This window comes from Actinophytocola sp. (assembly GCF_050699935.1).
Taxonomy (GTDB): Bacteria; Actinomycetota; Actinomycetes; order Mycobacteriales; family Pseudonocardiaceae; genus Actinophytocola.
The window spans coordinates 112,717-169,279 of the sequence record NZ_JBOHGB010000001.1 but is presented as its reverse complement, the minus strand read 5'-3'; the positions used below and the strand labels follow the sequence as shown (position 1 = coordinate 169,279).

General features: G+C 69.7%; 55 protein-coding genes (2 of these 55 running past the window's edge). 34 read left to right on the top strand and 21 right to left on the bottom strand.

The features are described from left to right. Together ACRDTB_RS00885 and ACRDTB_RS00880 are read right to left on the bottom strand one after the other, a co-directional pair. Positions 1–417, bottom strand: the start of a protein-coding gene (locus tag ACRDTB_RS00885; RefSeq protein ID WP_431427873.1) for an acyltransferase family protein. It extends 759 nt beyond the left edge of the window; only the first 417 of its 1,176 coding nucleotides appear in the window; its start codon is at positions 415–417; the stop codon falls past the left edge of the window. A gap of 264 nt (positions 418–681) precedes the next feature. Beyond that, positions 682–2,295 carry an MFS transporter gene (locus ACRDTB_RS00880; RefSeq protein ID WP_431427872.1) on the bottom strand — a complete coding sequence of 538 codons (1,614 nt, stop codon included), beginning with the start codon at positions 2,293–2,295 and terminating at the stop codon, positions 682–684. A gap of 291 nt (positions 2,296–2,586) precedes the next feature. Between ACRDTB_RS00880 and ACRDTB_RS00875 the strand changes: the two genes are divergently transcribed. Both ACRDTB_RS00875 and ACRDTB_RS00870 read left to right on the top strand, forming a co-directional pair. Next, entirely contained in the window at positions 2,587–4,017 is a 1,431-nt protein-coding gene (locus tag ACRDTB_RS00875) for an FAD-dependent oxidoreductase (RefSeq protein WP_431427871.1), read from the top strand. A 60-nt stretch (positions 4,018–4,077) separates the two neighbouring features. Continuing rightward, entirely contained in the window at positions 4,078–4,521 is a 444-nt protein-coding gene (locus ACRDTB_RS00870) for a hypothetical protein (protein ID WP_431427870.1), read from the top strand. A 70-nt stretch (positions 4,522–4,591) separates the two neighbouring features. Here the strand turns inward: ACRDTB_RS00870 and ACRDTB_RS00865 are convergent, their stop codons facing one another. The 3 genes from ACRDTB_RS00865 to ACRDTB_RS00855 form a co-directional block, all read right to left on the bottom strand. Next, a complete protein-coding gene (locus ACRDTB_RS00865) occupies positions 4,592–5,008 on the bottom strand; it encodes a DoxX family protein (protein WP_431427869.1) in 417 nt (138 codons plus the stop codon). A 96-nt stretch (positions 5,009–5,104) separates the two neighbouring features. Then, a complete protein-coding gene (locus tag ACRDTB_RS00860) occupies positions 5,105–6,241 on the bottom strand; it encodes a glycosyltransferase (protein WP_431427868.1) in 1,137 nt (378 codons plus the stop codon). A gap of 35 nt (positions 6,242–6,276) precedes the next feature. Next, a complete protein-coding gene (locus ACRDTB_RS00855) occupies positions 6,277–6,846 on the bottom strand; it encodes an NUDIX domain-containing protein (RefSeq protein WP_431427867.1) in 570 nt (189 codons plus the stop codon). 167 nt (positions 6,847–7,013) lie between these two features. Here ACRDTB_RS00855 and ACRDTB_RS00850 point away from each other — a divergent pair, with 167 nt between their 5' ends. The 3 genes from ACRDTB_RS00850 to ACRDTB_RS00840 all read left to right on the top strand — a co-directional run bounded on the left by ACRDTB_RS00850 (position 7,014) and on the right by ACRDTB_RS00840 (position 10,660). Then, complete coding sequence (locus ACRDTB_RS00850; protein ID WP_431427866.1) at positions 7,014–8,360, top strand: nucleotide sugar dehydrogenase; 1,347 nt, start codon at positions 7,014–7,016, stop codon at positions 8,358–8,360. Then, entirely contained in the window at positions 8,357–9,346 is a 990-nt protein-coding gene (locus ACRDTB_RS00845; RefSeq protein WP_431427865.1) for an NAD-dependent epimerase/dehydratase family protein, read from the top strand. Before ACRDTB_RS00850 ends, ACRDTB_RS00845 begins: the two co-directional genes overlap by 4 nt. A 75-nt stretch (positions 9,347–9,421) precedes the next feature. Further along, entirely contained in the window at positions 9,422–10,660 is a 1,239-nt protein-coding gene (locus ACRDTB_RS00840) for a methyltransferase domain-containing protein (RefSeq protein ID WP_431427864.1), read from the top strand. 33 nt (positions 10,661–10,693) lie between these two features. Here ACRDTB_RS00840 and ACRDTB_RS00835 read toward each other — a convergent pair whose 3' ends face one another. Both ACRDTB_RS00835 and ACRDTB_RS00830 read right to left on the bottom strand, forming a co-directional pair. After that, a complete protein-coding gene (locus ACRDTB_RS00835; protein WP_431427863.1) occupies positions 10,694–10,894 on the bottom strand; it encodes a hypothetical protein in 201 nt (66 codons plus the stop codon). A gap of 439 nt (positions 10,895–11,333) precedes the next feature. Continuing rightward, on the bottom strand, positions 11,334–12,677 hold the full coding sequence (locus ACRDTB_RS00830) for an extracellular solute-binding protein (protein ID WP_431427862.1): 1,344 nt from the start codon (positions 12,675–12,677) through the stop codon (positions 11,334–11,336). Between the two features lie 398 nt (positions 12,678–13,075). On the opposite strand from ACRDTB_RS00830, the gene ACRDTB_RS00825 reads away from it, so the two are divergent. The 13 genes from ACRDTB_RS00825 (at position 13,076) to ACRDTB_RS00765 (ending at position 24,329) form a co-directional block, all read left to right on the top strand. Next, a complete protein-coding gene (locus tag ACRDTB_RS00825; protein WP_431427861.1) occupies positions 13,076–14,533 on the top strand; it encodes an AMP-binding protein in 1,458 nt (485 codons plus the stop codon). Further along, positions 14,530–14,787, top strand: a complete 258-nt coding sequence (locus tag ACRDTB_RS00820; protein ID WP_431427860.1) for a phosphopantetheine-binding protein — start codon at positions 14,530–14,532, stop codon at positions 14,785–14,787. The genes ACRDTB_RS00825 and ACRDTB_RS00820 overlap by 4 nt, the downstream gene beginning before the upstream one ends. Before the next feature lies 1 nt (position 14,788). Beyond that, positions 14,789–15,817: a hypothetical protein gene (locus ACRDTB_RS00815; protein WP_431427859.1), complete on the top strand. Its 1,029-nt coding sequence runs from the start codon at positions 14,789–14,791 to the stop codon at positions 15,815–15,817. Beyond that, a complete protein-coding gene (gene trpA / locus ACRDTB_RS00810) occupies positions 15,810–16,595 on the top strand; it encodes a tryptophan synthase subunit alpha (protein WP_431427858.1) in 786 nt (261 codons plus the stop codon). The genes ACRDTB_RS00815 and trpA overlap by 8 nt, the downstream gene beginning before the upstream one ends. A 9-nt stretch (positions 16,596–16,604) precedes the next feature. Further along, a complete protein-coding gene (locus ACRDTB_RS00805) occupies positions 16,605–16,979 on the top strand; it encodes an ectoine synthase (RefSeq protein ID WP_431427857.1) in 375 nt (124 codons plus the stop codon). Between the two features lie 113 nt (positions 16,980–17,092). After that, complete coding sequence (locus tag ACRDTB_RS00800) at positions 17,093–18,250, top strand: acyl-CoA dehydrogenase family protein (protein ID WP_431427856.1); 1,158 nt, start codon at positions 17,093–17,095, stop codon at positions 18,248–18,250. Next, the gene (locus ACRDTB_RS00795; protein ID WP_431427855.1) at positions 18,247–18,942 is read left to right on the top strand and encodes a transglutaminase-like domain-containing protein; all 696 of its coding nucleotides are present in this window, start codon (positions 18,247–18,249) and stop codon (positions 18,940–18,942) included. The genes ACRDTB_RS00800 and ACRDTB_RS00795 overlap by 4 nt, the downstream gene beginning before the upstream one ends. Then, complete coding sequence (locus ACRDTB_RS00790) at positions 18,939–20,303, top strand: TrpB-like pyridoxal phosphate-dependent enzyme (protein WP_431427854.1); 1,365 nt, start codon at positions 18,939–18,941, stop codon at positions 20,301–20,303. The genes ACRDTB_RS00795 and ACRDTB_RS00790 overlap by 4 nt, the downstream gene beginning before the upstream one ends. Continuing rightward, positions 20,296–21,018: a phosphoribosylanthranilate isomerase gene (locus ACRDTB_RS00785; protein ID WP_431427853.1), complete on the top strand. Its 723-nt coding sequence runs from the start codon at positions 20,296–20,298 to the stop codon at positions 21,016–21,018. The genes ACRDTB_RS00790 and ACRDTB_RS00785 overlap by 8 nt, the downstream gene beginning before the upstream one ends. After that, complete coding sequence (locus ACRDTB_RS00780; protein WP_431427852.1) at positions 21,015–21,701, top strand: hypothetical protein; 687 nt, start codon at positions 21,015–21,017, stop codon at positions 21,699–21,701. Before ACRDTB_RS00785 ends, ACRDTB_RS00780 begins: the two co-directional genes overlap by 4 nt. After that, entirely contained in the window at positions 21,698–23,119 is a 1,422-nt protein-coding gene (locus tag ACRDTB_RS00775; protein WP_431427851.1) for a UbiD family decarboxylase domain-containing protein, read from the top strand. Before ACRDTB_RS00780 ends, ACRDTB_RS00775 begins: the two co-directional genes overlap by 4 nt. Further along, positions 23,116–23,709 (top strand): UbiX family flavin prenyltransferase, encoded by a 594-nt coding sequence (locus ACRDTB_RS00770; protein ID WP_431427850.1) that lies wholly within the window; start codon positions 23,116–23,118, stop codon positions 23,707–23,709. Before ACRDTB_RS00775 ends, ACRDTB_RS00770 begins: the two co-directional genes overlap by 4 nt. Further along, a complete protein-coding gene (locus tag ACRDTB_RS00765) occupies positions 23,700–24,329 on the top strand; it encodes a LysE family translocator (RefSeq protein WP_431427849.1) in 630 nt (209 codons plus the stop codon). The genes ACRDTB_RS00770 and ACRDTB_RS00765 overlap by 10 nt, the downstream gene beginning before the upstream one ends. Positions 24,330–24,366: 37 nt before the next feature. Here ACRDTB_RS00765 and ACRDTB_RS00760 read toward each other — a convergent pair whose 3' ends face one another. From ACRDTB_RS00760 to hppD, 8 genes are all read right to left on the bottom strand, one after another. Beyond that, entirely contained in the window at positions 24,367–25,644 is a 1,278-nt protein-coding gene (locus ACRDTB_RS00760) for a multicopper oxidase family protein (RefSeq protein ID WP_431427848.1), read from the bottom strand. 255 nt (positions 25,645–25,899) lie between these two features. Then, positions 25,900–26,916, bottom strand: coding sequence for an AfsA-related hotdog domain-containing protein (locus ACRDTB_RS00755; RefSeq protein ID WP_431427847.1), 1,017 nt, complete (start codon positions 26,914–26,916; stop codon positions 25,900–25,902). 44 nt (positions 26,917–26,960) lie between these two features. After that, positions 26,961–28,802, bottom strand: coding sequence for an asparagine synthase (glutamine-hydrolyzing) (asnB, locus tag ACRDTB_RS00750; RefSeq protein ID WP_431427846.1), 1,842 nt, complete (start codon positions 28,800–28,802; stop codon positions 26,961–26,963). Between the two features lie 30 nt (positions 28,803–28,832). After that, the gene (locus ACRDTB_RS00745) at positions 28,833–29,096 is read right to left on the bottom strand and encodes an acyl carrier protein (protein WP_431427845.1); all 264 of its coding nucleotides are present in this window, start codon (positions 29,094–29,096) and stop codon (positions 28,833–28,835) included. A gap of 207 nt (positions 29,097–29,303) precedes the next feature. Continuing rightward, positions 29,304–29,528, bottom strand: coding sequence for an MbtH family protein (locus ACRDTB_RS00740; protein WP_431427844.1), 225 nt, complete (start codon positions 29,526–29,528; stop codon positions 29,304–29,306). A gap of 19 nt (positions 29,529–29,547) precedes the next feature. Beyond that, positions 29,548–31,305 carry a non-ribosomal peptide synthetase gene (locus ACRDTB_RS00735; protein ID WP_431427843.1) on the bottom strand — a complete coding sequence of 586 codons (1,758 nt, stop codon included), beginning with the start codon at positions 31,303–31,305 and terminating at the stop codon, positions 29,548–29,550. Between the two features lie 45 nt (positions 31,306–31,350). After that, positions 31,351–32,625 carry an NAD(P)/FAD-dependent oxidoreductase gene (locus ACRDTB_RS00730; RefSeq protein WP_431427842.1) on the bottom strand — a complete coding sequence of 425 codons (1,275 nt, stop codon included), beginning with the start codon at positions 32,623–32,625 and terminating at the stop codon, positions 31,351–31,353. A gap of 28 nt (positions 32,626–32,653) precedes the next feature. Further along, positions 32,654–33,733, bottom strand: a complete 1,080-nt coding sequence (gene hppD, locus ACRDTB_RS00725; RefSeq protein WP_431427841.1) for a 4-hydroxyphenylpyruvate dioxygenase — start codon at positions 33,731–33,733, stop codon at positions 32,654–32,656. Positions 33,734–33,913: 180 nt separating this feature from the next. Here hppD and ACRDTB_RS00720 point away from each other — a divergent pair, with 180 nt between their 5' ends. The 5 genes from ACRDTB_RS00720 (at position 33,914) to ACRDTB_RS00700 (ending at position 40,383) form a co-directional block, all read left to right on the top strand. Continuing rightward, positions 33,914–35,287 (top strand): condensation domain-containing protein, encoded by a 1,374-nt coding sequence (locus ACRDTB_RS00720; protein ID WP_431427840.1) that lies wholly within the window; start codon positions 33,914–33,916, stop codon positions 35,285–35,287. 258 nt (positions 35,288–35,545) lie between these two features. After that, positions 35,546–36,337: an SDR family NAD(P)-dependent oxidoreductase gene (locus ACRDTB_RS00715; RefSeq protein WP_431427839.1), complete on the top strand. Its 792-nt coding sequence runs from the start codon at positions 35,546–35,548 to the stop codon at positions 36,335–36,337. A gap of 28 nt (positions 36,338–36,365) precedes the next feature. Further along, positions 36,366–37,817, top strand: coding sequence for an NAD(P)/FAD-dependent oxidoreductase (locus tag ACRDTB_RS00710; RefSeq protein WP_431427838.1), 1,452 nt, complete (start codon positions 36,366–36,368; stop codon positions 37,815–37,817). 123 nt (positions 37,818–37,940) lie between these two features. Beyond that, a complete protein-coding gene (locus ACRDTB_RS00705) occupies positions 37,941–40,115 on the top strand; it encodes a molybdopterin-dependent oxidoreductase (RefSeq protein ID WP_431427837.1) in 2,175 nt (724 codons plus the stop codon). Between the two features lie 49 nt (positions 40,116–40,164). Further along, entirely contained in the window at positions 40,165–40,383 is a 219-nt protein-coding gene (locus tag ACRDTB_RS00700; protein ID WP_431427836.1) for a hypothetical protein, read from the top strand. Positions 40,384–40,562: 179 nt separating this feature from the next. Here the strand turns inward: ACRDTB_RS00700 and ACRDTB_RS00695 are convergent, their stop codons facing one another. Continuing rightward, positions 40,563–41,363, bottom strand: coding sequence for a winged helix-turn-helix transcriptional regulator (locus ACRDTB_RS00695; protein ID WP_431427835.1), 801 nt, complete (start codon positions 41,361–41,363; stop codon positions 40,563–40,565). 492 nt (positions 41,364–41,855) lie between these two features. Here ACRDTB_RS00695 and ACRDTB_RS00690 point away from each other — a divergent pair, with 492 nt between their 5' ends. Continuing rightward, positions 41,856–44,996 (top strand): AfsR/SARP family transcriptional regulator, encoded by a 3,141-nt coding sequence (locus ACRDTB_RS00690; protein ID WP_431427834.1) that lies wholly within the window; start codon positions 41,856–41,858, stop codon positions 44,994–44,996. 16 nt (positions 44,997–45,012) lie between these two features. Here ACRDTB_RS00690 and ACRDTB_RS00685 read toward each other — a convergent pair whose 3' ends face one another. Beyond that, the gene (locus ACRDTB_RS00685) at positions 45,013–45,147 is read right to left on the bottom strand and encodes a hypothetical protein (RefSeq protein WP_431427833.1); all 135 of its coding nucleotides are present in this window, start codon (positions 45,145–45,147) and stop codon (positions 45,013–45,015) included. Between the two features lie 197 nt (positions 45,148–45,344). Here ACRDTB_RS00685 and ACRDTB_RS00680 point away from each other — a divergent pair, with 197 nt between their 5' ends. Beyond that, positions 45,345–46,082, top strand: coding sequence for an aminoglycoside phosphotransferase family protein (locus ACRDTB_RS00680; protein WP_431427832.1), 738 nt, complete (start codon positions 45,345–45,347; stop codon positions 46,080–46,082). A gap of 103 nt (positions 46,083–46,185) precedes the next feature. Here ACRDTB_RS00680 and ACRDTB_RS00675 read toward each other — a convergent pair whose 3' ends face one another. The 3 genes from ACRDTB_RS00675 to ACRDTB_RS00665 all read right to left on the bottom strand — a co-directional run bounded on the left by ACRDTB_RS00675 (position 46,186) and on the right by ACRDTB_RS00665 (position 49,337). Further along, positions 46,186–47,817, bottom strand: a complete 1,632-nt coding sequence (locus ACRDTB_RS00675; RefSeq protein ID WP_431427831.1) for an FAD-dependent oxidoreductase — start codon at positions 47,815–47,817, stop codon at positions 46,186–46,188. After that, entirely contained in the window at positions 47,814–48,374 is a 561-nt protein-coding gene (locus ACRDTB_RS00670) for a DUF5987 family protein (protein WP_431427830.1), read from the bottom strand. Before ACRDTB_RS00670 ends, ACRDTB_RS00675 begins: the two co-directional genes overlap by 4 nt. Positions 48,375–48,509: 135 nt before the next feature. Next, positions 48,510–49,337, bottom strand: coding sequence for an AfsR/SARP family transcriptional regulator (locus ACRDTB_RS00665; RefSeq protein ID WP_431427829.1), 828 nt, complete (start codon positions 49,335–49,337; stop codon positions 48,510–48,512). Positions 49,338–49,708: 371 nt separating this feature from the next. On the opposite strand from ACRDTB_RS00665, the gene ACRDTB_RS00660 reads away from it, so the two are divergent. The 8 genes from ACRDTB_RS00660 (at position 49,709) to ACRDTB_RS00625 (ending at position 54,745) form a co-directional block, all read left to right on the top strand. Beyond that, the gene (locus ACRDTB_RS00660) at positions 49,709–49,849 is read left to right on the top strand and encodes a hypothetical protein (RefSeq protein ID WP_431427828.1); all 141 of its coding nucleotides are present in this window, start codon (positions 49,709–49,711) and stop codon (positions 49,847–49,849) included. Between the two features lie 3 nt (positions 49,850–49,852). Beyond that, positions 49,853–50,332 carry an acyl-CoA thioesterase gene (locus tag ACRDTB_RS00655; RefSeq protein WP_431427827.1) on the top strand — a complete coding sequence of 160 codons (480 nt, stop codon included), beginning with the start codon at positions 49,853–49,855 and terminating at the stop codon, positions 50,330–50,332. 50 nt (positions 50,333–50,382) lie between these two features. Continuing rightward, the gene (locus tag ACRDTB_RS00650) at positions 50,383–50,907 is read left to right on the top strand and encodes a flavin reductase family protein (RefSeq protein WP_431427913.1); all 525 of its coding nucleotides are present in this window, start codon (positions 50,383–50,385) and stop codon (positions 50,905–50,907) included. A gap of 18 nt (positions 50,908–50,925) precedes the next feature. Continuing rightward, positions 50,926–51,456, top strand: coding sequence for an NAD-dependent epimerase/dehydratase family protein (locus ACRDTB_RS00645; RefSeq protein ID WP_431427826.1), 531 nt, complete (start codon positions 50,926–50,928; stop codon positions 51,454–51,456). Between the two features lie 16 nt (positions 51,457–51,472). After that, entirely contained in the window at positions 51,473–52,186 is a 714-nt protein-coding gene (locus tag ACRDTB_RS00640; RefSeq protein ID WP_431427825.1) for a maleylpyruvate isomerase family mycothiol-dependent enzyme, read from the top strand. A 323-nt stretch (positions 52,187–52,509) separates the two neighbouring features. Then, positions 52,510–52,830 (top strand): DUF6235 family protein, encoded by a 321-nt coding sequence (locus ACRDTB_RS00635; protein ID WP_431427824.1) that lies wholly within the window; start codon positions 52,510–52,512, stop codon positions 52,828–52,830. 61 nt (positions 52,831–52,891) lie between these two features. Next, positions 52,892–53,947, top strand: coding sequence for a zinc-dependent alcohol dehydrogenase (locus tag ACRDTB_RS00630; RefSeq protein WP_431427823.1), 1,056 nt, complete (start codon positions 52,892–52,894; stop codon positions 53,945–53,947). Continuing rightward, positions 53,948–54,745, top strand: a complete 798-nt coding sequence (locus tag ACRDTB_RS00625) for a sugar phosphate isomerase/epimerase family protein (protein ID WP_431427822.1) — start codon at positions 53,948–53,950, stop codon at positions 54,743–54,745. It begins immediately after the preceding gene. Between the two features lie 54 nt (positions 54,746–54,799). Here ACRDTB_RS00625 and ACRDTB_RS00620 read toward each other — a convergent pair whose 3' ends face one another. Then, on the bottom strand, positions 54,800–54,988 hold the full coding sequence (locus ACRDTB_RS00620) for a hypothetical protein (RefSeq protein WP_431427821.1): 189 nt from the start codon (positions 54,986–54,988) through the stop codon (positions 54,800–54,802). Positions 54,989–55,403: 415 nt separating this feature from the next. On the opposite strand from ACRDTB_RS00620, the gene ctaD reads away from it, so the two are divergent. Continuing rightward, positions 55,404–56,563, top strand: the 5' portion of a protein-coding gene (gene ctaD, locus ACRDTB_RS00615; protein WP_431427820.1) for an aa3-type cytochrome oxidase subunit I. It continues 640 nt past the right edge of the window; only the first 1,160 of its 1,800 coding nucleotides appear in the window; it begins with the start codon at positions 55,404–55,406; its stop codon lies off the right edge, out of view.

Sequence of the window (56,563 nt, the reverse complement as noted above, 5' to 3'; positions counted from 1 at the left end):
GCCCCAGAAGGTCGGGTCGGAGAACCAGCTGTCGATCAAGAACAGGTTCGGGATGCCGAAGCGTTGGGTGAACACGGACGCGAACAGGAGCATCGCGAGCGCCCAGGTCACGGCGTGGCTGGGAAAGATCTTCACCACGCGACGCCGCCAGTAGGAGGTCACCCGGTCACCGGGTTTGGCAGACCAGGTGATGACGAATCCACTGAGCAGGAAGAAGCACGACACGCCGATCAAGCCGGTCGAGTTGCCGAGGTTACTGAGAACCGCGGTGAGGTCGGCGTCGCCGAACGGCTCCGGGGCATCGGGGTTGCCTGGGTTCGTCGGGTCCACGACGTGGCAGAAGAACACCCCCAGCGCGGCGAGGAACCGCACGCCGGTCAGCGCGGGCAGGTCCCGGCGTCTGCTTGACGATTTCACATCGACAAGCTGTGTGTTGGCGGACAATGTCAAACTCCTCTACGTCAACTGGCCTGAACCAGAGCGAATTGGCCACGACGGCGTGCGAAATATCCGCGACCTCAGGATAGCGGCCAACAACGGGAGAATATTATCGACAGTTGCGCATCACGCTGTACGCATAATGTGCCGGTCACCGAATTACCGAAGCAGCGCTGAATGTGAACGCGCCGAACCCGGCCGGGCGTTGCGACGCACCCGGCCGGGTTCGAATCCTGGTTCGTGTCAGGCCGCGGCCCGGTCCGCATCAGGATCTGGTTCGTCACTCGCGTCGGGCCTGGCGTCGGCCGGGTCGGCGTCGGCCTCGGGCGCACCGTGTCCGGCACCGAACGGTGCGACATGTCCCAGCCCGCGCCATGCCACCGTGGCGATGATGACGAAGCCGATCGCGGCGATCACCGCGACGGTGATCAGCCCGGCGTTGAACGCGTCATGCGCCGAGGCGAGCAACGCGTTCGCCTGGCCTGCCGGCAGTTCGCCCGCGACGGCGACCGCACCGGTGATGCCCTCGCCGGCCGTCGTCGCGGCGTCCGCCGGCAGCCCGGCCGGCACGATCATGTTCCCCTTGTATACGGCGGCCGCCACGCTGCCAAGCACCGCGACGCCGAACGCGGCGCCGAGCTCGCCGCCCGTCGACACCAGGCCACCGATCGCACCCGCCTTCTCCGGCGGCGTGTTCGTCATGACCACCTGGTTGGCCACCGGACCGATCGGGCTGGTCCCGATCAGCACCACGGCCAGGCCGACGACCACGATCGCCAGCCCACCAACGGGTCCGACCAGCGTCAACATCATCGAGCCGGCCATCGCGATCAGCATCCCGACGGCGATGACGTGACCAGGCCGGAACACACCGGCGACCTTGGGCGCGATGTTGTTGAACAGCAGCCCGACCAACGCCGCCGGCAGCATCCACAGGCCGGCGGCCAGTACCGACAAGCCCTCGACCAGCTGCAGGTACAGGGCTATGACCAGGGCGAGTGCACCGGCGAACAGGCCACCGGACACGAACACCGACATCCCGGAGCGAACCAGCTTGCTCTTGAACAAGGTCAGGTCGAGCAGCGGGTTCGGAATGCGCGACTGCCGCCGGATGAACAAGACGATCCCGGCCGCACCGAGCGCCAACAGCAGCACGGGCCGCAGGCCGACCCCGGAGCGGGCGACCTCCTTCAGCGCCGCGACCACGGGCAGGATCGCCACCAGGAACAGCGCGACGCTGCGCAGGTCGATCCGGGCGCCGTCCGGGTTGCGCGACTCCTCCAACACGACCGGCCCGGCCAGCAGCACCACCACCATGATCGGTACCCCGATCAGGAAGACCGAACCCCACCAGAACGAGTTCAGCACGATCCCGCCGATCGGCGGGCCGAGCACGACGCCGCCGCCGAGCGCGCTCGCCCACACACCGAGCGCGGTCCCCATCTGCTTCGGGTCCTTGAACGTCCCGATGATCAGCGCCAGGGTCAGCGGCGCCAACGCCGCGCCGGCCGCACCGAGCAACGCGCGGGCGATGATCAGCATCGTCACCGAGGTCGCGAACGCGCACAACAGCGAGGCGACCACGAACATCGCGGCACTGATCAGCAGGATCTTTCGCCGGCCGAACCGGTCCCCGACATTTCCCATGGTGACCGTCAGACCGGCCACGATAAACGCGTAGATATCGGTGATCCACAGTTGCTCGACCGGGCCTGCCTGCAAATCCGAGGCGACATGCGGCAACGCCAGGAGCAGGACGTTCAAATCCATCGTGACCAGCAGCGTAGGCAAAGTCAGGACGGCCAGCGCTATCCATTCTCGGCGCCCGGCCTTCGGTGGCGCGTTATCGACGGTCACGTTTGTTCCTTCCGTTGGCTACAACGTCGGGCACCTCCGCCACGTACCCCAGCTGTCACGCCCAGGACACCGCGGGCTGTGCCTCTCGTTCCGCACGTTGACGCTGACACGCCGATCGCCGGCCCGCGTCTTTCTGCGTGCGCTCCTCGACACGCGGCGTGCCTCATGCTGTCCTCAGTCGCTGTCCAGAGCATCTCCGAGCGTGCGCAGCCACCGCCATTGCCCAGCGTGTCGCCCGATCAACCCGGCACGCCGCGATAACCGGGAAAGACCGGACGATTGTTACCGTCGATGCAAACCGGGAAAGGAAACACGATGAACATGATGGCCAGAGAGCGCGCGGTCGTCCTCGGTGGCAGCATGGCCGGCACCCTCGCCGCGCGCGTACTCGCCGAGTCCTTTTCGGACGTGGTCGTCGTCGACCGGGATGACCTCATCGGCGTACGGGAGTCGCGCCGCGGCACACCACACTCGCACCACGCGCACGGCCTGCACTCACGTGGCCTCATGATCGTCGAGGAACTGTTCCCCGGGTTGACGGAGGAGGTCCTGGCCACCGGCGCGCTGGCTGCCGACATCGGCCGGATCCGCTGGCACTTCAACGGACGGCCCATTGCACCGACCGACGTCGGCCTGGTGATGTTGGCCCCGTCCCGACCTGTCCTCGAGTACCACGTGCGTGGCCGGGTGGCCGCGCTGCCGAACGTCCGATACCTGGAACGGCACGACATCCTCCGGCCGTTGAGCACTTCGGGACGCGACCGGGTCACCGGAGTCCTCGTGCGCCGGCAGTCCGACGGCGCGGAACTCGAACTCGAAGCCGATCTGGTGGTCGACGCCACCGGCCGTGGTTCGCGCACGCCGGCCTGGCTGGATGGCCTCGGCTACCAGCGGCCGGCGGAAGACCGCATCAAGATCGGTCTCACCTACACGACCCGGCACTACCGGGTCGATCCGAAGTGGTTCGAAGGCGCGCAGTCGATCGTCTTCATCGCCTCCCCGGCGCACCCACGCGGCGCGTTTTTCGGCCAGCTCGGCGGGGGCGTCTGTGTGTTGTCGTTGACCGGAATTCTCGGCGACCAACCGCCGACCGACCCCCAGGGCTTTCTCGATTTCGCGCGCTCGCTGCCAGGGCCGGTCGTCTATCAGTCGATCCGCGAGTCGGAACCGCTGGAGAACGCGGTCAGCTTCCGGTTCCCGGCGAGCGTGCGCCGTCGCTACGAACAGCTGACCCGGTTCCCGGACGGACTGCTGGTGCTCGGCGACGCCGTTGCCAGCTTCAACCCGCTGTACGGGCAGGGCATGACCGTCACCGCGATCGAAGCCTTGGCGCTGCGAAACCTGCTGCGAGAGAGCAGGACGGGCAACATCGAGCCGAAGAAGTTCCTCAAGGTAGTCGGGAAGGCCGTCAAGACACCGTGGGAGATGAACGCCGGCGGCGACCTTGCCTTCCCCGACGTGCCGGGTGAGCGCTCGGCGAGGATCCGGATCGCCAACGCGTACCTGGCGCGCGTGCAGTACGCCACGAGCAAGGACCCGAAGGTCACCAAGGCATTCATGCGCGTGGCCGGCATGATCGACCGGCCGGAGACGTTGTTCAAGCCAGGCCTGGCGGCCAGGGTGTTGCGGCAGGCCCCACGCATGCCGGCGCCCGGCCCGTCCTGGCTGGACACCGAAATTCCGGCGAACGCTCCGGAAACGGATCTGCCGAAAGCCGCTTGACCCAACGTCAAGTCGGGGTACTGGGCCCGATCGGGTGACCTGCATTGGAGGGTACGCGGTATGGACCACTCGTCCGCCCGTGAGCGGCTTTCCCGGCGCCGTTCCGGCTTCACCCATTCCGTCGAAGTCAACGGGGCCGCCCTGTTCCTGACCACCAACCAGTTCGCCGACGGCCGGCCCGGCGAGGTGTTCGCCAAGTGGGGCAAGGAAGGCTCCACCGCCGGTGGCCTGATGGACGCGTTCTCCATAGTGCTCTCACTTGCCCTGCAGTACGGCGTGCCGGCCGAGCTGGTCGTCGCCAAGCTCAAGGACATCCGGTTCGAGCCGTTGGGCCGGACCGACGACCCCGACATCCCCGAAGTCTCCAGCGTGATGGACTGGGTGGCCCGGCGGATCGCTCTCGACCACTTGGCCTTCGACACCCGCAAGGACCTCGACATCCTCACCGCCGCCGAAACAGACCAACCGGAGCTGGCCCGCATCCGGAGAATGCGGGCCAGCTGAAAGGCCGCGGGTGCCCCTCGCCGGCTGGCGAAGGGCAATCCGCGGGCCGTACCGGTCGTCAGCGCCGTCGTCAGCGCCTCAGCCGGACGGCGAGCTCCGCGACCCGCGACCAGCGACCCCACGCGATCAGCGCCGCCACCACGAGGAAGACGGCCGGCATCGTGGCATCCGCCTCGAGCACGAACACGTTGGTAATAGTCGCGCCCACCATCAGGGCGACCAGCCCGAGCGCGGCGAGTCCGGACAGGACGGGGATGAGCAAACCGACCGCTCCGGCGATCTCCAGGGTGCCGACCAGGTATCGCAACCAATCCCCCGCGCCGATGGCGTCGAACATGCCCACTATCAGCTGATCGCCCAGCAGCTTGGACAGGCCGCCGATGACGAACTGGACGGCCAGCAGGGCCTGGAGCACCCACAGCACCACGCCGATGACGCGGCTGCGCGCGGGTGCGGCCGACTGCTTGGTGGCAAAGGTGTTTTCCATGATCTCCTTACGCCTCCTATCTCTGAGCGTTCACACCGTGACATTCCGTCATTTCGCCACGCATCTTCCTGCGTGCGCTGTTTGCCGCGCGGGCGCTCAGGGGCGGCGGTTCGTGGTCAGGGTGTTCAGCTCGCCGACCACCTCGACCAGGGAGGGTTGCGCGGCGACCTCGGCGGCGAGCTCCGTGGCGGCCCTGGCGAACCGGGGGCGGTGGAGCAGTTCGAGGCAGTGCTCGGCCACCCGGCCCGGAGTGAGCTCCTCCGGGCGCAGGCACAGGCCGGCTCCGGACCGAACCACCGAGTCCGCGTTGTCGAACTGGTCGTCCAACACCGGCAGCACCAGCTGCGGACTCCCCGCTCCGATCGCGGTCAGCGCGGTGCCCTGGCCGCCGTGGTGGATCGCCACGTCGCAGGCCCGCAGCACGTGAGACAGCGGCATCCGGCCCACGTGCCGGACGGCACTGGGCAGGGGCGGCCACCGCACCGCGATCTTGTCGTCGACCGCGATCACCACGTCGACGCCCAGCCCGGCCAGTCTCTCCACGATCGGAACCAGGGTCTCGGACCCGCCGTCGCCGCAGAGCCGGGGCAGCACGGTGCCCAGCGTCAGGCACACCCTCGGTTCCTCCCGCGGGCGCCAAACCCAGCTCGGCACCCGGGAGTCACCGTCGTAGGGCACGTTGAGCATGCTTCGCTGGCCGGACGCGTAGGCCGGGCGCAGGCTCGGTGGCCATGGGTTGAGTACGAGCGCGGGCAGGGGCAGCGCGGGCAGGCCCAGGGCGGCCAGGTCGGCGGCGAGGTGATCGGCCGCGGCCGACCGGTACTCCGCCAGCGGCGCCACCCCCCAGTGCAGCTCGACGGCGGGGACCGCGAAGGTCGCCGCGGCGACCAGCCCGGCGGTTTCGACGCGCTCGCTCACCACCAGGTCCGGCCGCCATGAGTCCACAAGAGACAGCGTGCCGGGCAGGTCGTCCGCCGCGATCCGGGCGAACACCCGACCGTTGGCGTACCGCCGTTCGGCGAGCCGGTCGGGATCGCCACCCGCGGTGAGACCGACACAGCTCGCCACCGGGCCGACCGAGGTCGCGGCGAGCCCGGAGCGCAGCACCTCGGGCACGAAGTCCTCCGAGGTGGCGACCAGCACGTCATGCCCCATCGCCCGGCAGGCCCAGGCCAGCGGCACCAGTGGAAAGAAATGCCCGGGCAGGGGAACCGTCGTGAACAGTATCCGCATCTTGTCTCTCCACATGCGACAGACGGCGGGTACGCTCACCCCGTCGCGCGTTCGTGCAACAGCAGCAGGGTGTACCCGGCCACCGTCGAGTTGTCCCGGATCCGACCGTCCCGGATCATCAGCTCGAACTCGGCCCGGGCGAACCACCGGTGCCGCATGTCCTGCTCCTCGATCTCACGGTTCGTCGGGCCCGGCACGAGGTCGGTGGCCAGGAAGACGTCGATGGCCTGGCCGCTCGCGCCCTGCCAGCTGAACAGGCTGCCCAGGTGCGTCATCGATCCGGCCCGCAGCCCGGTCTCCTCGGCGAGCTCACGGTTCGCGAGCTGCGCCGGGTCGCCGCCGCGCCGGCCGGGAAAGCACCCCTGCGGGAACTCCCAGAACCGTCCGGCGACCGGGTAGCGGTACTGGTCGACCAGGTGGAAGCCGTCCCGCTCGGTCGCGATGATCATCGCGGCGTCCGGCCGGTCGACCACGGAGTAGACACCGCGCGACCCGTCCAGCCGCTGAACCCGGTCCTCGCGAACACTCAGCCACGCGTTCTGGTACACCAGCCGAGACGACAGGCGCCTTACCGGCACGTCCTCCTCGTCGAAAGTGGACACCACGATCTTAAGTCTATGGATTTCCCTTTAACAGTCATCTTCGCTCGTGCGAAATCTCGGCCACCGCGATCGTGGCCGAACAAGCACGCCAAGAGATGCCCGTGAGCGCTGGATACGCCGAATATGGGCGACACCGACCTGGCCCGAACCGGCTCTTGATGGGAGCGAGTATGAGGTTTCTTTCCGGCCGGCAAAATTGTCAGGTCGCCATCGTCGGCCTCGGTTACGTCGGCTCCTGCATCGCCGCGGTACTGGCCGACCGGGGACTCGATGTGGTCGGTGTCGACAACAACACCGAGTTGGTCGACGAACTGCGCGAGGGTCACTGCCGGTACGTCGAACCCGGGCTGGCCGACCTGCTCCTGGGTGGAATATCGGCCGGCCGGGTCCAGGTGACCACCGACTATGCGGCGGTGCGGCGTGCCGACGTCGTGTTGATCACCGTCGGCACCCCGGTCCGGGAGGACGGCTCGCTGGCCGACGAGCAACTGTGGGGCGCCTGCGTCGAACTGGGCCGGCACGTTCGCACGGGCCAGCTGTTCGTGGTCAAGAGCACCGTGCCGCCGGGTACGACCCGCGACCTGGTACTGCCCCTGCTGGAGGCCGGCGGCCTGGTGGGCGGCGTGGACTTCGGCCTGGCGTTCACGCCAGAGCGGCTCGCGGAGGGCACCGCCATCAAAGAGCTACGTGCCTTGCCGATCGTCGCGGGCGGCCTGGACGCCGAGAGCACCGCGGCCGCCGCCGAGTTCTGGCGCACCGCGCTGGGCGTCGAGGTGGTTCCGCAAGACTCCCTCGAAGCCGCCGAGATCACCAAGCTGGCGGACAACTGGTGGATCGACCTCAACATCGCGCTGGGCAACGAGTTGGCCAAGTTCTGCGCCCTGTACGAAGTGGACGCGCTGGACGTCATCGCGGCGGCCAACATGATCCCCAAGGGCGCCGGCAACGTGAACATCCTGCTGCCCAGCGTCGGCGTCGGCGGCTCCTGCCTGACCAAGGACCCGTGGATGGTCTGGCACGCGGCTCGCGAGCGCGGTCTGGACATCCTCACGGCCCCGGCGGGCCGCCGGGTCAACGCCGGGATGCCCGAGTACACGGCACGCGTCGCCATCGACGAGCTGGTCCGGCTCGGCAAGGACCCGGTCAGCTCGAAGGTGGCCGTCATCGGTCTGGCGTTCAAGAACAACTCCGGGGACCTGCGCCACACGCCCACCCAGGCGGCGGTGGCCGCCCTGGAGAAGGCGTGCGCCGAGGTGACCGTCTACGACCCGCGGGTCGACGCCGAGGAGGCCGACAGACTGTTCGGCATCACCCCGTCGGCGAGCCTCGACGACGCGGTGAAGAATGCCGACTGCCTGGCGATCCTGGCCCTGCACAAGGAGTTCCACGACATCGACTTCGCCGCGCTGCCGGTGGCGGACTCGTGCCTGGTGCTGGACGGGCGGGCGTACTACTCGCGGGAGAAGATCGCCGAGCTGTACGCGCTCGGCTACCACTACCGCGGGGTCGGCCGATGAGTGCACGCGCCGTGGTGACCGGCGGTTGCGGGTTCATCGGCAGCCACCTGGTGGAGCGGCTGCTCGCCAGGGGTGACGAGGTGACCGTCTTCGACAGCGCGCCACCGCCGGAACACCAGCGCCTGGCCCGGACCCGGGCCAGGCACGTGGCGGGGGACATCCTGGACCGGTCGGTGTTGGCCGAGACGATCAGGCCGGGGGTGGACGTGGTGTACCACCTGGCCGCGGTCGTCGGCGTCGACCAGTACCTGGCCCGGCCGCTCGACGTCATCGACATCAACTTCTCCGGCACCCGCAACGTCCTCGACCTCGCCGAGCAGGCGGGCGCCCGGCTCGTGGTGGCCAGCACCAGCGAGGTCTTCGGCAAGAACCCGGCGGTGCCCTGGCGCGAGGACGACGACCGGGTGCTCGGCTCCACCTCCGCCGACCGCTGGACCTACTCCTCCAGCAAGGCGCTGACCGAGCACCTCACCTTCGCCTTCGCCCGCCAGTGCGGTCTGCCGGCCACGATCGTGCGTTACTTCAACGCCTACGGCCCTCGGCAGCGGCCCGGGTTCGTCGCCAGCCGCTCGGTCCACCGGGCACTCAACAACCAGCCGCTGGTCGTCTACGACGGCGGCCGGCAGACCAGGTGCTTCACCTATGTCGAGGACGCCGTCGATGCCACCCTGCTGGCCGCCGAGCATCCGGCGGCGGTCGGCCAGGCGTTCAACATCGGTTCCATGGCCGAGGCCACGGTCGCCGAACTGGTCGACCTGGTCCAAGAGCTCACCGGTGGCACCGCGCCGATCACGACGATCGATGCCAGCACCGCGCTCGGACGGTCCTATGAGGACCTGCACCGGCGGATACCGGACAACACCAAGGCTCGCCGGACCCTCGGCTGGCAGTGCACGACGTCCCTGCGGGACGGTCTCACCCGGACGATCGACTGGGCTCGGGCCAACCCGTGGTGGCTCGCACAGCCCGACAGCGGCGCCGCCTGACGAGTGCGCCAGCCGTGCGACGACGCCGCCGCGGCCTGCCGACCGAGCACCGACGAGGACGTGGGGACCGAGCTGATGACAGCCGACGACCATTCCGGACACACCTGCCGCGTGTGCGGCGGCAAGGTGGCCGAGTTCATCGACCTGGGGCAGCAGCCGACGGCGAACGGGTTTCTGCTGCCACACGAGGCGGACCAGGTGTTCCTGTTCCGGCTCGCCATCGGCGCCTGCGAGAGCTGCACCATGGTCCAGCTGCTCGACGAGGTGCCGCAGGAGTTCCGCTACCACGCGGACTATCGCTACCACGCGTCCGGATCGGCGAGCCACCGCCGGCATTTCCAGCACAACGCCGAACGCTTCCTGCGGACCGAGCTCACCGGGCCCGACCCGTTCATCGTCGAGATCGGCTGCAACGACGGGGTGCTGCTCGGCTCGATCGCCGCGGCCGGAGTGCGCCACCTCGGTGTCGAGCCGTCCACCAACGTGGCCGAAATCGCCGCGGCGAAGGGCGTGCGGGTGGTGACCGAGTTCTTCGACGAGTCGACGGCGGCCACGATCCGGGCCGAGCACGGCACGGCCGACGTGGTGTTCGGGGCCAACACCATCTGCCACATCGCGCACATCGGCTCGGTGCTGCGCGGGCTGGACACCCTGCTCGCCCCGAACGGGATCTTCGTGTTCGAGGAGCCCTACCTCGGCACGCTCATCGACGGGCTGGCCTTCGACCAGATCTACGACGAGCACGTCTTCTACTTCAGCGCGACCTCGGTGCGCAACATGGCCGAGCAGTACGGGCTCGAACTGGTCGACGCCGAGCACATCCCGATGCACGGCGGTGAGATCCGCTACACGCTGGCGCGGGCCGGCGCGCGGACCCCGGCGCCCGCGGTGCGGCTGTTGCTGTCCGATGAGCGGACCCGGCGGATGTCCGAGCCGGAGACATTTACCACGTTCGGCCACACAGTCACGATGATCCGGGAGGACCTGCTCGCGCTGCTGGGCGAGCTCAAGGCCGGCGGCAAGCGAGTCGTCGGCTACGGCGCGCCCGCGAAGTGCACGACGGTGACCAACTACTGCGGGATCGGGCCGGACCTGGTGCCGTTCGTCTGCGACTCCACTCCGGCCAAACAGGGCCACCTGGTGCCGGGCTCGCGACTGCCGGTGCGACCGCCCACCGCGTTCGCGGACCCGTACCCGGACTACGCCCTGCTGTTCTCGTGGAACCACGCCGAGGAGATCATGGCCAAGGAGAACGACTTCCGCACCGCCGGCGGCCGGTGGATCCACTACGTCCCCGAGGTCCGCGTTCGGTAGTACGAACGGCATCATTCCCGTTGCCGTTCGGGTTTAGCCGGCCGCCGCGTCCTTCGCGTCCGGCCACCCGGGTGATGCCGGCTGGAAGCGGATCTGCTCGGCGGCGCTCGACGCGCGGAAGGTCGCTGTCGGGGCGTCGGCGGCATAGGCGACGACACTGCCCGCCCGGTCGCGCGAGCTGCGCACCTCCCGGATCGTGTCACCGGGGGCGACGTCGAGGTAGACGCCGACCACCCGGGTCGGGAGCGGGCCTCGTCGACACCGGTGATCGCGTCCACGGTGCCGGGAGGCGGGGTCATGAAATGGATGGCCGCTGGGCCGTGGGCTGGCGGGGCCGCGGCCCACGGCTCGAGCCTCCCGGTGGCCCAGGCGAGGCCAAGCTTGATCAGGTCCACAACCATTTGCCCGGAGCTCCAGGTCCGCATGATTTCTCCGCTTGTCCGGTGCTCCATGCTGGCACGTTTCCTTCCTCGATACTTCCGTGATCGTGCTGTCCTTTCGGTACAGTCAGTAGCTCGAGAACTCGCCGGCGTCGAGGAAATCCGCAGTGAGAGTCTCGATGGCAATATCGTCGAATTTCACGTCCCGCGGCCACGGCGACTTATGCGAATCAGGCGAATTGCGAGGAAATGTTGGTGCGGCCGGTTCTCCGACGGTCTGGCTGGATTGGCCCTCAGCCGGCTTCGAGGGCGTCGGGGGTCACCGGCGGATCACCGAGGCAGGCGGCGTTGTAGTGGTCCAGCAGAGCCTGCGCCTCGTCGGTCGCCGCGCGGAACCGGGTGGTGAGGTCCTGGCGCAGGACCAGCACGTCACGCATCGCAGAGGTCAGGACGTCCTGGATGCCGTTCAGGTCGCCGATCACCGCGCCACACGCGGCCGGCGTCCGGTTCGACGAGGCGACCTGCTCCGCCGCCGTGCGAAAGGCGGGATACCGGTCGAACCAGCCGTCTGCGGCTAAGCGCTGCTGCGCCGACACCGTCACCGGCAGGGAGCCCACCTGTTGCCGGCGCAGCTCGTGGTGCGGGTTGAGCAGGTGCTGCAGGAAGGCGAGCGCACCGTCCTCCTTCTCCCGGGACAGCCCGGCAGTCAGGAACAGCGACTGGCCGCCCAGGAGCCGGCCTGCGAACGGCCGGTCCCCGTTGCGCGGCAGGACACCCGTCGACAACCCGAAGCCGGCCTGTGCCGCCATGTCCGCGAGGAGCAGACCGACCGCGGACGAGCTCACCACGAACGCGACCTCCTGCCGGTGGAACGCTTCCATGGCCGTCAGCCAGTCCCTCAGCTCACCGGTGTGGCGCCAGTGGCCGCGGGCGTGCATTCGCTGCCACCACCGCGCGTACGCGAACGCCTCGGGAGAGTTCAGACAGATCCGGGTGGCGCGGCCGGACCGGCCGTTGTCGTTGTCGCCGAGCAGCCCGCCCTGTCCGGCGACCTCCATCTGGAACATCCACCCGTGGTTGGGCCAGGCGATCCCGGCCGCCGGCCCGCCGGGCAGCTTGGCCACCGCGGCACACGCGGCTTCGAGCTCCGTCCAGGTCCTCGGCATTCGCTCGACGCCCGCGCGCGTCAACATGTCCTGGTTGGCGAACAGGATGGCGGTCGACACCACGGTCGGCATGGCGACCAGCTCGCCGCCCTGGCTGTAGTAGTCGCGCACGGCGGGGACGAGGTCATCGATGACCACCGGCTCACCCAGGATCTTGGTGCGGTCGCCGATGGCGCGCTGGACCGGGGTGAACAGCGGTTGGCCGCTCGTGGCGCGGGTGTCGAGCGCCAGTTGGGTGGCGGTGAAGTAGTACTCCGCCAGATCCGGCGGGTTGCCCTGCGCTACCGCGCGCGCGACCTCGCCCGGCAGCTCGCGGAAGTTGATCTCTCGAAGCCGTACCCGATATCCCGGATGGGCCCGGGCGAACGATTCAGCCGCTTCCGTCACGGGGTCGAGGAAATGTGGAATCGGGTGACCCGCGAGCCAGACGTCGATGGTGATCGGCTCGGCCGAAGCGGCAGAATCTGACACAGGTTCCTCCGATACGGACACGCTGACAGCGTGTTCTTTCCGCGCTTTGCGTGGTCATGCTACGGATCACGCCGCCTGTGCGACCCCCTCGGTGTTGCGGTCTTTCGCAGAGAAAGCCCGTTGTAGTCGCCGGGTCCGGCGTGGCTGTCCCGCCGGTCGTGCTCGGCACGCTGATCCTGCTGCTCGGCGCCTCGCCGATCCCGCCACGCGGCCGTCTCCCGCTTACCGAGGCGCTTCCTTGCGCCGCTGGTACTCCGCGCCCGCGACCTTGGTCCACACGGGTGCGACTTCTCTCATCGTGCGGGTCCTGACGCTCCACCCCTCAGGATCTTGCCAATTGGCGATCGGTGAACTTACGGTGTTACATAACAGCGAAATGGAACACCTGGGAGACACCGATGACCACCGAATCCTTGATCGCCGCGATTCACCGGAATGCCGAAACGCGGCCGGACGCACCAGCGTTGGAGTACGGCGACGAGACCGTCACCTACGGGCAGCTGTACCGGCGGGCCACCCAGTTCGCCGAGAACCTCGCCGGGAAGCCCGACTCCCTCATTGGCCTGCTGGCACCGAAGACGCCGGACGGGATCGCGCTCGTCCTCGGCAGCCTGCTGGCCAGGCGGCCGTTCCTGCTGCCCTCGCTCACCCTCGCCGAGCGCACCCGCACCAAGCTGTTCCGCGCGGCCGGCTGCGCCGCGGTGGTGTCACCGGACGACTTTCCCGTCGCCGCGCAGAGCTCCTGGCAGCCGGCCGATCTGTGGCCGAGGCAGGACGCGCGCACCTTCCACCTGACCACCTCTGGCTCGACCGGCCTGCCGAAGGTGGTGCCGCTGACCGAGGGCGCCGTGGACCGGTTCACCGACTGGGCGGGCACGCGGTTCTCCCTCGGCCCGGACAGCACGGTGCTGAACTACAGCCCGCTCAACTTCGACCTGTGCCTGCTGGACATCTGGGCGACGCTCAAGCACGGCGGCCGGGTCGTGCTGGTCGACCCCGAGCGCGCGACCAATGCCCGCTATCTCGCCGGGCTGCTGCACCGGCACCGGGTCACCGTGATGCAGGCCGTCCCGATGGCTTTCCAGCTTCTGGCCGGCGGCACCGACGAGTTCCCGCACCTGCGCGACGTGATCACCACCGGTGACACCATGCCCGCCGCGGCACTCGCCGCGCTGCCCACGCTGTTCCCCAGCGCGGAGCTGTACAACCTGTACGGCTGCACCGAGACCAACGACAGCATGCTGTACCGGTTCGAGCGGGACGCGCTGCCGTCCGGACCGATTCCCTTGGGCGAGCCGGTTTCCGGCGTGTCGGTGCTCGTCGTCGACGACACCGGGGCCGTGGTCGACCGCGAGGGCACGGGCGAGCTGTACGTCCGCACCCCGTTCCAGACGACCGGATACCTGGACGAGACGCTGACCCTAGACCGGTTCGTGCCACACCCGACCGGTGCCGCCTACGGTTCCTACTACCGCACCGGTGACCTGGTGGAGGTTGGCCCGGACGGCCGGATCACCCTCATCGGGCGCACCGACTTCCAGGTGAAGGTGCGCGGCGTGCGCACCAACCTCGGCGAGATCGAACGCGTGCTCGCCGAGCACCAGGACATAACCGAAACCGTCACGATCGCCATCCCGGACCCGATCGCCGGCAACCGGCTACACGCGGTCTCCCGCCGCCGCGGCGGGTCCGGGCTCACCGGCCTGGAACTGCGCCAGTACCTGGCCGACCGGCTCCCCCGCACCGCCATCCCATCCACGCTCCAACTCATCGACGACGCCCTGCCCAGGACGTCGACCGGAAAGCCCGACCGGCAGCTGCTGCTGCGGCACCTCACCCAGAAGGAAATGTCATGAACAACATCGCCACGATCACCGACTTCGTCGTCGAGGAGTTCCTGCCCGGCAGCGACCCGGCCGAGCTGCCCGCGGACTACGACCTGCTGGCTACCGGAGTGGTCGACAGCCTCGGCTTACTGAAGGTCATCGCCTGGCTGGAGGACCGGTTCGAGCTCTCGGTCGACGACCTGGAGCTCGAACCGGACAGCTTCCGCACGGTCGCCGCGATCGACGCCTTCGTGGCACGGGCCAGGAGCGCGGAGGTCGGCTGACATGCGTGCCATCGTGACCGCGGCTGTCCGCGGCGAGCCCGTGGACACCGCGTCCTGGCACCGGTTCTGGGACGCGCTCGCGGACCGGAAGGTGGACAGCGCCGAGGCCGCCGCGCTGTTCGCCGCGCTGTCCGCGCGGCTGCCGGGGCCGCAGACGGCCGACGGGTTCGTCACGTCGCTCACCCAACGTCGCACCAAGCGGCCCGCACGGCTGGCCTCGGCGGTGAACATCGTCGGCACCGGCGGTGGCCCGGCCACGGTGAACGTCTCCACCGCGGCGGCGGTGGTGGCCGCCGCGATGGGGGTGCGCGTGCTGAAGACGGGTTCGCGCGCCGGTTCCGGCTCGGTCGGCTCGATCGACATGCTGGAGCGGCTGGGCATTCCGCTCGCCCGCTCGGCCGAGGAGGCCGACGAGCTGCTCGACCGGTTCGGCATCACCTTCGCCGGCCAGTTCGTCTACCCGGCCGAGCTGGCCCGGCTGGCCAGGACGGTGCTGCCGCTCGGCCTGCGTGCGATCGGCGGGTTCGTCAACGCCCTGGGCCCGTTCCTCGCCAACGTGTCGACCGGCGCCCAGCTCACCGGGATCGCCGACCCGGCGATGCTGCCCGCGTTCCACCGGTTGGCCGCGCGGCGACCGGACACCCGGATGTGGCTGTGCCACAACGACCTCGGTGCCGACGAGCTGCTCAGCATCACCCCGAACCAGGTACACGACAACGGCACCGGTGCGTTCACCGTCGACCCGGCCGCGCTCGGCATCGACGGCGGCAAGCTCGCCGACCTGGACCGGCCCGCCGACGACGACCACACCGCCGGGTTCCTGGCACTGCTCGCGGGGCACGCCCCCGCGGCGGCGATCGCCACGGTGTGCCTCAACGCGGCAGCACTCGCGGTGCTCGCGGGCGTCGCGCCCACGTTCGACGACGGCGTGCGCGCGGCACGAACCACGATCGACGCCGGCGCCGCGCTGGACCTGGCTCAACGGCTGGGCGCGTGCACGCCGGAGACCACGGGAGGCCGTCGTGGCTGACGCCTTCTTCACCGGCCGCCGTCCCGGACTCGCGATGTTCCTCAACGCCGGCGACCCACCGCTGCCCGTGCTGCGGGACGTGGTGCTGGCGCTGGACGAGCAGCGGGTGGACTGCCTGGAACTGGCGGTGCCGTTCCCCAACTCGTTCACCGACGGTCCGGTGGTCCGCCGCTCCGCCACCCGCGCGCTCGCGAACGGCGCCGACCTCGACAGCACCTTGCGGTTCGTCGGGTCGGTCGCGAGTGAGCTGCGGCACCTGAAGATCGTCCTGCTCGCGGACTGGAGCCACACCGTGAAACCGCGGCCGATGAGCTGGTTCCTGGACCGCGTCGCGGCCGAGCCGGTGGACGGCGTGCTGCTGCACGGCCTTCCGCCGCGGCTGCGGGACGAATACTACGACGACGCCGCCGAGCGTGCCGTGCCCGTGGTCACCACCTGCTATCCCAACTCGGCGAGCGAGGTGGTCGCCGAGGCGGCCGACCGGGCAGGAGCCTACGTGTACCTGGTCGCCCGGTACGGCCGCAGCGGCACCCGGTCCGAACAGGACTTCACCGAGTTGCGCGGCACGGTCGCCGCGCTGCGCGAGACGTCGCCCGCGCCGATCGCGGTCGGGTTCGGCGTGCGCGACCGGCACGACGTCGCCGCGATCGGCGAGCTCGGCGCGGACGCCGCCGTGATCGGCAGCGCCGCGGTCACCCGGGTCGAGCACGCGCTGGACGAACGGCTCGACCCCGTGACCGCGTTGACCACCTTCGCCGACGAACTGACCCGCCCCTGAGGAGTAACCATGCTTGTCCGCCACATTTCCGAAGTTCCCTCCGTCGACTGGGGCAACGGCGTGAGCCGCCGGTTCCTGCTCCAGTCCGACGGCATGAACTACACGGTCACCGACACCATCGTCCGGGCCGGAACCAAGTCCCGGCTGGAGTACCGCAACCACCTGGAATCCTGCTACTGCATCGAGGGCAGCGGTGAGGTCGTCGACTTCGCCGGCAACACGTATCCACTCACCCCGGGGACGCTCTACGCGCTCGACGAGCACGACCCGCACTTCCTGATCGCCTCCCCGCAGGAGGACCTCCGCTTGGTGTGCGTGTTCAGCCCGGCGTTACGTGGCGACGAGACACATTCCCTCGACGCCGCCGAGTTCTCGAGCTACTGACCGGACACCGAAAGACCGCACCGAGAACACAGCACCGAAAAAGACAGCACGATCGCGGAAGCCCCGCGGAAGGAAAACTGCCAGCATGAAACCGCGGCCGAGCGGGGAGAGTCATGCAGATCTGGAGCTCCGAACAACAGCGACTACGCGGTGCGCTGGCCGCGTGGTCAGCCGACCTGAATGCCGACCACGTGGCCGCCGACGCCGCCGGCCGGTTTCCGCAGGACAAGTGGAAGTTGATCCAGCGAACGGACCTGCTCCGGATTCCGTTCGACGAGCGGTGGGGCGGGCTCGGCCAGGACCTGCTCACCACGATGTACCTGCTGGAAGGACTCGGTCACGAATGTCGCGACGGCGGGCTCAACTTCTCCGTGTCCACGCACCTGGTGAGCGCGGGAATCCCCATCCAGCGATTCGGCCGCGACTCGCTCAAGGCGCGGTTCCTGCCGGCCATCTGCGACGGTGACACGGTCGGCGCCCACGCGATCACCGAGCCGGAATCCGGTTCCGACGCGCTCGCCATGCGCACAACCGCACGCAAGGACGGCGATCGGTACGTGCTCGACGGCAGCAAGACGTTCGTCAGCAACGGCTCGATCGCCGACGTCTTCGTGGTTTACGCACGCACCCACCCGGACGGCGGGCCACTGGGCATCACACCGTTCGTGGTGGAACGCGGCACGCCGGGCTTCACGACCGGGAACCCGATCGCGAAGATGGGGCTGCGCACCTCGCCGCTCACCGAACTGTTCTTCGACGGGTGCCGGGTACCGGCCGAGAACGTCATCGGCCGGCCCGGCGGCGGCTTCCTGGTGCTGGACCACGTGATGAAGTGGGAGATCCTCTGCTCGTTCGTGATCAACCTGGGTGAGATGGAACACCGCCTCGAACGGGTCATCGCCTACGCGAAGGAGCGGTCGGCGTTCGGTTCGCCGATCGGGTCGTTCCAGGCGGTCTCGCACCGGATCGCGGACATGAAGATCGGCGTGGAGACCACCCGCAAGTGGCTCTACGACACGGCGGCGAAGTTCGCGGCCGGCGAGAACGTCACCACCGACCTCGCGATCACCAAGCTGGTCGCCAGCGAGCAGAACGTGGCCTCGGCGATGGCGGCGGTGCAGATCCTCGGTGGCAACGGCTACATGGCCGAGTACGGCGTGGAGAAGGACCTGCGCAACGCGGTTGCCGGCACCATCTACTCGGGCACGTCGGAGATCCAGCGCAACCGGATCGCCAGCGCCCTCGGCCTCGGTGGGAGCAGGGCGGCATGACGATCACCGTGGCCCAGCTGCGCGCGACCGAGTTCCTCGACCATGACTCGGCCGAGGTCCAGCGGTTCGTCCACCGGTGGCTCCCGGCGGACGCGAGCGACCCGATCTCGCGCGCGTTGGCGCTGTACGAGGCGGTCCGCGACCGCGTCAACTACGAGGTGTTCGGCGCCGACCTGTCCCGGGAGGGACTGCGGGCCAGCCAGGTGATCGCCCGGCGCTCGGGCATGTGCCTGCACAAGTCGGTGCTCTACGCGGCGGCCCTGCGTGCGGCCGGCGTGCCGAGCAGGCTGCTGCTCACCGACGTGCGCAACCACCTCGCCTCGCCGCGGCTGCGCGAGCTGGTCGGCGGCGAGGTGTTCACCTTCCACGGCCTCACGGTGGTCCACAACGGACAGCGCTGGGTCCGCGCGACGCCGGTGTTCAACAAGACGCTGTGCCGGCTGTACGGCATCGCGCCACTGGACTTCGACGGCCTGCGGGACAGCCTCCACCACCCGTTCGACCTCAAGGGTCGCAAGCACATGGAGTTCCTCCGGGAACACGGCGAGTTCGACGACTTCCCCTACGACCTGGTGCTGACCGGCCTCCGGTCCGCCCACCCCGCGATGTTCGCGAGCCCGACGAGGTTCGTCGCCGGATCGCTCGTCGCCGATGCCGACCGAAACCAGCCCCGCCAAGGAGACGCAGCATGACCGGCCAGATCAAGTACCAGCTCACCGAGCAGGACATTCCGACCACCTGGTACAACATCGCCGCCGACCTGCCCGGCCTCGAGCCACTCCGGCACCCGGGGACCGGGGCGCCGATCACCGTCGACGACCTGGTCGGGATCATGCCGGAGACGTTGGCCAGGCAGGAGCTCAGCCAGGAACGCGACATCGAGATCCCCGAGCCGGTGCGTCAGGTGTACGCGCAGTGGCGGCCCGCCCCGCTGTACCGGGCCCGCAGGCTGGAGCAGGCGCTGGACACCCCGGCGAAGATCTACTACAAGTACGAGGGCGTCAGCCCGGCGGGCAGCCACAAGCCGAACACCGCGATCCCGCAGGCGTTCTACAACAAGGAAGCCGGCGTCACCCGGCTCGCCACCGAGACCGGCGCCGGGCAGTGGGGCTCCGCGCTGTCCTTCGCCGGCGCGCTCCTCGGGCTGGACGTCAGCGTCTACATGGTCAAGGTCAGCTACCACCAGAAGCCGTACCGCCGGCTGCTGATGGAGACCTACGGTGCCCGCTGTGTGCCGAGCCCCAGCCCGGAGACCGAGGCGGGCCGGGCGATCCTGGCCGACGACCCGGACTGCACCGGCAGCCTCGGCATCGCCACGTCGGAGGCGGTGGAGATCGCGGGGAACGACCCGCTGACCAACTACGCGGGTGGCAGCGTGCTCAACCACGTGCTGCTGCACCAGACGGTGATCGGCAAGGAAGCGCTCAAGCAGCTGGAGCTCGCCGGCGACCAGGCGGACGTGGTGATCGGCTGCGCGGGCGGCGGCAGCAACCTCGGTGGGCTCAGCTTCCCGTTCCTCGGGGAGAAGCTGGCCGGACGGGCCGATGTCCGGGTGGTGGCCGCGGAGCCCGCCGCGTGCCCGACGCTGACCGAGGGCAAGTTCGCCTACGACTTCGGCGACACCGCCGGCCTGACCCCGCTGCTGCGCATGCACACCCTCGGCCACGAGTTCGTGCCGCCCTCGTTCCACGCGGGCGGGTTGCGCTACCACGGCATGGCGCCGCTGGTCAGCGGCGCGGTCGAGCAGGGACTGATCGAGCCGGTCGCGGTGGCCCAGAACGAGTGCTTCGCGGCGGGCCTGACCTTCGCCAAGGCGGAGGGCCTCGTGCCCGCCCCGGAGTCCACCCACGCGATCTCCGCAGCCGTCACGGAAGCGTTGCGCTGCAAGGAGGAGGGCCGGTCGGAGACCATCCTCTTCGGACTGTCCGGGCACGGCTTCTTCGACCTCGCCGCCTACCAGGCGTACCTGGCGGGCGAGTTGCGGGACGAGGCGCACGACCACGACGGGATGGCCGCCGCGCTGAACAACCTGCCCGTCGTGCCCGATGCCTGACCGGATCCGGTTCGAACCGCGGCTGGGCGCCACCCTGCTGAAGGTGTGTGGCGCCACCAGCCGCGCCGACGTGGCGGCGCTCGCGTCCGGTGGCGCCGACCTGATCGGTCTGTGGCACGGCGTTTCCGGCGGACACGCCGACCTCGAACGCACCCGGCTGGCCGAGCTGGCCGCGGCGAGCGAGGCCGAGGGCGCCACGCCGGTGCTGGTCACCTTCGACGGGGACCCGGCCGCGGTGAGCGGCGCCATGCTCGAGGCCGGGATCGGCGTCGTGCAGCTGCACGGCTACCAGCCGCCGCCGGTCGTGCGCGCGATCAAGGCCGCGACCGGCGCGGCGACCGTGGTCAAGGTGTTGCATGTGGACGGTACGGCGTCCCATGAGCAACGGCTGTCGCGGTCCTACCGGCGGGCCGGCGTGGACGCGTTCCTGTTGGACGCGGTCGGCCACGACGGCTCCGTCGGCAGCACCGGCCGGGAGCTCGACCCGGCGGTGGCACTCTCCGTAGCGGACGCGGCGGACGCGCCGTTCCTGCTCGCCGGTGGCATCTCCGCCGGCAACGCCGAGCGGTTCGCCGCCGTCCGTGCCCATCCGCTCTTCCTCGGTGTCGACGTGGACTCCGCGGCACGCGACGCGAACGGCCGGCTCACGGCGACCCGGGTGGCGGCGATCCACCGGGCCTGGCACCGGCCGCAGCGGCGGAGAGTCGCGGTATGACCAGGTTCGCGGACGCGCTCGCCAAGGCCGACGTGCCGGTCATCGGCGAGATCAAGCTGCGGTCGTCGGCCGGCGCACCGCTGCTCGGTGACCGCTCGGTCGAGGACGTGCTGGACGCGTACCAGGGCAACGGAATCGGGTGCGTGTCGGTGGTGACCGGCCGGTGGTTCGGCGGCACGGCCGACCTGCTGCGGCAGGTCGCCACGCACACCGGGCTCCCCGTGCTGCAGAAGGACTTCCTCACCCGGCGGGCCCACCTGCGGGCCGCTCGCGACCATGGCGCGTCCGCGGTGCTGCTGACCGCGGGCCTGCTGCCGGCCGACGTGCTGAACCGGCTGGCCGAGTCGGCGCTCGCGCTCGGACTCACCCCGTTCGTCGAGATCGTGGACGAACGGGAGCTCGCCGCGCTGCGGTGCCCCGAGGAGTGCGTGGTCGCGGTGAACAACAAGGACATCGCGCGCCGCGAACGCGACGAGGGCGACCTGAACCGCAGCGTGCGGCTGCTGGCGGCCCTGCGTGCCGCCCGCGCCCGGTGCGCGGTCAGCGCCAGCGGGATCACCAGCCCGGCCGCGGGGGCTCGGCTGATCGCGGCCGGTTACACCGGGCTGCTGGTCGGCACCGGGCTGCTCACCGCGGCCAGCCCCGGCGCATGGCTGGCCGAGCTCCGGCGGTGCCTGCGGTGACCGGCAACCCGGCGACGTCGCTGCGTGCCGCGCTGGACACGGTGAGGGCGGCCGACCGCGCCGAGCACGCCGGCCGCGTGCCCGCGGACGGCATCGTCGCGCACTTCGCCGGCCACTACGCCGGGATCCCGGCGAACTCCGTCGCCCGCGAGGAAAAGGTGGTGACCTACCGGGCGGACGGCTCGGCGATGCCGGTGCTCCTCGGGGCGTACGGCAGCGAGCGGCGCGTGCGGTCGTGGCTGCCCGGGCTGCCCGCGCGCATCTGCGCCACCACGGTCGCCGGTCTGCTCGCCGCGGCACGGCCGGCCCACCGGGTCCACGGCGCGGCGTGCCAGCGGCGGGTGTGGTCCGAAGTGGACGTGCAGGCGCTGCCCGCACTGCGCGCCACGCCACGGGACGCGGGCCGTTACCTCACCATGGGCGTGGTGTACGCACGCGATCCGAGCACCGGTGCGACCGCGCTGTCCACCCACCGCATGCTGCTCCTCGGGCCGGACCGGCTGGCGATCTGGATGCTGCCGAGCCGGCGCCTGCGCGCGCTGCACGAGCGCGCGGTGGGCGCCGGCGAGCGGCTGCCGGTGTCGGTCAACATCGGCGCGCCGCCCGCCGCGGTGGTCGCCGCCGCGCTGACCACGGACCTGCTCGTCCCGCCGGCGGACAAGCTGGCGCTGGCCGGCGGCCTGGCCCGGGAGTCGATCGCGCTGGCGGACGCGGTCAGCCAGGACACCGACGTGCTGGCCGAGTCGGAGATCGTGCTGGAAGGCCAGCTCGACGACCAGGTGACCGTCGAGTCGCTGGACGGTCCGCCGGACGTGTCGATGCCGGAGTTCCTCGGCTACGACGGCGACGCGCGCGACGAGCTCCCGGTGCTCACGGTGACCGCGGTGACCACCCGGCCGGATCCGAGCTACCAGGCGGTGATCGGTCCCGGCCGGGAGCAGTCGGTGATCCTCGGCCTCGCCGGCGCGGTGTCGGTCGCGATGAGCGACGACCCCGACCTCGGCGTCGTGCACGACGTCCACCTTTCGCCGGCCGGCGGTGGCATGCTCACCCTGTTCCTGGCAGTGCGCAAGCGATCCGTGCGGGACGACGAGCGGCTCGCGCCGCTCGCGCGGCGGATCTTCGATCGGCACCCGTTCGTCAAGCTGATCGTCTGCGTCGACGACGACGTCGAGGTGCGGTGTGCCGAGGACGTCTGGTGGGCGGTCACCACGCGTAGCAACCTCGGCGCCGCCGTCACGTTCACGGGGTACCGGCCGCTGGCCATGGACCCGTCCCAGACCGCGGCCTGGGCGGGCGCCCGCGGGTTGCGAGCGGGCGATGGGGAACGGACGCTGATAGACGCCACGGTGCCGTTCGAGCTGCGCGAGGCAGCGCGGCGGAGCTTCGCACCGTCGGCGGAGGGAGCCGTCCGATGAGGATCGTCGTGGGCATCACCGGAGCGAGCGGGTCGATCCTCGGCGTCCGGCTGCTGGAGGCGTTGGGCATGCTGGAGGTGAGCACCCATCTGGTGCTCAGCCGGTGGGGCCGGGCGACGCTGGAGATGGAGACCGGGTACTCCGCGCGTGAGGTGGGCGCGCTCGCGGACCACGTGCACCCGCCGGGCGACCTGAGCGCCGTCATCGCCAGCGGCTCGTTCCGCACGGACGGCATGGTGATCGCGCCCTGCAGCACGAAGACGCTCGCCGCGATCCACAGTGGATATGGCGAGGGGCTGATCGCGCGTGCCGCCGACGTGACCCTGAAGGAGCGGCGCAAACTGGTGCTGATGCCACGGGAACTGCCGTTGTCGGAAGTCCACCTGCGGAACCTGTTCGGTCTGTCCCAGCTCGGCGTGGTGATCGCCCCGCCGATGCCCGCCTTCTACCTGAAACCGAACTCCGTCGACGACGTCGTCGACCACATCGTCAGCAGGGTGCTCGACCAGTTCGGTCTCGAAGTTCCGGACACCCCGAGGTGGACGGGACGGATGAAAGCGCACGGAAACGGAGCCTCGCCATGGACGTGACCATCCCGCCGACCGCAACGCTCCTCCTGTTCGCGGGCACGGCTTTCCTACTCGTGATCGTTCCCGGGCCGAACATGTTCTTCATCCTGAGCAAGGGGATCAGCAGCGGCCGCCGGGCGGCGTTCGCCTCCGCGTTCGGGGTCGAGCTGGGCACGCTCGTGCACGTCTTAGGCACGGTGATCGGGATCTCAGCGCTGATAGCCGCGTCTCCGGTCGCGTTCAACGTCCTGAAGTACCTGGGCGCGGCGTACCTGGTGTATCTCGCCTATCGGGCGTCACGTGCCCCCAGGAGTCACCTGACGAAAGCGACGCCCGAACAGTCGTTGCTGCGCACCCTGGGGAGCGCGGCGCTCGTGAACGTGCTCAACCCGAAGGTGGCACTGTTCTTCCTCGCACTGTTTCCGCAGTTCATCGCGTCGGACCGGAGCTCGGTGGCCAGCCAGACGCTGATCCTGGGGTTCGTGTTCTTCGTCGTCGCCCTGGCGCTGGACCTGCTCTACGCGGCCGGCTCGGTGGCGGTCGGACGCTGGCTGGACCGCAACCCGAGGTTCGGGTTCTGGCAGCGCCTGCTGTCCAGCGCCACCCTGCTGACCCTTGGCGTGTTCGCCGCCCTGGCGTGAGCCGGGACGGCGAACACACTCCGCGCGAACCCGAGAACTACTCGACGATCTTCATCTGGGCCATCATGCCCTTCGCCGAATGCTCCAGGTAATGGCAGTGGTAGACGTAGGTGCCGAGGTACTCGGTGAAGGTGACCTGCACCCGCACGGTCTCGCCAGGCGCGACGAAGATCGTGTCCTTGCGGCCGGCGTCATCCGGCGTCGGCGGCGCGCCGTCCCGGTCGAGCACCCGGAACTGCTCGAGATGCATGTGGAACGTGTGGGGAATGCCGAACTCGACGTCGTCGTTCTTGACTCGCCAGATCTCCGTCGTGCCGCGCTTGACCCGGAAGTCCACTCGGTTCGGGTCGTAGGGCTGGCCGTTCACGAGACCGACGGGGTTCGCTCCCGACAGATCGAACTTCATCGAGATGTCGCGCTCGACGGTGGCCGGGGGAAGCGCCGGCAGTGGCCGCAGCGTGTCGGGCACCTGGCTGGTATCGGACGCCTCCCGCGTGACGTCGAACCGAAGTACCGGACCGCTCACGTCATAGAGCACCAGCTGCGAGCCGACCGGATGCTCCGAGAAGTCGATCACGACGTCGGCGCGCTCCGCGGAACCGAGCACGATTTCGGAGCGCCGCACCGGAGCCGGCAGCAACCCGCCGTCGGAGGCGATGTGCGTCAGGTCGGCGCCGCCGAGGGTGAGGCGGAAGATCCGTTCGTTGGCGCTGTTGAGCAACCGGAACCGGTACTTGCGCGCGGCCACCGGAAAGTGTGGCGTCACCTCGCCGTTGGCCAGGATCGTGGTGCGGTCCGGCGGGTGCTCGGTGTAGATGAGTTCGCCGTTCGTGTCGAACTGCGCGTCGCGGAGCATGATGGGCACGTCGTACCGTCCGCTCGGCAGGCCGAGGCCCCGCTCCGCGTCGTCCTCGATGAGGTAGAAGCCGTGCAGGCCGAAGTAGACGTTCTCGGCCTCGAGGTGATGGGCGTGGTCGTGATACCAGAGCGTCGCCCCCTGCTGGTTGTTCGGGTAGTCGTAGCTGCGACTCTGCCCGGGGGCGATGGTCTCCATCGGATGACCGTCGCTGCGCTGCGGGACATGCCCCCCGTGCAGGTGCACGTTCGACGGCACGTCCAGCTGGTTGGTGAAGGTGATCCGCACCGGCCGGCCGGTCCTGGCGCGGATGGTGGGGCCGACGAACTGGCCGGCATAGGTGCGCACTCGCGTGGGGTGTCCGGCCAGCAACGCGATGTCGGCCGGTTGGATGGGAATGCGGTAGACGTCGACGCCGGATCGCGTCGTCGTCGGCGACAGCTCGCGTGGTACCGGCATGCGCCGGGCGAACCGGGTCGCTGGACGGGATGCTCGCGTCCCTGCCACCGGCTCGTAACCGGTGTGGTGAGCATCGTGGCCGGTGGCTGCCGGGGCAGCCGCTGGAGCCGGCCCATTGGAGAACAGGATTGCCCCGCCCACGACGCCGCCCGCAGTCATCCCGCCCAGGGTGAGTAATCGTCGCCGGTCCAACATGTGCGTTCCCTCTTTCTCTGTGTGGTGCCGGACCCGGTGCCCGGCCGGTGGGGAATCCGGTCAGGTGTGCGCACCGGCCGAGGGCCGAACGGACATCCCGAAGGTCGACACCACCCGGCCCTGCTGGGTGGCATCGACGTCGAGCCGGAGGTATGACCGGTCGGCGGCCGGTGTCGCGGAGAACCTGGCGTGCAGGACGGTCGGCAGGTCGAACTCGGCGACCGCCCGGTACTCCGCCGTGACTCCGCACATCTCCAGACGCGTTGCCGGCACGGCAAGTCGTCGCGACGCCGCTACCAGGGACAGCTGCCGGCACGCCTCCAGCTGAACCATCGCGAAGATGTAGTCGGCGGGATGGTCGAACATCACCGGGTGTCGCAGGTCCGCCCGAATCAGCGCCTGGTACCCGCCGTCACCTTCGCTGACCGCGGTGAGCACGACGTTGTCCGGATTGAGTCGCCCAACATCGGCGGGCGCCAGCTCGCTGGGCCCCGGCGGGCGCACCTCGGCCATCCGTGTCGGCAACCCGCGCTCGGTCCGCAACCGGCCGCGCAGCTGTCCCCACACGGTCCGGCTCATCAGCGTCTGCGCCATCCGGGCCCGGCCGGCGACCACCTCACCCACCCGCACCGTGAACGCCCACACCAGGCCGGAGATCTGCCCGGCCCGCCGCACGACGTGCTCGACCTCGCAGTCCACCGCGACGTTGACCGGTTCATCGGTGTCGAACGGGGTGGTGTCGACGAACTCCCCCGAGAGCTCCCGCATCAGGAACTTGGCGTCCGCGGCGCCGCCGAGTGGCACGTCGAACTGCTCGTGCGCGACGACGAAGCATGCCTGCCGGCAGATCTCGATCAACGTCGCCAGGTCCGGCACGCGGTTGCTGACCGGAAGCTCGCAGTAGAAGCCGTGGGACCTGGGCAACGTCGCGCCGAGCACCGACTCGCGCGGCCCACGAACCGCGAAGCTGGTCAGGAACACGTCGTCGAAACCGTCCTTGTGCACCAACGCCTTCGGCAGGATCTGCAAATGGCTGACGTCCTTGTCTTCCACCGGGTCTTCCACCGGGTCTTCCACCGGACGCACTCCTCTCAGCGACACTCGTGACCGGTACCGGCCCGTCACAGGTCCAACATGACGTCGTTCGTGCGAAGCCAGTGGTTGAGCCACAACGCCAGCTCTAGGCTCCCCCGGTCGTATGCCCGGCTCACCGCGCCGGTCTCCCTGGCCGCGACGGCTCGCGCCTTGTCGAGGTCGAGCAGCGGGCGGACCGGCGCGTCCAAGTCGGAGAGAACCTCCTGCAGCTCCAACCGCAACGCCGCCTCGTACCCCGGGTCCTGGGTCGCCGGGTACGGCGTCTTCACCCGCTCCAGGATCGAGGTCGGCAGCAGGTCCGCCACCGCCGCCCGCAGCAGGCTCTTCTCCCGGCCGTCGAAGTTCTTCATCTCCCACGGCACGTTGAAGACGTACTCGATCAGTCGGTGGTCGCAGAACGGAACGCGGACCTCGAGGCTGGCGGCCATGCTCATCAGGTCCTTGCGGTCGAGCAACGTCTGCACGAACCGGGTGAGGTTGAGATAGGTGATCTCCCGCATCCGCCGGTCCTCGGCCGGCTCACCCGGCAGCACCGGAACCTCGGCCATCGCCTCGGAGTAGCGCTGCCTGCGGTACTCCGGCAGGTCGAGTTTCTCCACCAAGCCTTTGTCCAACAGTCCGAGACCGCCGAAGTAGCGCGACGAGCCGGACGTGAGCCACGGGAAGGTGTCGGCCTTGATCGCGTTGGGGTTGTGGAACCACCGGTACCCGCCGAACAGCTCGTCCGCCGACTCGCCGGAGAGGGCGACCGTCGAGGTGAGTCGGATCGCGCGGAACAGCAAGTACAGCGACGGCCACATGTCGCCCCAGTAGGCGGGTGGCCGGTCGGCCGCGTACAGGACGGCCGCGCGCACCGCGGGGTCTGCGAGGTTCGCACTGTCGAGCAGGATCTCGGTGTGGCGCGAGCTGACGAACTCGGCGAGCTCCCGGGCGAAAGGTGCGTCCGCGGAGCCGCGGACGGCGTCGGCCTGGAAGCTGTCCTCGGCCCCGGTGAAGTCGACCGAGAACGAACGGACCTGGCCGCGCCCCAGGGTGTTCGCCGCCAGCGCGGTGACCGCGGAGGAGTCGAGCCCGCCGGAGAGCAGCGTGCACAGGGGTACGTCGGAGTTGAGCTCCCGATAGACGATGTCCTCGAGCAACTCCCGGACGTGACTGATCGTCTCGGGGAGGCCGTCCGTGTGGGTGCGGGCCTCCAGCGCCCAGTACCGCTGGCTGACCAGTCCGTTGGCGTTGACCCGGACGAGGTGGCCGGGCCGCACCTCGCGCATTCCGACGTAGACGGTCTCCTCCGGCGTCTTCACCATGTCCAGCACTTCGCAGAGCCCGACCGCGTCGGTGCGACGTGGTGCCATCGGGTTCGCCAGGATGGCCTTGGGCTCCGAGCCGAAGAGCACGCCGTGCGGGGTCTCCAGGTAGAAGAGCGGTTTCACGCCCAGGTGGTCACGGACCATGACCAGCTCTTCCCGGCGGGCGTCCCAGATCGCGAAGGCGTACATGCCCAGCAGCCGGTCCACGCACGCCGTTCCCCATTCCAGATAGGAATGCAGCAACACCTCGGTGTCGCTTCGGGTGCGGAACCGGTGGCCGCGGGTTCTCAGCTCGGCGCGCAGCTCGCGAAAGTTGAACAACTCACCGGAGAAGGTGAGGACTGCCAGCTGTTCGTCGTGCTCGGTGAACTCCATGGGCTGCGCGCCACCGATCACATCGATGACGGCGAGTCGGCGATGTCCAAGGGTGACATGCCGGGCGGACCAGATGCCCTCCGCGTCGGGCCCCCTGTTTTCGAGCGTCCTGGTCATCGCCCGAATCGTGGTCTCGTCCTTGGACAGATCCCGACTGAAGTCAACCCAGCCCGCGATTCCACACATGACTTTCTCCAACCGCCGCCGCCCTGGTTGCTAGGCGCTGCGACCTAAGTCCTGATTGACCAGATCAAGTAGGCCGTCCGGCGTTTCCGCGGCGAGCACGGCGTCCAGGGAAAGTTTGACAGGATAGGCGTTCTCGATCTGTACGCAGGTGTTGAACAGGGACAGCGAGTCGAACCCGAGCTCCTCGAAGGAGACATTCCCGATGTTCTCGTCGAGTTCCAGTTCTGCCGCTGGATCCCGGTCGCCGCACTCCTCCATCAGTTTCGCGAGCCGCTGCAAGGTAAGCGCAGTCACGTCGCCTCCCAGGTTCCATCGATAATGGTGTTCCGTGTAGGTGGGTACGATCCTCTGACGGTCTGGAAATCAGGGCATCTTTGTGCTTGCGCAGGTTCCCCTCGAGACCGAGCGACCCGCCAGGCGGCTACGGATGACCGTGCCTGGCGGGTCGTGTCGGTGCGCGGGCTCGGCCGGCGGAGTGGCCCGACGATCCATACCTCCGCGTCACCGGTCGCCGGCGTGCTCGGCGACGAACTCGGCGACGCTACGCGGGCGCAGGTCCACCCAGTGCTCCCGCACGTAGGCCAGGCAGTCCTCGCGGCGCGCCGGCCCGTGCGCGACGGTCCAGCCGTCCGGCACGTCGGCGAACGCGGGCCACAGCGAGTGCTGGTTCTCCTCGTTGCGCAGGACGGTGTAGTTGGCGTCCGGCACCTCGAATGGGTTGGTCATCTGCGCCTCTCCTCCCGGCTCAGGCGGCCGCGGCCACCTCGCCGTCGATGTGCTTGGCGAGCCCGGCCACCGTCGGGACGTCGAACAGCACGTTGATCAGCAGGTCGACGCCGAGCTCGACCCTGATCCGGCTGAGCAGGCGCATCGCCTGCAGCGACTGGCCACCGAGGTCGAAGAAGCTGTCGTCGACGCCGACCTTGGGCACCTCCAGCACGGAGCCGAAGATCGCGCACAGCGACTCCTGCAGCGGCGTCTCCGGAGCCCGGTAGGTCGAGACGGCGTCGAAGTCGGGCTTCGGCATCGCGTCGCGGTCGAGCTTTCCGTTGTGGGTCAGCGGAAGGGACTCCAGCTGGATGAAAGCCGCCGGAATCATGTAGTCGGGCAGCGTCTCCCTGGCGTGCGCGCGCAGCGCCCCCAGGTCGACCTCGCCGGACTCCGGCACGACGTAGCCGATCAGCCGCTTCTCCCCCAACTCCAGCTGGTGCACGACGACGACCGCGTGTGCGATGCCGGGGAAGCCGGCCAGCGCGGCCTCCACCTCGGCCAGCTCGATCCGGAAACCCAGGATCTTCACCTGGCTGCTTGCCCGCCCGACGAACTCGATGTGGCCGTCGTCGTTGCGGCGGGCCAGGTCGCCGGTTCGGTACATGCGCGCGCCCGGCCCGCCGAACGGGTCCGCGACGAACCGCTCCGCGGTCAGCTCCGTGCTGGCGAAGTAGCCGCGCGCGACGCCCCGGCCGCAGATGTAGATCTCGCCCTCGACGCCGGGCGGGACCGGCGCGAGCCGGTCGTCGAGGATGTGGATCGTGACGTCGCTGAGCGCGCCTCCGATCGGCACCACCGTGCCCGGCCGGTAGTCGGCCGTCAGCGGGTGGTGCGCGGAGAACAGCGTGGCCTCCGTGGCGCCGTACATCGCCCTGATCACGACGTCGGGGGCGGTGTCCAGCACGCGGCGCACGGCGGCCGGCGCGATCACGTCGCCACCGGTCAGGATCTCGCGCAGGCCGGTGAAGGTCTCCGGCGCCTCCTCCGCGAGCACCCGGAACAGGCCCGCCGTCAGGTGGATGCCGGTGATCCGCGCTTCGGTGATCAGCCGGCGCAGCGTGTCCGGCTCCAGCTTTCCCGGCGGTGCCACGACGATCTGGCCGCCGTGCAGCAGTGGCATCCAGATCTCGTAGGTGGACACGTTGAACGCGTACGGCGCCACCATCAGCACCCGCGCATGCCGCTCCGCTGTCCACTGTGGATCGAAGATGAGCCGCAGCGCGTCCCGCTGGGTCACCGCGACGCCCTTGGGGTGGCCGGTGGAGCCGGACGTGTGGATCACGTATGCCAGCTGGTCCGGGTGGATCGGCACCGCGGGGTCGGTGACGGGCTGCTCGCCGGTGACCGGGTCGTCGTCGACGACCACGGTCGCCACGCCGGTCGGCAGGCCGCCGTCGCGCATGGCGGTGTCGGCGAGCAGCACCGCCGCGGCCGAGTGGTCCACCACCCACTGCCTGCGGTCCGCCGGGTAGCCCTCGTGTACCGGGACGTAGCCGGCGCCGGACTTGACGGTCGCGAGGATCGCCACCACCAGGTCGATCGACCGTTCCAGCAACACCGCCACCCGGTCGTCCTGGCGGACGCCGAGCCCGATGAGCCGGTGCGCGAGCTGATTGGCCCGCTCGTCCAGTTCCCGGTAGGTCAGCCTGGCCGCGCCGGCGGACACCGCCGCCGCGCCCGGCGTCCGCGAGACCTGCTCGGCGAACCGCTGGGGGATCGAGAATGACTCCATCAATGTGCTCCCATTACCTGTCGCCGGCGGCCCGGTGCGGCGGTACTAGCTGGCCAGCTCGGTCGGCGTGTCCGGCGCGTCGGTGTCCCGGAACGCCTTGAGTGCCAACGGTCCGTCGAAGATGTCGCGCGTGCCGGACACCCCGGACAGCATCCGCGCGAAGTCGATCTTGCGTGGCCGCAGGCGCCGCGGGTCGATGCTCTGCTGCGCCGCGTCCCAGTAGTCCTCTTTGGACTTCGTGCGGTCGTAGAAGAAGCGGACGAACTCCAGTAGCGAGTTGAGGAAGTCGCGGTAGTTGCGCTCGTAGCGCTCGAACAGCGCCGTCTCCTCGTCCGGGTTGCGCAGCGCCAGATCGGCCGTCTCGGCGAGGCCGAGCGAGCCGCGCAGGGTCAGGCCGACCCCGGTCGACAGCAACGGGTCGATGAACGCCGCCGCATCGCCGACCAGCGCCCAGCCGGGCCCGTAGAACCGCGTGCAGGTGTAGGACCAGTCCTTGATCGTGCGGAAGCCGCTGACCCGGGTGGCCCCCTCGGTGAGCGAGGTGATCTCGTCGGCCGCCGCGAGCTCGGAGGCGTGCAGCTCCTCGAGGGTCTTGCCGGACTTCTTGTACGCATCGATGGGCGTCACGTAGCCGACGCTGACCGTCTCGTCCGACAGCGGGATGAACCAGAACCAGCCGTTCGGGCGGTTCTCGGTGAGCGTGTCGCCCCAGCGTGTTCCGCCATAGCGCCGGCAGTTCTGGAAGTACGCCCAGACCGCGATGTTGCGCAGGTCGTCGTGGTAGTCGATGAGCCCGAACCTGCGCGCGAGCAGGTGCTGCTGTCCCGACGCGTCGACCACCAGCCGGCTGGTTGCCGTGGTCGGCTCCGCGTCACCCTTGCGCAGGTAGCGCACGCCGACGGCGCGGTCACCGTCGAATAGCACCTCCTGGACGGTGGCCTCCTCGATGACCAGCGCCCCCAGCTCGCGGGCCCGGCCGAGCAGGACGGAGTCGAAGTCGGCGCGGCGGACCTGGAACGTGTACTCGTACTCCGAGGCCTCGGTGAACCGGAAGTCCCACGTGCCCTGGTTCCTACCCCACTGCAGCGAGCCGCCGTACTTGCGGACGTAGCCCATGTTGTCCAGCCGCTCACGGAGGTCCAGTGCGTCCAGTGTCGGCATCGAGCCGGTGATCAGCGACTCGCCGATGTGGTAGCGGGGGAACTTCTCCTTCTCCAGGACGAGCACCTTGTGGCCTTGCTTGGCCAGCAGTCCAGCCGTTGCCGAACCGCCGGGACCGCCACCGATGATGACGGCGTCGAAGTCGTCTTTGCCAGCCATTGTCGTGATTCCTCCGTCGCGTCGCTTTTCAGTTCCCGTCCCGGTTCCGCTGTGTCTCGACGGCCTCGTAGAGGGACTTGATGTTCGAGCTGCCGAACGTGCTCGCGCCGGCCCGCTCGATGATCTCCAGGAAGATCGTGTTCCGTGGGTGCACGGACTTTGCGAAGATCTGGTAGAGCTGACCGTCGTGGTCCTCGTCCAGCAGGATGCTCAGCGAGCGGAGGTCCTCGACGCCGTGCCGGTCCGGCCGAACGCGGTCGGCCAGCGCCGTGTAGTAGGCGTCCGGAGTGGACAGCAGCTCGATGCCCCGGTCGCGGATCTGCCGCACGGAGGAGAGGATGTCGCCGGTGCTGAGGGCCAGGTGCTGCACACCGGGGCCGCCGTGGTCCTTCAGGTAGTCGTCGATGTGGCCCGCCTCCAGCGAGACGTCGGCCTCGATCAGGGTGAGCGTGACCGCCCGCAACTTGCTCTGCACCACCTTGATGAACATCGCCTGGTTGCCCGCCTCGATCCGCTCGGTGAGCGTGAGGTCGAAGTCCAGGGCCCGCCGGTAGTACTCGACTGTCGCGTCGATCTGGCCCGGCTCCACGGCGACCGCGAAGTGGTCCACCTTGCCCAGCCCGGTGCCCGGTCCCGAGTCACCGTCGGGCGTCGCGACGAGCCCGTGCGAGTCGTGTGCGGCGGAGCCGTCCGGACGCTGCACGAAGGTGTGCGTCACGTCGCCGAAACCGATGATCGTCGCGGTCACGACGCCGTCTCGCCCGGTGGGCGGCATGACCGGCCGCGCACCGCCGCGCACGGCCTCGGCGAATGCGGCGGCCGCGTCCGGCACCCGCAGGCCGATGTTGGCCACGCCGTCGCCGTGCCGCTCGACATATGCGGTCGCGGGGTGGTCGCTCTGCGCCGGCTCGGTGAGCAGCAGGTCGATCTCACCCTGCCCGACACAGACCGACCGCACCCCACGCTCGTCGGAGGAGTTCGTCGCCGCGCGGACCGTGAACCCGTAACCGTCGACCAGCCAGTCGAGGTTCGGCCCGATGTCGCCGACGTAGAACTCGACATGATCAACGGTCATGTTCTCGAAAACCTGCGTGCGCCCTGTGGTCATCTATCCTCCCGTCGCTGCTGTCGACGTTGGCATCCGGTACGCGAACGGTGCATCTTCCCTATTGCCGGGCCGATCGGCACGTTGGGATAACCGGGTGATGCCGGGGCGTTGCTACCGTCGACGACCAGCGACAGCCACGTCTCTCGCGCATTCCACCGCCGACGTCGAGGAGTCCGGGAAATGACCATCGCCGACACTTCGCCGTCATCGGACGGTCAGCTGGACCGTTTTCCACTGTCGGCGAATCTCGAGCTTTTCTGCATTTTCGACAAGGGTGACGACGAGGGCGCCTTCGGTCCCCGACACCTGGTCAACCACGGCTGGCGGGTGACCGGCGAGATCGACATCGAGGCACTGCGCGGCGCGCTCGACGACGTGGTCGAGCGGCACGAGATCCTGCGTACCGAGGTCGTCCGCACCGAGGGCGACCGGTACCAGCGGGTGCATCCGGCCTCCCCGGCCGAGGTCATCGTGGTCGACCTGCCGGCCGACGACCCGCGGCCCCGCGACGAGCGGGCGGACGAGTTCATCAACCAGATCGAGCACTCCGAGCTGAGCGCCACGCAGCTGCCGCACGTGCGGGTGGTCGTCGGCCGCTTCGACGCGCGCGACGCCGTGCTCGTGCTGCTCACCCACCACATCGCGAGCGACGGCTGGTCCATGCAGGTGCTGATCCGTGAGATCGCCGCGTGCTACGCCGAACGCAAGGGCTTCGGGCCGGCCAACCTGCCCGAGCCCGTGCAGTACCGGGATTTCTCGGCCTGGCAGCAGGAGTACCTGGCGTCGGAGACGGCGAACCGCTCGCGGGCCTACTGGCGGGACAAGCTGGACAAGGCCCAGATGTCCATGTTCGTGATGGACCAGCCGGCCGGCGTGCCCTCCGGGTACGCGGTGCACCGGTTCCTTCTCCCCGAAGAGCTGTCCTCGGCCACCCAGCGGCTGGCCAAGGCGGTGCGGTCGTCGCCGTTCATGGTGCTGCTCGCGGCGTTCAACGCCTTGCACCACAAGATGACCGGCAGGACCGACGTGGTCGCGTGCACGCTCACCTCCGGCCGCGGCGAGCCGCGCTTCGCCGACGCCGTTGGTCCGTTCTTCAACCTGGTCCCGCTGCGCACCGACCTCGCCGACCGCGGGTCGTTCGCCGAGCTGGTCACCAAGACCAGGTCGACCTGCCTGGAGGCCTACGCCTACGAGCTGCCGTTCGCGGACATCGCGGCCGAGGCGCCGGACCTGAACAAGCCCTACGCCGTCGGGAACCTCGCGGCCTGCGCGTTCCAGGCGTTCCAGTTCCCGACCAACATGGACGAGTCCACCTTCGGCGACCTGACCTACACCGAGGTACGCAAGCGGCTGCTGTCCCACCCGAACACCTCCGAGATCCCCAACGGGACCGTGTTCACACTGGACCTGTTGCCCTCCGGGGAGATCGCCGGGCACATCAGGTACAACAAGGCGGAGTTCCTGGAGTCCACGATCGAGAAGATCGCCGCGGACTACAGCGAGATCCTGGCGATGGCTACGACCAACCCCACGATCACACTGCGCGAGCTGTGACGCGCGGGTCGTGCTCGGCGGAGACCCGGTGAGCTTCCAGTTCCCGGCGAGTGTCCGGCGCCGCGACGAACGCCTCTCCGCACAGGCCACACGCCCGTACCCGGATCAGCACCTCGCCGGGTCCGGCCGCCGTGTCGGCCCTCCCGGAGCACTCACGCGGCGTTGACTTCTGGAATGACGGCTGCCTGACGTTTGCCGCGCGTCGAGCGCCGCAACGCCGGAGATGCCGCGTAACCGGCAAAATGTGAGGCTGGCTGCATGGCTTTCGATGGCAAGACCTTTCTCATTACCGGCGGTGGCAGCGGCATCGGTCTTGCCACCGCACGGCGGCTCGTCGACACGGGGGCCGACGTGGTGCTCGCGGGCCGCCGCGTCGAGACGATCGACGCGGCGGCAAAGGACCTGGACCCCGCTGGTGACCGGGTTCTGGCAGTGAGCGCCGATGTGTCCCGAATGGACGACCTGGACGAGCTGGTCGGCCGGATCCGGGATCGCTTCGGCCGGCTGGACGGCATTTTCGTCAATGCCGGGGTGGCCTCCTACTCCCCCATCGCCCCGCGCACGGCAATCACTGAGGCCGATTTCGATCGGGCCGTCGGCATCAATTTCAAGGGTGCTTTCTTCACGATTCAAAAGGCGGTGTCGCTGTTCGACGCCGGCGGTTCCGTCGTGCTCAACGGCACCTGCCTCGTGCACCGCGGCATGGGTTTGGCGATGGGTTTGGCGACGATGTACGCCACGACGAAGGCCGCCGTGCTCAACCTGGCCCGCGCACTCGCCGCCGACCTGGGCAGCCAGGGCATCCGGGTCAACGCGGTCAGCCCCGGATTCATCCGGACGGACATGTTCGACGAGCTCGCCCCGACCGACGAGGCGCGCGAGGCGTGCCGCGGCCTGGTCCCGATCGGCAGGCTCGGCCAGCCCGAGGAGGTCGCCGACGCCGTGGCCTTCCTGCTGTCGGAGCAGGCGGCTTACATCACGGGGCAGGACCTCGGCGTCGACGGCGGCCTCGTGAGCTCCTTGCCGATGAGCGCGCCCGTTCAGGAATGACAACCACGGATTCGAGGAGGTGACCGCGATGGGCCACGAGGCTGGGACCCGCGCGGTGGTGCTGGGCGGCAGCATTGCCGGGTTGTTCGCGGCCAGGGTGCTCGCGGATGCCTACGACGAGGTACAAATCGTGGACCGCGACGTGCTCGTCGGCACGAAGGGGCCGCGGCGGTTCTGCCCGCAGAGCCACCAGGCCAACGGTCTGCTCGCCCGCGGCGTGCAGATCATGGAGGAGCTCTTCCCCGGGCTCACCCAGGAGCTGGTCGACCACAGCGTCCCCAAGGGAGACCTGTCCGGCAGCTGCCGCTGGTACGCCCAGGGCTACCGGCTCAAGCAGCAGCACGGCGACCTGACCACCCTCGGCGTGGTCCGGCCGGTGTTCGAGTACTTCGTCCGCGAGCGGGTGCAGCAGATCCCGAACGTGGTCTTCGTCGAGCAGCACGACATTCTCGGCCTGGCCACGACGGCCGACAACAGCCGGGTCACCGGCGCCCGAGTGCAGGCCCGCAGCGAGAGCACCGAGAAGGTCATCGAGGCCGACCTGGTGGTTGACGCGACCGGGCGGGGCTCGCGGACCCCGGTCTGGCTGGAGCAGCTCGGCTACGCCAAGCCCAGGGAGGAGCGCAAGAAGATCGACCTGGTCTACGTGACGCAGCACTTCAAGCTGCGCCCGGGCGCCGACCCCTTCAACGGTGACGTGGCCATCAACCAGATCGCTCACCCCGCCGCGCCCCGAGGCAACGTCTTCTTCAAGGTCGAGGGCGGCCGGCTGGAGCTGACCACCTACGGCCTGCTCGGCGACCACCCGCCGACCGACCAGGCCGGGCTCTACGCGTGGCTCAAGTCGTTGCCCGCCAAGGATGTCTACGAGACGCTGCGCTACGCCGACCCGGTGGACGAGCCGGTCGCGTTCCGGTTCCCGACGACGCTGCGCCGCCACTACCAGGACCTGGACCGCTTCCCCGAGGGTCTGCTGGTCACCGGCGATGCGATCACCTGCTTCAACCCGGTGTACGCCCAGGGCATGAGCGTCGCCGCGCTGTGCGCGATGACCATGCGCCAGCATCTGCACAGCGGGGCCGCTCCGGTGCCCCAGGACTACTTCCGTGACCTGGCAAGGGATGCCATCGACGCGCCGTGGGAGATGACCAACACGGTCGATCTGAGCTTCCCGGGCGTCAAGGGCGAGCGCCCCCTGAAGGTGCGCTTCGGCAACTGGTTCCTGAAGAAGGTGCAGATCGCCGCGACCCGCGACGGCACGATCACCGCCAAGTACTTCAAAGCGGCCGGTCTCGTCGCCCGGCCCGAGACGCTGATGCGCCCGGGCTTCGCCCTGCGCGTGCTGTGGAAGTCCATGTTCGGCCCGTCGAAACAGAGCCGGCGGCCCTACGTCTGGCAGGCCCCGGCGGGCGTCGAGCCCGTGTTCGCGGACATCGACACGGACACCGACACGCCCACCGACACGCCCCGGGCGGCATAGCCCGAGGGCGAGCTGATCCCTCCCGACCGTCCACGGAGGAAACGGGTGGGTCCCGGCCGGCCGGTGCCGCCGGGACCCACCCGTTGCCACGCCCGCACGAGGAACGTTCCCGCTGGAGTGCCGATGACCACCGCGCACCGAACCTGTCCCATCTGTCAGGCCGTCTGCGGCCTCCGTATCACCCTCGACGACACCAACCGCGTCACATCGGTGAACGGTGACCAGGACGACCCGTTCTCCAAGGGCTACATCTGCCCCAAGGGAGCGAGCCTCGGCCGCCTCGACGAGGACCCGGACCGCTTGCGGGTCCCGATGATCCGGGAGGGCGACCAGTGGCGGGAGGCTACCTGGGACGAGGCCTTCCTCGCCGTGGAACAGGGTCTCGGGCGCGTCACCGAGGCACACGGCCGAGACGCAGTCGCCGTCTACTTCGGAAACCCGACGTATCACACCATGGCCGGTTTCCTGTACCGGATGCCGCTGATCCAGTCGCTGGGCACGCGCAACGTCTACTCCTCCGGCACCATCGACCACATGCCGAAGCACGTCGCGGCGGGCAACATGTACGGCGACCCGTTCGCGATCGCGGTGCCCGACGTGGACCGGACCGACCACGTGCTGATCATCGGCGCGAACCCGTTGGAGTCACACGGATCCCTGTGGGCCGCGCCCGATCTTCCCGGCCGGCTCAAGGCATTGCGCCGGCGAGGCGGCAAGGTGGTCGTGGCCGACCCGCGCCGCACCCGGACCGCCGCGTTCGCCGACGAGCACCTGGCCGTCAAGCCGGGCACGGATCCCGTCCTGCTGCTCGCCGTCGTCAACACGCTGCTGGTGGAGAACCTGGCCACGGTCACGCTCGAGGTCAACGGCCTCGACGAGCTGCGCGGCCTGGCCGAGAAGTTCACCCCGGAGCTCGCCGAACGGGTCTGCGGCGTGCCCGCCGAGGACGTCGCCCGGCTGGCCCGCGAGCTGGCCGCGGCGCCGACGGCCGCCGTCTACTCCCGCATGGGTGCGTCCACTGTGGAGTTCGGCACGCTGACCCAGTGGCTGGTCGAGGTGATCAACATCCTGACCGGCAACCTGGACCGGGCCGGCGGGACCATGTTCGCCAGGCCGGCCACACTCGAGGTGTACCGCACCGGTCAGCCGTTCCAGGCGGGCCAGTGGCACAGCCGGGTCCGCGGCCTGCCCGAGGCACTCGGCGAGCTGCCGGCGGCCACGCTGGCCGACGAGATCGAGACCCCCGGCGAGGGCCAGGTTCGGGCCCTGGTGTCGATCGCGTCCAACCAGGTGCTCTCGACCCCCAACGGCCCCCGGCTGGACCGGGCGTTGCGGGAACTGGACTTCATGGTCTGCATCGACCCGTACCTCAACGAGACGACCAGGCACGCCGACGTCATCCTGCCGCCGCCGCGCATCATGCAGACGCCGCACTACGACTTCCTGCTGTCGATCGTCACGGTTCGCAACTACACCAGGTTCTCCTCGCCGATCCTGCCGCTGGAGCCGGACCAGCGGTCCGAGGCCGAGATCATGGCGCGGTTGACGCTGATCGCGGCGGGCGCTGGTGCGGCGGCCGATCCGGCCGGGGTCGACGAGATGATCATCGGCCAACTCCTCGAAGGGGCCACCCGGCTGCCCGGCTCGCCGGTCGAGGGCAGGGACGTGGCGGAGCTGCGCGCCGGGATCGAGGGCGACAGCGGTGCCGAGCGGATCCTGGACGTCATGCTCAGGTTCGGCCCCTACGGCCTGTCCCTGGCGACGTTGAAGGCGAACCCGCACGGCATCGACCTCGGTCCGCTCGAGCCACGCCTGAAGGAACTGCTGTGCACGCCGTCGGGCCGGGTCGAGCTCGTCCCGCCGGCTGTGGCCGGGGACCTCGACCGGCTGCGCGAGCGGCTGGCCGCCCCGGCCCCGGAGATCCTGCTGATCGGGCGGCGCCAGCTGCGCTCCAGCAACAGCTGGCTGCACAACGTCCCGTCCCTGCTCGGTGGGAGCAACCGGTGCACGCTGCACGTCAATCCGGCCGACGTGGCGCGGTACGGGCTGAGCGAGCGGGCGGTCGTGCGCTCGGCCACCGGCGAGCTGGTCGTCACGGTCGAACCCACCGACGCGATCAGGTCGGGCGTCGTGAGCCTTCCGCACGGGTGGGGGCACGCGGGCAGCCCGCAGCGGGTCGCGGCGCAACACCCGGGCGTCAACGCGAACACGCTGACCGACGAGTTCGTCTTGGACATCCCGTCCGGCAACGCGGTGTTCAACGGCGTTCCGATCACGATCAGTCCCTACGAGGCATAGCGCAGGAACGAGCGACACGAAACGCACCGACGAAGGATGGAGAACGACCGTGCCACTGTTCGACGGAGTACCCCGCGAGACGACCGACACGCGCGACGACGAGAACAACCTGCCCAGCATCGTCGACGCACTGCCCCAGACCCAGGCGAACCTCTCCAGGGGAGTCGTCTGGGCCGACATCCTGGCCGACATCGCCGCCGACGAGGAGGTGCGCCGACTGCGCCGCACCGCCGAGGAGGATCTGCACCAACTGCGCGACGCCGCCTAGCCTTTCCTCGCTCCGCCCGCCGGACCGGACCGGTTCGGCGGGCGGAGCGACGGCGAGCGGCCGACCAGTCGCGGGAGACGGGTCGGGGACGCCGCCGGTCTTGGGCAGCGTCCCCGTTCACCACGTTCGTGTCGGTAAGGCCGACGGACCAACGAGTCTCCCTCTCGTACCGTGTCGCGTCAGGCGGGCACCTTCGGCGCGAGCAGCCTGGGCAGCTGGAACATCTCCTCGAAACGGCTCAGCAGGGCGGGATCGCCGTCGACGCGCACGTCACCGGTGGCCAGCACGTCCGCCGCGGTCGACTCGCCGGTCATCAGTGCGAGGAGCGCGGACCCGAAGTCCACCACGGCATCCGCGCCGGGCAACCGACCCGCGCCGACCTCCAGCACGCCGTCGTCGATCCGGACGTTGACCACGTGGCCGCTGATGTGCAGCTCGTAGCTCACCCGCACGTCGCCCGCCGCCTCGGGAAGGAACGTCGCCTTCAACGCCACCATGAGGGAGGCGTCCGTGACGATGTCCTCGGGGCGAGGCATCTCGAGGGTCACCGCGCCCCACCGGCCGAACGCCAGCACCGCGTCCTCCAACGCGTGGCCGTACTCGGTCAGCTCGTAGCGCCGCTGCCCGCCCTCGTCGACCTGGTCGAGCTGCCGGACGACACCGCAGTACGCGAGCTCGTGCAGCCGCCTGGACAGCAGCTTCGGCGACATCATGGGCAGGCCGTCGCTGAGCTCCTCGGCGGACCTCGGACCCACGAGCAGGTCGCGGACGATCAGGAAACCCCACCGCTCCCCCACCATCTCCGCGGCCCTGGACAGCCCGCAGTACTGGCCGTACGTCCCGCGCAGCGCGCTCTGCAGGTCGGCCAGCACATCCTCGAGCTGCATCGGGTCCGTCCCGCTGGTCGTGAATGTGAAGGAGTCGCCGGAAATCGTCAGGTGATCGCCATCGACGACCACTTTCCAGGTCGATTCGGTCATGGCCCAGCGTCCAATCTCTTCCACTCACCGCAGACGAAAACGAGGGAGACTCGGCTTTCGCGTCACGTGGCGACGTCGGTACGTGTTGTTCCATCCTGCTGGTTTCGCTGGTATACCTGCATCTCCCGACGTGCCTCTTGGCGCGACGAGACGGCGAGGGCGCACGCCGCCGCCGTCCGCGACGCCGAGGCGGTCGCCCACCTGCGCACCACGCTCGCGCCACGGGCTCGGCGAGGCACTCGCCGAGCCCGCGGAACGACCTCGCACGCCGCGGCGTCGACCCAGGCCACCACCCGCACTGGTAAGCCGCCGACAACGAAATAGACAACCATATGCACTATTACTATGGGAATGCCTGACCGATGTGGCACACTTTGGTCGGAAAGTGCGAATCGCGGTTACCACATTGAATGTGTACCCGTGGCTCACTGTGACGAATTGGTTACCCGAAACGCGGTTCGGACACCTCGGCCACAAGCACTAGGGAGATCTGTGGGACTCAGGCTCCTGGGCCCTCTCGAGCTGTCCCACGACGGCCGGGAGCTCGACCTGGGCGGCACCCGGCAGCGGGTGGTACTGGCGACGCTCGCCCTGAACGCCAACCGGGTCTGCCCGATCGAGCAGCTCATCGACGGGGTCTGGGAGACCTCGCCGCCGACGACGGCTCGGGCCCAGGTTCAGATCTGCATCTCCGCCCTGCGCCGGGTGCTGACCGGTACGGACGGGGTCATGACGATCCACACCCGGCCGCCCGGCTACCAGCTCGAGCTCCCCGACTCGGACCTGGACACCGCGCAGTTCACCGGCCTGGTCTCCTCCGCGCGGGCGCACGTCGACGCCGACCGGCGGTCCGAGGCGGTCGCCGCGCTGCGCAACGCCCTGCGGCTGTGGCGAGGACCGGCGCTGGCCGGAATGCAGAGTGAACTGCTTCGGCGGGAGGCCGCCCAGCTGGAGAACGCCCGATTGTCCGCGGTCATGGAACGGATCCGGCTGGACCTCACCCTCGGCCGGCACGAGGACGTGGCCGGGGAGCTCGCCGCCCTGGTCGACGAGCACCCACTGCGCGAGCGGCTCCACGAGTTCCTGATGCTCGCGCTGTACCGGTCCGGCCGGCAGGCCGAGGCACTCGAGGCGTGCCGGCGGGCCCGCGCCATGCTCGTCGAGGAACTGGGCATCGAGCCCGGGCCGAGCATGCAGCGGCTGGAGACCGCGATCCTCAACCGCGACCCCGCGCTCGACATCACCACGACGCCGGCGAGCCCGACCGCGAGCGCCGCCACCCACGCCGAGCCGTCGGTGGTGCCTCGCCGGCTGCCGGCCAGCATCGACGACTTCACCGGCCGGCAGGCGCAGCTGGACGAGATCAAGCGGGTGCTCGCCGACGACGGAGACGACGAACCAGACCGCCGGTACGGCATGCGGATCGTCGCCATCTCCGGCAAGGGCGGGGTCGGCAAGTCCACGCTCGCCCTGCGCGCCGCGCACGAGCTGCGCGAGGTGTACCGGGACGGCCACCTCTACGGCGACCTGGAGTCACCCGACGGCGACGACCGGGTCCGGCCGGTGCTGGCCCGCTTCCTGCGCGCGCTCGGCATCGAGGGCTCGGCGATCCCCGACGACGACGAGGAACGGGCCGACCTGTACCGCAGCCGGATGGCGAGCAAGAACGTGCTCGTGGTGCTGGACGGGGCGAGCAGCGAGGCGCAGATGATGCCGCTGCTGCCGGCCGGACCGGGCTGCGCGGTGATCGTGACCAGCCGGGTGCCGCTGTCGGGCCTGCCCGGGGCGCACCTGGTCGACATCGACGTGTTCGACGTCGACCGGTCGCTGGAGATGCTGACCAGGATCGTGGGGCCGCGGCGCGTGGCGGCCGAGCGCGGCGCCGGAACCGAGTTGGTCAACCTCTGCGGCGGTCTACCACTCGCGATCCGGATCGCGGGCGCCCGGCTCGCCTCGCGCCCACACTGGCGCCTCGACATGCTGGTCACCCGGCTGCGCGACTCCGTGCACCGGCTGGACGAGCTGTCCTACCGCGGCCTGGTGCTGCGCTCCAACATCGGCCTGAGCTATCGGACCCTGCCGGCGGTCGCGCGGCGCCTGTTCCGGCGGTTCGCGCTGATCACCACGCCCGACTTCCCCGCGTGGACCGCCGCCGCGCTGCTCGACATGGACCCGTTCGACGCCTTCGAGGTGGTGGAGAGCCTCGTCGAGGCTCAGCTCCTGGACACCGTGCAGTACCCGGGCGAGCACCTGCGCTACCGCTTCCACGACCTGATCCGGGTGTTCGCCGCCGAGCGGCTCCACGACGAGGAGCCGGAGACCGAGCGTCGCGTGGTGGTCGAGCGCCTGCTCGGCGCGTGGCTCGCCCGCGCGGAACACGCGCACCGCAAGGAGTACGGCGGCGACTACACGATCCTGCACGGCACCGCGCACCGCTGGAGCGGGGCGCCGGAGCTGGAGGAGATCGACGACATGGGCGACCAGATCGAGTGGCTGGAGTCCGAACGCCGCTCGCTCGTGTCGGCCGTCCATCTGGCCGCGGACAGCGGAATGTCCGAGGCGTGCTGGGACCTCGCGCTCACCGCGGTGACGCTGTTCGAGGTGAAGGGACACTTCGACGAGTGGCGGGAGACCGCCGAGCGCGCGCTCGCCGCCACCGAGGAGTCGGGCAACCAGCGCGGGCGCGCGGCGATGCTGTACTCGCTCGGCTCGATGTACCTCAACCAGTCCCGACTCGCCGACACCGAGCGCTGCTACGCGCAGGCGCTGGAGATCTTCGAGGCGGTCGGCGACGAGCACGGCTGCGCGCTCGTGCTGCGCAGCTCCGCGATCATCGACCGGATGCGCAACCGAGGTGCGGCGATGCTGGCCAAGTTCGAGGCGTCGCTGGAGAAGATGCGCGCGGTCGGCGACCTGGGGGGTGAGGCACACCTCCTGCAGAGCATGGCCAAGGTGTGGATCGACGAGGGCGAAGCCGATCGCGCGCACGAGATGCTGGAAACCGCGATCGAGGGCTTTCAGCGGGTCGGGTGGCTGCGCGGCGAGGCACAGGCGCTGACCCGGTTCGCTGAGCTGCACCTGCTGACCAACCGGACGGAGCGGGCACATCAGGCGCTGAACCGGGTGCTACTGATCGTCCGGGACATCGGCGACCGGATCGGTGAGGCGCACGCGCTCTGCCGGTTGGGTGTCGTCCGCCAGCGCACGGGGCGGCTGGACAACGCCGAGACCACCCTCCGGCACGCGCTCTACCTCGCCCAGCAGGTCGGCCAGCGCATGGTCGCGGGAATGGCCCACTACTCGCTCGGCGAGGTCGCGCTGGCGCGGGGCCAGGACGCCGCCGGCGCCGACCACGTCGAAGAGGCACACAGGCTGTTCGTCGAGCTCGACTCGACCGTCTGGCGCGCCAGAGCTCTGATCCTCCGGTCGGACATCCGCCGGGCGCGGGGCGAGCACGAGCTGGCGACCTGTGATCTCGACCAGGCCATCGACCTGCTCGGCACGGTCGGCTCCGCCGAGGCCAACAGACTGCGCGAAGAACTCGAGCACAACCACGGAAACGCCATCCTCCGATATCCAATCGAGCGGCGGCGGGAACAACCTCCCCGAATGATCGCCCCACCGCCGCCGTAGTTCACGCGGCTTGCGCTCAGTTCGCCAGCTGACTCGGCAACGGCTTGTTCCAGGGGGCGTCCGCGGACGCGGTTCCGACCGTCAGGAACATCGCGGATAAACCGAGGAACAGGGCGGCGACGGACACGGCGATCTTACGAATGACGGACATGGCAATGCCTCCGAGGCTGTTGTTCGGGTCTTGTTCTGCGGGAACCCCGCTCGAGAGCCACTCAACAGCGGCTCGCCTTTCGTTGACATTCGGTCGATTTAACAAGCGCTACCGTCCGTCGATAGCGGCCGGATAGAACCCCGGGGCACCAGGTGTTACGCAATTGCCAGCGGAAAGGTGTTCGACGCCCGTCGGCCATGTACCGGCTGGGCGACGACATGGTCGTACGGCCGCCGCTGGTGCGGGGCGGGGCCGAGGACGTGTCGATGGAGCAGGGTTGGCTGCCCCACCTCGCACCCCGGCCGCCCACGCGCATCCCCGACGTGCTCGGAGCCGGCGAGCCCGCCCACGGGTATCCGTGGCCGTGGTCGGTGTACCGATGGCTGGTGGGCGAGCATTCCGAAGCGAGGGCGCTGAGCGAGCCCATGCCGCTGGCCGAGGATCTGGCGGCGTTCGTGGTGGCGATGCGGAACATCACCCTGCCGGCCGCGCCGAAGGCACACCGAGGCGGGCCGGTCGCCTCGCTCGACGCCGAGACCCGGGCGGCGATAAAGGAACTGCGTGGGATCCCGCAGGAGGACGTCGACTGCGACGCCGCGGCCGCCGTATGGGACGAGACGCTGCGGGCGCCGGGCTGGGACGGACCGCCGGTGTGGCTGCGTGCCGATCTGCTGCCGGCCAACGTGCTGGTCGACGGCGGCAGGCTGGCCTCGGTGATCGACTTCTGGTGCGTGGGGCGGGGGGACCCGGCCTGCGACCTGTTCCCGGCGTGGAATCCGCTGCCGCGCGATGCGCGGGACGTCTTCCGCGAGGCGCTGGCCGTGGACGACGCGACGTGGATCCGCGGCCGGGGCGGACGCTGTCGCGGGCGCTCGTCGCGCTGCCGTACTACCGGCGGGCCGACCCCGCGATGGCGCACAGCGCCCGGCAGGTGATCCGGGCGGTGCTGGACGAAGGCTGAGGCGGGCGGGCGCCGCGGGATCCGAGCTTCTTACGGTTGCGCCCCTCCGGGATGGTGCGGCGCGTGCCCGGTGCCGGTCAGGCGGCGGGCCTGGCGACGCTGTTCGTGACTGACGTGGGCAGCGGGGCACCGTAGGTCACGCCGACGCCGCGCTCCCTCGCGGCGGCGACGATGCCCGGGATCGCGCGCTCGGCGAGTGCGGCGATCGTGAGCGCCGGGTTGACGGTCAGTCCGGTGGGCACCGCCGAGCCGTCGGTGACGAAGATGCCCGGGTGGCCGCGCAGCTCGTGCCGGTCGTCCAGCGCCGAGGTGGCCGGGTCGTCACCGATGCGGCAGGAGGACAGGGGGTGCACGGTGTAGGCGCCGACGACGTCGTTGGTCCACGGCATGACCTTCGCCAGCCCGTCCTTCTCCAGGATCTCCTTGACCTGGGCGTCGGCCTCGGCCCAGCCACGCAACGTGTTGGGCGTCGGGTCGTACCGCAGCGGGCCGCGGCCCAGCATCTGCTGGGAGATGCGGTAGGCGTTGCCGGTCGGCGGCGGCGGGCCGAACACGCCCTCGTTGTCGTCCTCGGTCATCAGGAAGATCGTGAGCCACGACTGCCACCGCCTGAGGATCTCCTTCTTCTCCTTGCCGAACCAGGTGGGTCCGGTCGCGTCCGGCGCCTGGGCCAGGATCGTGCCGAGGCCGGGCGGGAAGTACAGCTGTTCCATGGAGAAGCGGGAGTACTCGGGCAGCGAGCCGTCGAGGAAGTCCCAGCAGGCGACGACCGGGCCCTTGCCGATCTGGTTGGCCTCGTAGGCCTTTCCGTTGGGCCGGCGCAGGCCGAGCAGTTCGCCCGCGCGCTCGTCGTCGATGATCGCGGTGTTCAGGCGCTCGCCGTTGCCGGAGAAGTACCGGCCGACGGCGTGCGGCATCGCGCCGAGGGTGTCCTCGGAGCGCTGCAGGATGGGCGGGGTGGCCCCGGCACCGGCGGCCAGGATGACGATCTTCGCGTCGATCTCGCCGGATCCGGTGGTGACCCGGTAGTCGACCTCGTCGATGTGGTTGTAGTGCACCCGGTAGTCACCGCCGTCGGTGCGGGAGATCTTCTGCACCTCGTGCAGTGGCCGGATCTCCGCGCCGTGCGACAGCGCGGCGGGCAGGTAGTTCAGCAGCAGCGACTGCTTCGCGTCGAAGCGGCAGCCGGCCATCATCCAGTTGCAGTTGGTGCACCGCTTGGCGTCGACACCGACCGGGACCGGGTTCGCGGTGTGACCGCTGTGGTTGCACGCCGCGGCCCACAGGCCGCCGGCGTAGGTGATGTCGTTCCAGTCCTGCTGGGTCACCGGCATGGCCTCGGAGACCCGGTCGTACCAGGGCTCCAGGGTGTCGCGGTTGACCGCGGCCGGCCAGACGCGCCGGCCGATGGAGCCCTGTTTCTCGAAGACGAACCGGGGCGCGCGGGGCAGGGCGGCGAAGTACACGACCGATCCGCCGCCCACGCAGTTGCCGCCGAGCACGCTCATCCCGTCGCCGGCGACGAAGTCGAACACCCTGGTATAGGAAGAGCCGAGGAGGTAGTCGTGGTCGAAGTCCTTGGCGGACAACCACGGCCCGCGCTCGAGCACGGTGACCTTGGCGCCGCCGGCGGCGAGGTGGTAGGCGGCGATGGAGCCGCCGAAGCCGCTGCCGATGATCAGGACATCCGTGCTTTCCGTAGCGGTCATTCGGGGCTCCCCGATTCGGTCGTGTTCGGATGGCGCTTGGCCAACTCCCGGCGGTAGCCGAAGTCCGGGAACCGCCACAGCCCGTCGGTGTCCGGCTGGGCGAAGCCGATGGCGAGCAGTCCGGGGTGGCCCTCGGCCAGCGCCTCACCGGTGTGCCGGTGCGGGGCGATGTCGAAGGCCATGTTGCTGAACATCGCGAGCAGGATCCAGCCGTCCCGCTCCGGATGGCCGGGCGCGGTGAGCTCGGCGACCAGCGCGGCGCGGTCGTCGTAGCCGAGCGCGACGAACGGCGGCACGCCGTCGGAAAGCGTCAGCCCGGCGTGATCGGCGTACGCGCTCGCGTGCGCGTTCAGTGCCTGTGACAGCGGCGCGAGGCCGGCAGCGACGCCGGACGCGGGGTCGGCGAGCACCTCCAGCGCACCGGCCTCGACCGCGCCCGGGTCATCGACGACGCCCGCGATCGCGTGGTCACCCGGGAAACGCTTGGCACCGGGAACGATCGTGTCCGCAAAGGCCTCGAGGGTGGCCGTCCGGTCCTCGTCCGAACCTGGTTCCACGGTGGCGCCTCCTGTAGCTCGCACGAAGAACTGACCGACCACGCGACGCGTTCGGGCCGTGACTAATTCTGCTGATCCGTTCCAGCGGGTCGCATCTCCTCGGTTGCCGCGGTCGCGACCCGCGCGAAGCGCCGGTCAGCCGGCGACCGCGTCCGGCACCCACGTGTTGACCATGAACCGGGGGGCGTCGATGATTGTGTCCCCGGTGAGGATCGCCCGGTGCAGCTGGCGCAGCCGCGGCGACGGGTCGACGCCGAGCTGGTCACGGATGGTCGCCCACATGTCGTGGTAGACCTCCAGCGCCTGGCCCGGCCGCCCGGACCGGTACAGCGCGAGCATGTACTGCGCGCGGAAGTTCTCCATGAACGGGTGCCTGGCGCACAACGCGGCGAGGTCGCCGAGCAGCTGGTGGTGGCGGCCGAGGTGGAGGTCGGCGTCGATGCGCAGGGTCAGGTCGGTGAGCCGGCTCTCCTCCAGCCGCATCGCCTCGATCTCCAGCTGCGGACCCGCGGCCACGTCGACCAGCACCGGACCCCGCCATAGCGCGAGCGCCGAGGACAGCAGCCCCTCGGCCTTCACGTAGTCGCCGGCCGCACCGGCCACCCGCCCGCCCGAGGACAGCCGGGTGTATCGCGTCGCGTCCACCAACTCCGGCTCGACCTGCAGCAGGTAACCGGTATGTCCGGTGGTCAGGAGATCACGTGCCACCTGTGCCTGGTCATCCGGCAACGCGGCGCGGATCAGGTTGCGGACGTGCAGCACGTAGGTCTGCAGTGTGCTGGGCGCGCTGCGTGGCGTGCGGTCACCCCACAGCTCGTCCATCAGCGCCGTGCTGGTCACCAGCCGGCCCGCGTTGATCGCGAGCATCGCCAGGAGCTGGCGCGGCTTGCTTGCCGTCGGCACCACCGGGACGCCGTTGATGGCGACCTCGAGGGAACCGAGCACATTGATTTCAGCTCGCATCAGTCAGCTCATTTCACCGATACACCTCATTGCAGAGTAAAGCGGGTAAACGGGTGGCGGAATCTCCTGGAATGCGCCGACCGGCGCCAGTCCCGCAGATCCCCGAAACCGCATCCGGGGAGTGCCGGCAATTCCCGATCTTGCTTCGGCACTCCGCTGGACCACGCTGCGCACAACGGGAGTAGGTGTGCTCATCACCGCTGTTGCAGGCTGGTACTCGTCACCCGGGCGGGCCGCGCATTATCTGCGTGTGCCGTTCGTCCCGATTTTCCGGCCATGAGGCGGTGAACGTGAGCAAGGAGCGGAACGCGATCCTACGCATTGGGTTGCGTTGTCCGGACACCACTTCTCCGGAAGAACCTCGGGAGAACGTGCTCGACGGACGCACGGCTTTCCGGCACGAACCGGACCGGTTCTGGGCGGCCCTCCTCGGCGAGCAGCGGGACGCTGTGCGCGACCTCGTCGCCGCGAAGGCCGGCGAAACGAGGTCGGTCGCGGGAGAGGAGAACTGAGGAATGGCCGGATACTACGAGGTCCGCCACACGGTGGGATTCGAGGAGACCAACTTCGTCGGCAACGTCTACTACACGAACTACCTGCGCTGGCAGGGACGCTGCCGGGAGATGTTCCTCAAGGAAGAGGCCCCCGAGGTGCTGGCGGAGCTGAAGGAGGATCTGAAGCTGTTCACGCTGAAGGTGGAGTGCGAGTTCTTCTCCGAGATCACCGCCTTCGACGAGCTGTCCGTGCGGATGCGGCTCGAGGAGCTGACCCAGACCCAGATCCAGTTCAGCTTCGACTACGTGAAGCTCGTGGAGGGCGTCGAGTTCCTGGTCGCCAGGGGCCGGCAGCGGATCGCCTGCATGCGCGGGCCGAACAACGACACGGTTCCGGTCAGGGTGCCCGCCAACCTGCGGAAGGCGCTCGCGCCGTACACCAGCATCCCGAACGTCGCCCCGGGCGCACCGGAGCCGGCCAGCAGCAGGGACGCGCGATGAGCCGCGGGCGGGCGGAGCGGCCGGGACCTCCCGCCCCGCCACCGGTGGCGATGCTCCGCACCGGCAGCGAGCAGGAGACCGACGCCCGCGCGCTGCGCGACGTGATGTCCCAGTTCGCCACGGGAATCACGGTGCTCACGGCGCGCGGCGAGAAGGCACACGGGATGACGGCCAACGCCTTCACCTCCGTGTCGCTGGACCCGCCGATGGTGCTGTGCTGCGTCGGCCGCACCGCCCGGATGCACGACGCCATCGTCGAATCGCAACACTTTGGCGTGTCGGTGCTGAGCACCGAGCAGGAGGACGTGGCGCGCTACTTCGCCGGCAAGGGCCGGCCGGCCGGGATGGCCCAGTTCGACCAGGTGGACTGGTTTCCCGGTCGGCACACCGGCGTGCCGCTGCTGGCCGGGTCCCTCGCCTGGCTGGAGTGCGATGTGACCGAGACCTACGGGGGCGGCGACCACTCGATCTTCCTCGGCACGGTGCACAGCGCCAGCCGGGGCGGCGGCCGGCCCCTGCTGTTCCTCGGTGGCGGCTTCCATCACCACGGCGGGCCGACGGCGCGCAGTGCCTGAACCGGCAGGGGGTCCACGATGTCAGCGCGTCTGGTCTGCGTGACGGGTGGGACCGGCTTCGTCGGCGCCCACTCGGTCGGCGCGATCCTGCGCGCCGGACACCGGGTCCGCCTGCTCGTCCGCGATCCATCCGCTGTGGACAGCGCGCTGGGTCCGCTCGGGATCGTCCCGGGCGACGTCGACGTCGTGGTGGGCGACGTGCTCGACGAGGTGGTGGTGGCGCGGACGGTGCGCGGCGCGGACGCGGTGCTGCACGCCGCCTCGGTCTACTCGTTCGTCCCTGGGGCCCGCGCGGAGCTGCGCCGCACCAACGAGACCGGCACCGAGGTGGTGCTCGCCGCGGCCCGGTCGGCCGGGGTCGAGCGCACCGTCCACGTGTCCAGCGTCGCCGCGCTGTTCCCCTCCCGGCGGGAACCGCTGCACGCCGGCTCGCCGGTCGGCCATGCCCGCGAGCCGTACCTCGCCAGCAAGGCCGCGGCCGAGCGCGTGGCCCGCCGACACCAGGCTCCCGCCACCGTGCCAGGACAGCATGTCATCGTTCCACTGTAGACAGCCAGGGGTGAGCATGGACACGAGCCTGTACGAGGTGGGCCGGCCGACACTGCGCGGCACCCGCACACCCAACCACGAGTCCTACCGTCAGGTGCGGAAGAACGTGCTCGAGGTGCTGTCGGGAGGGCCGGCGAACCCGACCGTGCCAGCGTGTCCGGAGTGGACGGTGCGGGACCTGCTCGCCCACCTGGTCGGGTCGGCGGCCCTCTCGATCGGCCGGATGTCCGGCTGGCCGTCGACGCGCCCGTCCTCCTCGGCCGACATGGGCGTGCCGGAGCTGCTGGACGCGTGGGACCAGATCGGCGGCGAGGTCGACCTGCTGCTCGCCGACCGGGGCGACCGGGCCGGCAACCTCCTGGTGACCGACGCGTTCACCCACGAACTGGACCTGCGCTACGCGGTCGGCGCCCCGATGCCCGACGAGCACCCCGCGTTCGCGAGCGCCTTCGAGGTACTCGCCAACGGGTTCGCCGCGGCCGTGACCGCGCACAACCTGCCCGCGCTGCGCCTGTCCACCGGCAGTACCCAGTGGACCGTTGGCGACGGCGACCCGGCGGCGACGGTCACCGCGGACCGCATCGACCTCTACCGGTCGATCGCCGGGCGGCGCACCCACGCGCAGATCACCGGGCTGGACTGGGACCGCGACTCGCACCGGTGGCTGCCGGCGTTCACCTGGGGGCCGTTCAGCCCGCCCGACTCCCCAACGGAACCGACGGCTCGCTGAGCACCTCGACCGGGAACCGTTTGGCCGACCGGCGCGCCGCCGCGACCTCGGCGGTGTCGCCTCGCCGACCATCAGGGTGACCAGTCCGCCGAACATCACCGAGTACGGGCGCGGGTCGCCCGACGCCGTATGCCGGTAGGCCCGGCCGAACAGCGCGGTCCCTCCCGCACGAGCGGGACGGGCCGTTTTTCTGGATCTCCCAACGTGCGGTGAGTTCGCCGCGCCACCAACTGACCTTGACAGCGTTACATAACACCCTTACCTTTGTAGTAGAACGGTGTTATGGAAAGCGGCGAGTCCGCCCGAGGAGATGGGTGCGGGTCATGAATGAAATCGGCAGGACGGTCGGCACCTCCAGGTTCCGGATGGAGACAGGCCTCGACGTGCTCGCGGAGTGGGCCGAGACGGCCCGCCAGTCGGAGCTCAACGCCATCTACAAGGCGTTGTTCGCGATGGTCGACGGCTCGCTGTTCCGCACCTACCGGATCGTGGACGACTTCCAGCGGCCGAGCGAGCTGTTCGTCATCGTCAAGGACGACCTGGTGCTGAAGATCCGGGTCAACTCCTTCGACTCGTTCGGCATCGTCAAGATCGGCCCCCGCGACCAGGTCACCGGCCGGCACGGCGGGTGGCACGCGCCGTAACCGGCCCTACACTCCCCGACAACGGGCCGCCGGTGGGCGGTTCGTGGAGCGAGGAGGTCGAGTGGGCACGGTGGTCCGGTTCGCCGGCGCGCGGCGGGTCGAGGTCGTGGAGATCGCCGAGGAGCCGCTGCCGCCGGGTGCGCTGCGGGTCCGAACGCTCTACTCCGGCATCTCGGCCGGCACCGAGCTGACGGCCTACCGCGGGACGAACCCCTACCTCACGCGGACCTGGGACGATCGGCGGCGGCTGTTCGTGGCGGGGACCGACGAGCCACGGTATCCGCTGTCGGGGTGGGGATACTCCGAGGTCGGCATGGTGACCGAGGTGGCGCCCGACGTGGCGGGCGAGCCAGGGGTGCCGGCCGAGGGCGACCTCGTGTGGGGAATCTGGGGCCACCGCAGCGAAGCGGTGGTCCCAGCGTCCATATTGGACGATCACGTCGTGCCGCCGGGGCTCGACCCCCTGGCCGCGACGTTCACCCGGGTCGGGTCGGTCGCGCTCAACGCCGTCCTGGCCGCGGAGGTGCACCTGGGCGAGACCGCGACGGTGTTCGGCCAGGGCGTGATCGGGCTGCTCGCCACGCGGCTGGCCACGCTCAGCGGGGCGCGCGTCCTCGCCGGCGACGCGATCGCGGCCCGGCTCGACAAGGCGACCGAGTTCGGCGCCGCGACCACTGTGGACGTCACCACCGACAGCGCGGCCGAGGTCGCCCGCTCCTTCACCAGCGGGCGTGGCGCGGACGTGGCAATCGAGCTGAGTGGCAACAGCCACGCGCTGCACGAGGCCATCCGGTCGGTCTGCGTCGGCGGGCGGGTGGTGGCCGCGGGCTTCTACCAGGGTGACGCCGTCGGGCTGCGGCTGGGCGAGGAGTTCCACCACAACCGGGTCGAGCTGGTCTGCTCGCAGATCGGCGGCCCGCCGGCGCGGCTCGCCGGGCGGTGGGACCAGGACCGGATGAACCGCACGTTCCTGCGGCTGGCGGCCGAGGGCGCGGTCGACCCGGTCGGGCTGGTGACCCATCGGGTGCGCGTGGCCGACGCCGCGGCAGCCTACGAGCTGATCGACGAGCGCCCGGCCGAGGCGTTGCAGGTCGTGCTGGACTACACGGAGGACTGAGTGCTCACGTTCGCCTGCCAGGAGCAGCTGCTGCCCGGCGCGAACCTCGAGTCCAAATGGGACTTCGCCACCGCGGCCGGCTACGACGCGATCGAGCTGCGCGGCAAGGGCGACCTGGCGCTGGCGAAGCGGCTGCCCGAGCTGCGGCGCGCGGCGGCGCACGGGGTCGTGATGCGCACCGTGTGCGTCGACATGCCGCACTTCATCGGCGCCTTCGACGCGGACCTGCGGGCCGACGCGGTCCGGCAGCTGCGCTCCCAGCTGTCGGTCATCGCCGAACTCGGCGGGGTCGGGGCGATGACGCCCGCGTCCTACGGGATGTTCTCCCGCCGGCTGCCGCCGTTCGACCCGCCCCGCGGCGAGGCCGAGGACCGGGAGGTCCTGCTGGCCGGCCTGACCGAGCTCGGCGAGCACGCCGCCGCCGAGGGCGTCACGCTGTTCCTCGAACCGCTGAACCGCTACGAGGACCACATGGTCAACCGGCTGGCGCAGGCGGCGGACCTGATCGACGCGGTCGGCCTGGCGTCGGTGCGCATCGGCGCGGACACCTACCACATGAACATCGAGGAGGACGATCCCGCCGCCGCTCTCACGAGGTTCGCGCGCCATGTCGGACACGTCCAGGTGAGCGACTCCAACCGGCTGCAGCCGGGCGCGGGCCACCTGAACTGGTCCGCCGTGCTGAGTGCACTCGACACGATCGATTACGACGGCGACCTCGCCCTGGAGAGCCGGCTGCGCGGCGAGCCGGCCGAGGCCGTCGCCTCTGTGCCGGCCTTCCTGCGCTCGCTCGCCTGAGGCCCGGCGACACCACCGCGATGAAACGTAGCCCCGACGGGATTCGAACCCGCGCTACCGGCTTGAGAGGCCGTCGCGACCCGTCTGCGGCAGCGACTCGGCGACGCCCGCGAACGGCTGCGCAGCGAGGTCGCTCGGCTCACCACCGGCGAACCACTCCCCCAAACAACGCCAGCGTCGCACGTGTGGCCGCCAGGGCTGATCGGCGTCCTCCAGCCCGGAGACCTCGCGAACGGCCGCCACGAGCTCGTGCTCCTTATGGTGGCTCCTCCTGTCCTGGTATCTGGTTGGTGGTCTGCGGTCGGGCGGCGACGGCAGACCCGGGCGAGGCCTGGCGGTCGCTTGACTCGTGCGGTATTTGTACTACCGTCGTTTGTATAAACAACTCGATTCTGCCCTCGACCTCCCGGGCTTGCCTCCCGCGCCCGAGGCTCCGGTCGTCGAGCGTCGACTGACGATGCCGCGGGGATCGGACACCAGAACAGTGAGGGTGGTGACGTCGTCACGTTCGGATGTGGTCGCAGCGAGCCGCCGGGTTGCCCACCTCACCGTGTGCCGGTGACGCCCATACGTCGGGAGTGTCGAACAGCGGCTCTGGATCGCCCGGTCCACACCGGGCGGGCCTGGCGCGCGACGGCCGTGCCGAAGGAGGCAAACCGTGACCACCACTGCACGGCCGATCACGACCCGTCCGTATCCGGTGCGGCCGGCGGCGACGGGTTCGGCCTTGGTCGGGTTGCTTCGCACCACCGATCCCAAACAGCTCGGCATCATGTACCTCACCACGTCGATCGGGTTCTTCCTGGCCGGTGGGGTGATGGCGCTGCTGCTCCGGACCGAGCTGGCTCGCCCGGGGCTCCAGTTTCTGTCTCATGAGCAGTACAACCAGCTGTTCACCATGCACGGCACGATCATGCTGCTGCTCTACGCGACGCCGACGCTGTTCGGATTCGCCAACTGTGTTCTCCCGTTGCAGATCGGTGCACCGGATGTGGCGTTCCCGCGGCTCAACTCGTTGTCGTACTGGCTGTTCCTGTTCGGCGGTCTGATCGTGCTGGCGGGTTTCCTGACTCCGGGCGGGGCCGCGGACTTCGGCTGGTTCGCCTACACCCCGCTGTCCACCGGCGCCCACTCCCCAGGTGTGGGTGGGGATCTGTGGATCACCGGGCTGGTGATCAGCGGTCTGGGTACGATCCTCGGCGCGGTCAACATGATCACGACGGTCGTGTGCCTGCGAGCGCCTGGCATGACGATGTTCCGGATGCCGATCTTCACCTGGAACATCCTGATCACCAGCATCATGGTGCTGATCGCGTTCCCGATTTTGACCGCGGCGCTGCTGGGGTTGCTGGCCGATCGTCGTCTCGGCGCGCACGTGTTCGATCCCGCCAACGGCGGCGTGATCCTTTGGCAGCACCTGTTCTGGTTCTTCGGACACCCCGAGGTCTACATCGTCGCCATCCCGTTCTTCGGCATCGTCACCGAGATCATCCCGGTGTTTTCACGCAAACCTCTGTTCGGCTACCGGGGAATGGTCTTCGCCACCATGGCAATCGCCGGACTGTCGATAACGGTGTGGGCGCATCACATGTACGCCACCGGTGCGGTGCTGCTGCCGTTCTTCGCGTTGATGAGCTTCATGATCGCGGTGCCGACCGGGATCAAGTTCTTCAACTGGATCGGCACGATGTGGAAGGGGCAGCTCACCTTCGAGACCCCGATGTTGTTCAGCATCGGGTTCCTGGTGACGTTCCTGTTCGGCGGTGTGACCGGCGTGTTGCTCGCCTCGCCCGCGATCGACTTTCACGTCACCGACAC

Bases quoted from the DNA above. Each gene is read 5' to 3' on its own strand.
- ACRDTB_RS00875 (WP_431427871.1), top strand. From the start codon at position 2,587: ATGCAAACCGGGAAAGGAAACACGATGAACATGATGGCCAGAGAGCGC.
- ACRDTB_RS00870 (WP_431427870.1), top strand. From the start codon at position 4,078: ATGGACCACTCGTCCGCCCGTGAGCGGCTTTCCCGGCGCCGTTCCGGC.
- ACRDTB_RS00865 (WP_431427869.1), bottom strand. From the start codon at position 5,008: ATGGAAAACACCTTTGCCACCAAGCAGTCGGCCGCACCCGCGCGCAGC.
- ACRDTB_RS00860 (WP_431427868.1), bottom strand. From the start codon at position 6,241: ATGCGGATACTGTTCACGACGGTTCCCCTGCCCGGGCATTTCTTTCCA.
- ACRDTB_RS00850 (WP_431427866.1), top strand. From the start codon at position 7,014: ATGAGGTTTCTTTCCGGCCGGCAAAATTGTCAGGTCGCCATCGTCGGC.
- ACRDTB_RS00845 (WP_431427865.1), top strand. From the start codon at position 8,357: ATGAGTGCACGCGCCGTGGTGACCGGCGGTTGCGGGTTCATCGGCAGC.
- ACRDTB_RS00840 (WP_431427864.1), top strand. From the start codon at position 9,422: ATGACAGCCGACGACCATTCCGGACACACCTGCCGCGTGTGCGGCGGC.
- ACRDTB_RS00825 (WP_431427861.1), top strand. From the start codon at position 13,076: ATGACCACCGAATCCTTGATCGCCGCGATTCACCGGAATGCCGAAACG.
- ACRDTB_RS00820 (WP_431427860.1), top strand. From the start codon at position 14,530: ATGAACAACATCGCCACGATCACCGACTTCGTCGTCGAGGAGTTCCTG.
- ACRDTB_RS00815 (WP_431427859.1), top strand. From the start codon at position 14,789: ATGCGTGCCATCGTGACCGCGGCTGTCCGCGGCGAGCCCGTGGACACC.
- ACRDTB_RS00805 (WP_431427857.1), top strand. From the start codon at position 16,605: ATGCTTGTCCGCCACATTTCCGAAGTTCCCTCCGTCGACTGGGGCAAC.
- ACRDTB_RS00800 (WP_431427856.1), top strand. From the start codon at position 17,093: ATGCAGATCTGGAGCTCCGAACAACAGCGACTACGCGGTGCGCTGGCC.
- ACRDTB_RS00795 (WP_431427855.1), top strand. From the start codon at position 18,247: ATGACGATCACCGTGGCCCAGCTGCGCGCGACCGAGTTCCTCGACCAT.
- ACRDTB_RS00790 (WP_431427854.1), top strand. From the start codon at position 18,939: ATGACCGGCCAGATCAAGTACCAGCTCACCGAGCAGGACATTCCGACC.
- ACRDTB_RS00785 (WP_431427853.1), top strand. From the start codon at position 20,296: ATGCCTGACCGGATCCGGTTCGAACCGCGGCTGGGCGCCACCCTGCTG.
- ACRDTB_RS00780 (WP_431427852.1), top strand. From the start codon at position 21,015: ATGACCAGGTTCGCGGACGCGCTCGCCAAGGCCGACGTGCCGGTCATC.
- ACRDTB_RS00770 (WP_431427850.1), top strand. From the start codon at position 23,116: ATGAGGATCGTCGTGGGCATCACCGGAGCGAGCGGGTCGATCCTCGGC.
- ACRDTB_RS00765 (WP_431427849.1), top strand. From the start codon at position 23,700: ATGGACGTGACCATCCCGCCGACCGCAACGCTCCTCCTGTTCGCGGGC.
- ACRDTB_RS00760 (WP_431427848.1), bottom strand. From the start codon at position 25,644: ATGCCGGTACCACGCGAGCTGTCGCCGACGACGACGCGATCCGGCGTC.
- asnB (WP_431427846.1), bottom strand. From the start codon at position 28,802: ATGTGTGGAATCGCGGGCTGGGTTGACTTCAGTCGGGATCTGTCCAAG.
- ACRDTB_RS00740 (WP_431427844.1), bottom strand. From the start codon at position 29,528: ATGACCAACCCATTCGAGGTGCCGGACGCCAACTACACCGTCCTGCGC.
- ACRDTB_RS00735 (WP_431427843.1), bottom strand. From the start codon at position 31,305: ATGGAGTCATTCTCGATCCCCCAGCGGTTCGCCGAGCAGGTCTCGCGG.
- ACRDTB_RS00730 (WP_431427842.1), bottom strand. From the start codon at position 32,625: ATGGCTGGCAAAGACGACTTCGACGCCGTCATCATCGGTGGCGGTCCC.
- hppD (WP_431427841.1), bottom strand. From the start codon at position 33,733: ATGACCACAGGGCGCACGCAGGTTTTCGAGAACATGACCGTTGATCAT.
- ACRDTB_RS00720 (WP_431427840.1), top strand. From the start codon at position 33,914: ATGACCATCGCCGACACTTCGCCGTCATCGGACGGTCAGCTGGACCGT.
- ACRDTB_RS00715 (WP_431427839.1), top strand. From the start codon at position 35,546: ATGGCTTTCGATGGCAAGACCTTTCTCATTACCGGCGGTGGCAGCGGC.
- ACRDTB_RS00710 (WP_431427838.1), top strand. From the start codon at position 36,366: ATGGGCCACGAGGCTGGGACCCGCGCGGTGGTGCTGGGCGGCAGCATT.
- ACRDTB_RS00705 (WP_431427837.1), top strand. From the start codon at position 37,941: ATGACCACCGCGCACCGAACCTGTCCCATCTGTCAGGCCGTCTGCGGC.
- ACRDTB_RS00695 (WP_431427835.1), bottom strand. From the start codon at position 41,363: ATGACCGAATCGACCTGGAAAGTGGTCGTCGATGGCGATCACCTGACG.
- ACRDTB_RS00685 (WP_431427833.1), bottom strand. From the start codon at position 45,147: ATGTCCGTCATTCGTAAGATCGCCGTGTCCGTCGCCGCCCTGTTCCTC.
- ACRDTB_RS00680 (WP_431427832.1), top strand. From the start codon at position 45,345: ATGTACCGGCTGGGCGACGACATGGTCGTACGGCCGCCGCTGGTGCGG.
- ACRDTB_RS00675 (WP_431427831.1), bottom strand. From the start codon at position 47,817: ATGACCGCTACGGAAAGCACGGATGTCCTGATCATCGGCAGCGGCTTC.
- ACRDTB_RS00665 (WP_431427829.1), bottom strand. From the start codon at position 49,337: ATGCGAGCTGAAATCAATGTGCTCGGTTCCCTCGAGGTCGCCATCAAC.
- ACRDTB_RS00655 (WP_431427827.1), top strand. From the start codon at position 49,853: ATGGCCGGATACTACGAGGTCCGCCACACGGTGGGATTCGAGGAGACC.
- ACRDTB_RS00650 (WP_431427913.1), top strand. From the start codon at position 50,383: ATGCTCCGCACCGGCAGCGAGCAGGAGACCGACGCCCGCGCGCTGCGC.
- ACRDTB_RS00645 (WP_431427826.1), top strand. From the start codon at position 50,926: ATGTCAGCGCGTCTGGTCTGCGTGACGGGTGGGACCGGCTTCGTCGGC.
- ACRDTB_RS00640 (WP_431427825.1), top strand. From the start codon at position 51,473: ATGGACACGAGCCTGTACGAGGTGGGCCGGCCGACACTGCGCGGCACC.
- ACRDTB_RS00635 (WP_431427824.1), top strand. From the start codon at position 52,510: ATGAATGAAATCGGCAGGACGGTCGGCACCTCCAGGTTCCGGATGGAG.